This is a genomic window from Pseudohaliea sp., assembly GCF_054552115.1.
Genome location: NZ_JBTOLW010000032.1, coordinates 1 through 44944, shown reverse-complemented (window position 1 = coordinate 44944; position 44944 = coordinate 1). Strand labels below are relative to the sequence as shown.

Sequence of the window (44944 nt, the reverse complement as noted above, 5' to 3'; positions counted from 1 at the left end):
GGGGTGGGGGGGGGGGGGGGGGGGGGGGGGGGGGGGGGGGGGGTGGGGGGGGAGGGGGGGGGGGGGGGGTGGGGTGGGGTTGCTTTTTCCCCCCCCCCCCCCCCCCCGCCCCGGGAAGTTGCGAAGTGCCAAAAAGGCCCGCCAGCTATGGTGGGCCTTTTCATTCATCCGCCCACGTCAGAAGCGCGCGGTGAGCCTCGCGCCCCAGATCTGGCCCTCCTCGAGGTACTGGGCGTGGGAGCCCACCAGCACCGGGATGTCGAAGCTCTGCATGTACACCTCTTCGTCGAAGATATTGCGGCCGTAGGCCATGAGCTCCCACCAGTCGCCGCGCACGCCGAGGCGCAGGTTCACCTTGGTGTAGGAATCGATCACGTCGAGCGGATCGTTGTCCCCCGCCGAGTTGAACTCGTCCCGGTAGTTGGCTTCGCCGCTCATGAAGAACTCGACGCCGCCGATCGGGCGTACGTAGTCGAACAGGAACGAGGCGCTGTAGTCCGAGGCGTAGAGCGTCGGTTCGCCGGAGAGATCGTTCTCGCTCACGCCCAGGGGGCTGCCGCAGAAGGGGTCGGCATCGATCTGGATGGCGGTGCAGGGGCCGTCGGCAAACTCGTCGTAGCTGGCGTCGAGCCACGCGAAATTGAGGCCCAGGCGCAGGGCGTCCGTGGCCTGCCACATGCTGTCCACCTCGAGGCCCAGGACCTCGGAGCTGGCCGCGTTCTTCACGTTGAAGCCCAGGCCCTCGAAAACGGCCGTCTGCAGGTCGCTGTATTCCGTGTAGAACAGCGCCCAGTTGAAGCGCATGGCGCCATCCAGCAGCGTGTGCTTGCCGCCGATCTCGTAGGCGTCCACCTCCTCGTCGTCGAATTCGAAGTCGTCGTTCGGGTTGGTGGGGTCGTAACAGCTCGCCACGTCGACGCTGAAGTCCGGGTTGGGGGCGCAGGGGAAGGACCCCTGGTCAAGGTCCCCCGGTTCGCCGTCATCCGCTGCGGTGAAGCCGCCGCTCTTGAAGCCCTGCGAGAAGCTGGCGTAAAGCATGGAGTCCTCACCCACGTCCCACTGCAGGTTGAAGGAGGGAAGAAGGGCATCCGTTTCCCGGTCCTCGTCATAGTTGTAGCGATAGGCGTTGAAGCTCGTTGCCTGGATCAGGGCGAGGAAGTAGCTGTCGCTGGGAGTGCCCAGGCCGGTATTGCTGTCCGAGGTGAACTGCCGGCTGATCACATCCTTGGTTTCTTCCGTGTAGCGCACGCCCACGGTGAGGCGCAGGCGGTCGGTGAAGTTGAAGGTGCCCTGGCCGAACAGGGCCCAGGACTCCGATTCCAGCTGGTAGAAGCGGTTGCGGGCGATCTGGTTCGGGCCGTAGGCGCCACCGGTCTGCACGGCGAGCAGGTTCTGCGGCAATGCCTCCGGCGGAATCGCCCCGCCGGACAGCACGTTGGACAGGAACTGCGGGAACAGCCCGTCGAAGTTCGTGTCCAGGGTCACCCGGCGGTCGAAGTCCAGGTCCGAGGTATCGTAGTAGAAGCCGGCGACGTAGTCGAAGAACTCGCCGCCCGGTGAGGTAATGCGCAGCTCCTGGCTCCACTGCTCGAAGCGCTGGTCGTCATCGCGGTGGATGAACTGCAGCGGCAGCCAGTCGACGTCGGTGCCGTCGACGTAGCGGTACTCGGAGTAGCCGGTCACGGACGTCAGCGTGTGCCCGCCGAGGTTCCAGTTCACCGTGAGCACCGCATTGTCGATGTCGTTCTCGCTGCTGTCCGGGTTGATGCCGATGCCGAGCCCGTCCGCCTGCGACTGGCCGTAGCCGTTGTCCTTGTAGATGGTGAATTCCTGTTGCGTGATGTCCGCGTACTCGGGGAAGAACATGTCCATGATCGAGTAGGCGGTGTCCGCGAAGGCGGAGCGGTTGGGCACCAGCTCGTTGCGCTGGTCCGCGGTCAGGAAGACCTTGCCGGTGGTGGTGGCGCCGATGCGCTCGTAGTCCGAGTTGCTGTACTTGAAATTGATGTCGAGGTCATCGGTCGGTTGCCAGGCCAGCGTGAGGCGGTAGGTGAACTCGTCGATCCGGCCCTCGCTCTCGCCGAGGAAGGCGTTGCGCGCGTAGCCGTCGGTCTCGCGCGACTTGAAGGCGAGGCGGGCCGCGAGCGTGTCCGTCAGCGCGCCGCTGATATAGCCCTCGTAGAGTTCGCCCTCGTTGGACTCGTAGGAGGCGGCGAGCTGGCCGTTGAACGCCTCGCCCATCTCCGGCGAGGCGCTGGTGATATTGACCGCGCCGGCCACCGTGTTGCGGCCGAAGAGCGTGCCCTGGGGTCCGCGCAGCACCTCCACCCGCTCGACGTCGAGGAAGGCCGCGCGGTACTGGCGCCCGCGGCCCATGTAGACGCCGTCGATGTACATGCCCACGGACTGCTCGAAGCCCTGGTTGTTGCCGGAGCCGACGCCGCGCATGTAGATGTTGGTGTTCACCGGTGCATCGGCGATGTGCAGGTTGGGCACGTAGTCCGCCAGTGCCGCCATGTTGGGGATACCCGCATCCTGGATCTGCTCGCCCTGAATGGCAGAGACGGAGATCGGTACGTCCTGCAGGCTTTCGGCGCGCTTCTGCGCGGTCACGATCACTTCTTCGAGTTGCTGGGCGCCGGCGATGGGCGCGGCGAGCGGAAAGGACAGAGCCACTGCGAGCGGCACTCTGCGAAACGGCGCAGCCATAGATTACCCCTTTGGTCTCTTATCGTTAGTAGGTGGCCCGCCCGGCGGGTAACCGGCCGGACCTTCAGGGATAGTAATGCAGCGACTTTCCGGGAAACAAGCCTGTGTTGTGTCCTGGCAGATGTGCCGCTAGCCGGCGTAGCCCGGCGGGGGCACGAAGGCGCGGTGGTGCTGCTCCAGGAGCGCGGCCACCGCGAGTGTCGTGCGATCGCCCAGGAAGGGGCCGGCGACCTGGCAGCCCACGGGCAGGCCGTCGTCCGTGGTGCCGAGGGGCACGGCCGTGGCGGGCAGGTAGGCGTTCAGTGTCAGGCCGGCCCAGCGCAGGATCTCCGTGTAGGGCCGGCTCTCCCCATCGACCTCCAGGGAGCGTGCCTGCATCGGCTCGCTCTGGTCGTGCGGGAACGCCGGCACGTGCGCGCAGGGGCAGAGCAGCACGTCGAAGTCCCCGAAGAAGCGCGCCCAGGCGCGGCGGGTCTGCGTCCGGCGCTCGTTTTCCCGCAGCCAGTCCCGGTGTGAGAGGGCGATCCCGCGGAGTTGCAGGAGCGGCTCGCTCATGTCTTCGGGCGCGGCCGCGGCGACAGCGGCCTGCGCCTGCTCGCGCACCGCGGCGGGCATGTCCGCGCCGAGGATCGAGAGCATCAGCATCGTATAGTTCTCGTGGTTCGCCCGGGGGTCGAAGGCGGGCCGCGCCGCCCGGTCCACCCGCGCGCCGAGCCCCTCGAGGGTGTCCGCCGCGGCGAGGACATGCTCGCGGATCGCGGGGTGCACGGGGCAGAAGGGATCGTCGGCCCAGACCGCCACGCGCAGCTCGCGGGCGTTCTCGAAACGCGGCGCCGGCAGGGCGGGGCCAACGGCGCAGGGGCCGGCGGTCGCCGCGGCGGGCCCGAGGAGCAGGTCCAGCGCCTGCGCAAGGTCTGCCACGTTGGTGGCAAGGGGGCCGGCAACGGAGAGGTCCGGCTCGGCGAGGAGACCCTCAGCGGGGGGGATATGGCCCAGGAGGCTGACGAGCCCGTGGCTGGTCTTGTGGCCGAAGATGCCGTTGAAGTGACTGGGCGTGCGGATGGAGCCGCCGATGTCGGAGCCGACCTCCAGCGGCGTGAGGCCGGCCGCCAGTGCCGCGGCCGCACCGCCGGAGGAACCGCCGCAGGTCCGGTCCGTGGCCCAGGGGTTATTGGTGGTGCCGTAGACGGCGTTGTAGCTCTGCAGGTCCGCGCTCATGAAGGGCACGTTGGTCTTGCCGAGGAGGATTGCGCCGGCGTCGAGGTAGCGCTGTACGGCGACGGCGTTTTCCGCTGCTGCCTTGCCGGCCCGCTCGGGCACGCCGGCGACCGTCGGCAGCTCACAGGTGCTGTAGGCATCCTTGATGGTCAGGGGCACGCCGTGCAGGGGGCCCCAGTCCTCGCCCCGCGCGGCGGCGTCGTCGGCTTCCTCGCCCCGGGCCCGCGCCGCGTCCGGGTCCATGGCAACCACGGCGTTGAGCGCGCCGTTGTGGGCGTCGATCCGGGCGAGGAAGAACTCGACGGCGTCCCGGGCGCTGGCGCGACCGGCCTTGATGTCCTCGGCGATGGCGAAGGCGCTTCGATAGAGAAAGCTCACGGCTGGCTCCTGTTCCCGTTACTGACCTCGTAGCAGGCCGCATCATAGCAGCCCCGGCCGCCGCCGCAGCGCATCGCGACTGTCACGGAAAATTCACAAAAACGCGCTTGCGCGTCACGCTCTTGTCACCCGGCGTGGTTAGCCTTCAATCCATGCGAATGCTTGAAGACATCCAGGTCATCGATCGTCGGCTGCTGCTCCTGCTCAGGCAGTCGGAGAGCTGGCTGGCGCTGCACGCCCGCCGGGTCTCCCGCACGGCGGACGGCCACTTGTACGTGATCCTGCCGCTGCTGCTGTCCATCGTCAGCGAGGCCGGTGACCGGCTCGTGCTCGCCACGGCGCTGGCTTTCACCGCGGAGCGCGCGATCTACTGGGTGCTGAAGAACACGCTCCGGCGGAAGCGGCCCGCCCAGGCGCTGCCGGGTTTCGAGAGCACGATCATCGCCTCGGACGAGTTCTCCTTTCCCTCGGGGCACACCTCCGCGGCGTTCCTGTTCGCCACGCTGCTGTGGCTGCACTTCGGGCCCCTCGCCCTGCTGGCCTACGGCTGGGCGATGGCTGTCGGCATGTCGCGGGTCTATCTCGGTGTCCATTTCCCCACGGACACGCTGGTCGGTGCTGCCCTCGGCACCGGCCTCGGTCTCGCGGTGAGCGGGCTGCTCGCCTGAGCGGCGGGAGGCGAGGTAACCATGCGGATTCTCTACGGTGTGCAGGGCACGGGGAACGGCCACCTGAGCCGCGCCCGCGCCATGGCGGCGGCCCTTGCGGCGCGCGGTGTCAGCGTCGACTATCTGTTCAGCGGGCGGCCGCGCGCCGGTTTCTTCGCCATGGACTGTTTCGGTGCCTTCCAGTGGCGCCGGGGCCTCACCTTCGTCAACGAGCACGGTCGCGTGAGCTACCTGAAGACCGTCCTTCGCAACGACTATCTCGCGTTCCTGCGCGATGTGCGCAGCCTCGATGTCAGCGGCTATGACGTCATCCTCAGTGATTTCGAGCCCGTGACCGCCTGGGCGGGACGGCTTCGCGGCCGGACGGTCGTCAGCCTCGGCCACCAGCCCGCCTTCGATCACCCGGTCCCCGTGGCCCGGCGCGACCTGCGAACCATGCTGGTCATGCGCCTGTTCGCGCCGGGCAGCGTGCGCGTCGGCATGCACTGGGCCCCCTTCGGCGCCCCGATCCTGCCGCCGCTGGTCGATCTCGATGACGCGCCACCGCAGCGGCGGCGCGGCAAGATTCTCGTCTACCTGCCCTTCGAGGATCCGGAGGCGGTGGAGGCGCTGCTGCGTCCTTTCGTGGCCCACGAGTTCTTCGTCTACGCGCCCGGCTCGCCGTGCCGGGACGAGGGCAACCTGCGCCTGCGTCCGACCTCGCTCGAGGGCTTCCGCCGCGACCTGGCCGATTGCGACGGCGTGATCAGCAACGCCGGCTTCGAACTTGCCAGCGAGTGCCTCGCCCTCGGCAAGCGCCTGCTGGTCAAGCCCCAGGGGCGGCAGATGGAGCAGGCGTCGAATGCGCTGGCGCTGCGCCGGCTGGGCTACGGGGCGAGCATGGAGCGCCTGGATGCGCGGCGCATCGGCGACTGGCTGGACAGCGATGCCACGGCACCGCGGCTGCATTTCCCGGACGTGGCGGGAGCCCTGGCCGACTGGTTGCTGGCCGGCGATTACCGGGACCGCGCCCTCGCCGCGCTCAGCGACCGGCTCTGGGGCGCGGTGCACGCGGAGCGCATCGGCAGCCGCGCCGGCGCCGGGCGCCAGCCCCGGCCCCTTGCGCTCACCGCCTAGGCGGGGCTAGTCGACGCGGGGCAGCGTCGCGCAGCGCAGCGCGGCCAGCAGGGCGAGCAGCAGCAGTGCGGCGAGAACCGCCTCCGTTCCCAGCACCGTATCGAGCAACCCCAGGCCCACGCCTGCGAAGAGCACGATGCCGAGCACCGTGTTGCTGACCGCCGTGTAGGCCGCCCGGTTCTCGCTGGAAGCGAGATCCACGAGGTAGGTCTTGCGGCCGACCCGGGCACCCTGATGGGCGACGGCGCAGAGGAACAGGAGAGCCGCCCCGGTGAGGCTGCTGGCCAGCGCTCCCTGGCGAGCCAGCAGCAGCGCGAGGCCCAGGCCCAGGGCCGAAAGCAGGGCGGCGGCGGCCATCACCCGGTGTGAGGCGCTGTCCGACCAGAAGCCCCAGAAAGGGGCGGAGAGCAGGGCGGCGAGGCCCTCCGCGAGCAGCAGCACGCCCAGCGCAAGCTCGCCCGTGCCGCCGCTGCGGAGCAGTACCACGAGGTAGGGGATGGCGAAAGCCGTGGCCACGAGCAGGCTGCGGGCGATCACGAAATCCCGGAAGGGCACATCGTCCCGGAGCAGGCGCAGGCTGCGCAGTGCCTCGTCGAGGGCGTTGCCGCCCCCCGCCGTGGCCCCGGGTGCCTCCGGTACCCGGGCGTAGACCAGCGCGGCGAGGGCCCAGGCGAATGCGGCGGCGGCAAGCAGCCCGGCGAACAGGCCGATCTCTGCGGCGTCGCGGCCACCGGCCAGGACGAGGACCCCGGCGACCCCGAGGGTGGCCAGGCCCGCGGCCGAGCCGGCCAGGCCCGTGAGCCTGCCGCGGCGCGATTTCGACACCGTCTTGCCGAGCACGTCCTTGGCCGCGACCGAGCAGACGCCCCGGGCGAGGCTGAAGAGCGCCAGCAGCAGGCACACCGCGCTGCCCAGGGCATGCCCTTCGAGCAGGAAGAGCGCGGGCACCATGGCCGCGAGCGCCAGCGCCTGCGCGAGCCCCCCCGCCACCCAGAAGCGCTTGCGCAGGGGCCGCTCCCGCAGTGCCTGGGCGACCGCGAGCTGGGGCAGCAGGGAAAGGGATTCGCGCAGCGGGACCAGCAGCGACAGGTAGATGGCCGGTGCGCCGAGGCTGGTGAGAATCCAGGCGAGCACCAGGCGGCTGGACGAGAGCGCATCGCCGAGCTTGCTCAGGGTCTGCGCCGCCAGCTGCAGGGTGAAGGCGGCCGGCTGCTCGTGACAGGCGGCGTCGGGGATGTCCCGGCAGACCCGCGCATCCTCTTCCTCGGCGAGCAGGGTGTAAAGGGCTGTGTAGGCGACCTTTTCCCGGCGGGGCAGCTCTGGCTGCGGTGTCGTGTCCCCAGTGTTCACAGGACACTAGCGCATGCTGTGCAGGAACTGGAGGTGGTTCTCGTACTGGCCGAGCACGTCGTGGGTGACCTGGGCGCGGGTCCAGCCCATGACGCAGTAGTCCTGGCCGCCTTCCGCGAGGTGTACCTCGGCGCGGTAGAACTTCTCCTCGTTGTCGAGCTCTTCGAGGGCCTTGCCGACGAAGGCTTCACCGGGCAGGGCATGGGCCCGGCAGCGGACCTCGTAGACGAAGTCCGTTTCCTCACCGTGGTACACCTCGAGGCGCACGGCGCCGCGGCTGCCGATGTCGTTGAACACCCGGGCCTCTATGTCGTGGCCGACGAGTTCGCCGGCAAACTCCCGCAGCGCGGGCAGCACCGTTTCCCGCATGAAGCTGTGCACGGTGGTGTCACCGGGGTAGTTGAGCAGGTTGTCGAGGCGGGCGCGCCAGTCGCCGGGGTTGGCGATGAGCGGCGACACGCTTTGCGTGTCCCTCTTGGCCACGTCCAGGTGCAGCGCGCGCCCGAAGCCCCAGATGGCCCCGAGGAGCGCCACCGAGAAGGGCAGGGCGCTGGCGATCGCCGCGGTCTGCAGGGAGGACAGGCCGCCGGCCAGGAGCAGGACGATGGCGATGAGGCCGATGATGGCCGTCCAGAAGATGCGCTGCGGCCAGGGCGTGTCGTCGCGGCCCTTGGCGGCGAGCATGTTCAGCACCATGGCGCCCGAGTCCGCCGAGGTGACGAAGAACACGATCACCATGAGCAGGGAGATGGTCGACAGGACCGTCGGCATCGGCAGGTACTCGAGGAAGCGGAACAGGGCAATGGCGTTGTTCTCCTGCACCGCGTCCGCCAGCGCCTGCTGGCCGCCGTGGAGAATCAGTTCGATGGCGCTGTTGCCGAAGATCCCCATCCACAGCAGCGTGAAGCCGCAGGGCACGAGCATGGCGCCGAGGATGAACTCGCGGATGGTGCGCCCGCGGGAGATGCGCGCGATGAACAGGCCGACGAAGGGCGACCAGGACAGCCACCAGCCCCAGTAGAAGATCGTCCAGCCGCCGAGCCAGTCGGTGGGGTCGTAGGCGTAGAGGTTGAACGTGTAGCTGACGAGATCACTGACATAGCTGCCGAGATTCTCGATCGTGCCCTGCAGCACGATGACCGTGGGCCCCGCGAGGAGCACGCCGATGAGCAGCAGGATGGCGAGCACGATATTGATCTCGGAGAGGCGCTTGATGCCGGCGTCCAGCCCCATCACGACGGAGATGGTCGCGAGCAGCATGGTTCCCACGATCAGGATGACCTGCATGCCGGGCCCGATGGGGAGGCCGAGGAGGTAGTTGAGGCCGCTGTTGATCTGCAGGACGCCGAGGCCGAGGCTGGTGGCGACACCGCAGGTGGTGCAGACAATGGCAAAGATATCCACGATCGCGCCCGGGGTGCCGTAGATGCGCTCGCCGATCAGCGGGTAGAAGGCGGAGCGCAGGGTCAGCGGCAGGCTGTGCCGGTAGGCGAAGTAGGCGAGTACCAGGGCGACGATGGCATAGATGGACCAGGCGTGGACGCCCCAGTGGAAGAAGGTGAGCTTCATGGCCTGGGCCGCGGCGTCGATGCCGCCGCCGTTGCCGTGGGGCGGCTGCAGGTAGTGCATGACCGGCTCGGCCACCCCGTAGAACATGAGGCCGATGCCCATGCCGGCGGCGAACAGCATGGCGAACCAGGAGGTATAGCTGTAGGCGGGCTCCGAGTGGTCGGGCCCGAGCTTGATGTCGCCGTAGCGGGAGAGGCCGAACACGAGCACCGCGATGAGAATGATCGCAACCACCAGCACGTAGTACCAGCTGCCGTAGTGGACGATCGCGTCCTGCATGGCCTGGAACACCTCGTTGCTCGCCGCCGGGGCGAGGCCGGCGACGAGCACCAGCAGCACCAGCACCGCGGTGGCGGGCCAGAACACGCTGTGGTCGACGACGAGCCGTGGCTTGGGTAGCGGCGCTTGCTCCATGGATCTCTCCCTCCGGGTGATGGGCCCCGATTGTTGTGCACGCCCGACGATCCCGGCGCGACAACCGGTCCCGGGTCCCGGGCAAGCCGGGCCGTGCGCGGCGCGGAACGGGCGCCGGCGGCGATGGCATCGGGGGTGCGGCAGGGCGCGCCTGCTGCCGCCCTGCGGTGAATGCGGGGCGCAGTATAGCGCAGCCGACAGGAAACGCTTTGGCTAAAAATGATTCTGGCCTTCCCGAAAATCGCAGAATGCAACCAATTTTCGCCAAATCGTTATTTTTCGTTGATATTTACTTCGATTGTCCCCGAGGGTGGCACTGTGAAAATACTTTGGCCTATAATTGCCGCCGACTCAAAGTAACGCCCGTCAACAATAAGTCCGCGGCACTTCTTTTTTACCTGCCAAGCCGCGAGCGGGCTCCAGCACACGAATTCAAGCAACAGAGGGACTAGCCATGTCACGACTGCCCGTATTCAACCGCAAGACGCTCAGCCGCGCCGTTCTGTCGGCCGTTGCCGGTGGCACCATCGCCACGGGCGCCCAGGCGCAGATGGAAGAGGTCATTGTCACCGCGACCAAGCGCGAGGCGAGTACCCAGGACATTCCGCTGTCCGTCCAGGCGCTCGGCCAGAACAGCCTGGAGCAGATGGGCGTCGGCAATTTCGAGGACTACCTGATCCAGCTCCCGGGCGTCACCGCCGGCGGCAGCGGCCCGGGCCAGAACACCATCTACATCCGCGGCATCGCCTCCACCACGCCGAACCTCACCACGGCCGGTGTCGCCGGCCTGTCCCCCAACGTCGCCTTCTACCTCGACGAGCAGCCGCTGGCGCAGCCCGGACGGAACCTCGACGTCTACGCGGCCGATATCAACCGCGTGGAGGTGCTGGCCGGCCCGCAGGGCACGCTCTTCGGCGCCAGCTCCCAGGCCGGTACCGTGCGCCTGATCACCAACAAGCCGGACTTCACCGGCACCTACGGCCGCCTCAAGGCCGGCACCTCCTGGACCAAGGGCGGTGAGATGAGCAACAACCTCGAGGGGATGTTCAACCTGCCGGTGTCCGACAAGCTGGCGCTGCGCGGCGTGGTCTACACCGACAACATGGGCGGCTACGTGGACAACGTCCCGGGCACGCTCACGGCCCGCGAGAGCGCGCGCTTCCGTCCCGCCGGTACGGTCCGTTCCAACGGGGTCCCGGTGAACGATCGCCGCGCCGGCTTTCAGTCCACCTCGGACCTCTCCGCCGTGACCTTCCTCGAGGCCGATAACGGCAATATCGCCGAGGACGACTTCAACGACACCTCCTACAACGGTTTCCGCCTCACCGGCGTATACCTGATCAACGCCGACTGGGACCTCACCGTCTCGCACATGCAGCAGCAGCTGGATTCGGACGGCGTGTTCTACTCCGATGGCGACCAGGACGAGTACGAGGTGACCCGCTTCACCGAGGACAGCCTGGAGGACAGCTTCAACAACACCTCCTGGACGCTGAAGGGCCGCATCGGCGAGCTGGAGGCCCTGTATACCGGTGCCTTCACCAACCGGGAGACGGACCAGCTGGTCGACTACTCCGACTACCTGTTCGTCGGCCAGTACCTGCCCTACTACATCTGTGACAGCTCCGTTTCGTACCCGGGCGACGCCGCCCCGGCCGGCACCTGCCAGCCGCCGGACCTGCAGGTGAACTCCATCACCGATACCCAGGTCTGGACTCACGAGGTGCGCTTCAACACGCCGGAAGACCGGCGCCTGCGCGCGACCGTCGGCGGCTTCTACAGCGACCTGCAGCTCGAGGAGCGCAACGACTTCGTCTACCCGGGCTCTGCGGTGGTCGATGGCTACGGGGTTCAGACGGGCTTCTCGCCGAACTTCCCCTTCACCACCGGCTACTACTCCGACCCGGGCCCCTTCCCGTCCGGCACGATCTTCCGCAACGACGTGAAGCGGACCGACGAGCAGCTCGGGGTCTTCGGCGAGGCGACCTTTGATATCAGCGACACGCTCGCGCTGACCCTGGGCGCCCGCTACTACGACATCGAGGTGGATCTCGAGGGTGGCGCCAACTCCTCCTTCTGTAACCTGTTCCAGCCCGATTCAAACTCCTTCGGCACGGATATCTCCGATCTCTACAACGGCGACGGCCAGGTCACCTTCCGGGGTACCTGCGACCCCGCGGCGCAGTTGACCTACACGCTGGACAACATCGACGAGGCCCCGGCCCAGGTCGCCAACGCGCTGCAGAACGCGCCGGACACGGCGCAGACCGACGGCGTCATCGGCAAGGTCTCCCTGTCCTGGACGCCGACCATGAACCAGCTCTGGTTCGCCACGGTCTCCGAGGGCTTCCGCCCCGGCCTGCTCAACCGCCCGGGCGGCGCCCCGGGGCCCGGTGACTACACCGTGCCCTTCGCCCTCGACACGGACGACGTGACCAACTACGAGCTCGGCTGGAAGCTCGACCTCGCGGACCAGACGCTGCGCTTCAACGGCAGCCTGTTCTTCGTGGATGTCGAGAACCTGCAGACGACGATCTTCGACCCGAGCATCGTCAACCTGTTCTTCTCCGACAACGCGGCCAACGCCGAGATCCTCGGCATGGAAGGCACGGTGACCTGGGCGCCGGCCTCGATCCCGGGCCTGACCGTGAGCGGCGCTTTCTCCTTCCTCGACACGGAGATCACGGACGTGCTCACGCCCACGGACGACGTGCAGGAAGGCGACACGCTCGCCTTCGCGCCGGAGTTCCAGGGCAACCTGCGGGCCCGCTACGAGTGGGACCTGGAGAACGGCATGCGCGCACATGTCATGCCGCACCTGGCCTACTCCGAGGAAGCCTACAGCGACATCATCACCATCAACCGCCAGAAGCTCGACTCCTGGCTGATGGTGGGGGTCACGGCCGGGGTCAGCACCGGCAGCTGGATGGCCGAGCTGTTCGTGGACAACCTCACCGACGAGGCCGCGGAGCTGTCGATGAACTACGTCAACGACCGCAACCGTCCGACCCTCGCCCGTCCGCTCACTGCCGGTGTACGCTTCAGCTACGACTTCCAGTGAGGCCACCGCCGGTGGCCGCGGGGCTGCCAGCGTGACGGAGAGCACGGCGCCGCCCGACCGGGCGGCGGTCCAGGAAAAGATGCGCGCCGGCGATTTCGCCGGCGCGCTCGTCTTGCTGGACGCGGCGTCGCCGGAGGCCGGGACCGAGGCGCTGTACCTCGCCGCCGTCTGCCACCGTTTCCTGCGTGCCTTCGATGACGCGCGCGCCTGCCTGGAGCGGGTGTTCGCCGTCGAGCCGGAGCACGGGCACGCGCTGCAGGAACTCGGGCACCTCTGCCGTGATAGCGGCGATGCCGACGGGGCGCTGCGCGCCTACGCGGAGGCCTGCCGGGTCAACCCGTCTCTCGCGGCGAGCTTCCGCGGGCAGCTGGCTATCCTCGAGGCGCGGGGCGAGCGCGCCGCGGCCGCCGCGGTGGCGTCACAGCTCGAGCGCCTGCAGGCACTGCCGAAGCCGCTGGTCGCGGTGACCGACCTGCTGGCCCGTGGCCGTGTACTCAAGGCGGAGACCCTCTGCCGGCGCTTCCTGCAGTCCGTGCCGCAGCATGTCGAGGGCATGCGTCTGCTCGCGGAAATCGGTGTGCGCCTCGGTGCCCTGGAGGAGGCGGAGTTCCTCCTCGAGAGTGCTGCGGCCTTCGAGCCCGGCAATCTGCCGGCGCGCATCGACTACGTGCGGGTACTCGGCCGGCGGCAGAAGTTCGCCCGCGCCCGGGAAGAGGCCGCGCGGCTCCTCGAGGAACACCCGGACAACGTCCAGCTGCGCTCCCTGCACGCCGTGGAGTGCCTGCAGGCCGGCGCCTACGAGGAGGCGCTCGCGGGTTTCGCGGCGGTGCTCGAGCAGCTGCCCGGCGACCCCGTCACGCACACCTCCCGAGGCCACGCGCTGAAGACCTGCGGTGACTACGCGGCGGCCGTGGCCGCCTACCGCAGCGCGCTGTCCAGCCGCGAGCGCCATGGCGAGGCCTGGTACTCGCTGGCCAACCTGAAGACCTACCGCTTCGATGACGGCGAGCTCGCCACCATGGAACGGGTCCTGGCCACGCCGGGGCTGCCCGCGGCGGACCGGGTCTACCTGTCCTTCGCCCTCGGCAAGGCCGAAGAGGACCGCAAGGATTACGCGGCGTCTTTCCGCCACTATGCCGAGGGCAATCGCCTGAAGCGGGCGGCCAGTCGCTACGATGCCGACGCCATGTCCCGGGAGCTCGCGGCGCAGCGCGAGCACTGCGACCGGTCGCTCTTCGAGGGGCGGGAGGGCGCCGGCTGCAAGGCGCCGGATCCGATCTTTATCGTCGGCATGCCGCGCGCCGGCAGCACGCTGCTCGAGCAGATCCTGTCCTCGCACAGCCAGGTGGACGGCACCCAGGAGCTGCCCAACATCCTCGCGCTGAGCCAGCAGCTCCGGCGCCGGGCCGTGGGCGGCGAGACGCCGGGGTACCCGGCGGTGCTGCAGGCGCTGGACGGCGAAACCCTCGAGGCCCTCGGCGAGCGTTTCCTCAAGGAAACACGGATCCACCGCCAGGGCGCACCGCGCTTCATCGACAAGATGCCGAACAACTTCCGCCACATCGGTCTTATCCACCTCATCCTGCCCAACGCGCGCATCATCGACGCGCGCCGCGAGCCCATGGCCTGCTGCTTCAGCAACTTCAAGCAGCTGTTCGCAGAGGGGCAGGAATTCAGCTACGACCTCGCCGATACCGGCCGCTACTACCGCGAGTACGTCGAGCTGATGGCGCACTGGGACGCGGTGCTGCCGGGCAAGGTGCTGCGCGTGCAGCACGAGGATGTGCTCGACGACCTGGAGGGGCAGGTGCGGCGGATGCTCGACTTCCTCGACCTGCCCTTCGAAGCCGCCTGCCTGCGCTACTGGGAGACGGAGCGCGCCGTGCGCACACCGAGCTCGGAGCAGGTGCGCCAGCCGATCTTCCGCACGGCGCAGGAACAGTGGCACAATTACGCGCCCTGGCTGCAGCCCCTGCGCGACGCGCTCGGCGAGCGCCCGGCGCCGGCGGGGGCCTGAAGCGTCGTGGCGGGAAAGCATCAATCGAGGATCATGGCCGAACTGGAAGACGAAGTGCTGGTATCGCTGCGCCGCATCATGCGCGCGACCAGTATCCACTCGCGCAAGCTGGGCAAGGTCATGGGCCTGACCACGCCTCAGCTCGTGGTGATCCGTGCCATTGGCGACGAGGGGCTGCCGACGGCGAGCGATATCGCCCGCGCCGTCAGCCTGAGCCAGGCCACGGTGACTACGATCCTCAATCGCCTCGAGGACAAGCAGCTGCTCACCCGGGAGCGCAGCGCCGTCGACCGGCGTCGCGTGAAGGTGCTGCTCACCGATCTCGGCAAGCAGGTCCTGCGGGAGGCGCCCATGCCCCTGCAGGAGAGCTTCTCGGCGCGCTTTTCGCGGCTGCCGAGCTGGGAGCAGCACCAGATCGTCGCCGCCCTCGAGCGGGTGGCGACCATGATGGACGCGGAGGAGCTCGATGCAGCGCCGCTCCTCGCCAGCGGCGACGAGGTCGTCTAGCCGGGGCAGAACCGCGGACGGCGGAAATTTTTGCGTGGCGGGCATCCCCTCACCCCGGCTGGACGTATACTAGACAACCCGCAGGTCAGAAATTCCGTCATGGCAGAGTCTCCCACCGTCGAAACGCGTTCGCTGACGACGCTGTTCCGATATTTTGTCCAGATCCTGGGCCCCGAGCACCGCTTCTACACGCTCACCATCCTCTATGGGATCGGCATCAGCATCCTGTCGGTGGCAACGCCGGTTTCCGTGCAGATGCTGGTGAACAGCGTCGCGGCCACCGGGCTGCCCACGCCGCTGGTGGTGCTGGCGCTGTCGCTGTTCGGCCTGCTGCTGATCGCCGGGGTCCTGCGCGCGCTGCGCATCTACATCATGGATGTCTTCGGCCGCCGCTTCTATGCGCGGCTGGTGTCGGATATCGCCCTGCGCGCCCTCTACGCGCGCAATCCGCACTTCGAGGACAACGACAAGGGGCCGCTGTTCAACCGCTACTTCGACATCATCCAGGTCATGATCCGCATGCCCGATATTCTCATCGGCGGCTTCACGATCATCCTGCAGGCGGCCGCGGGCTTCGTCCTCACCTCGTTCTATCACCCGTTCCTGCTGGTCTTCAATCTCGTGATCATCGCGCTGCTCTGGCTGGTGTGGCTCATCTGGGGCCCGCGCGCCATCCGCGCCGCCGTGGAGCTGTCGCACCGCAAGCACACCACCGCCGCCTGGCTCGAGGGCCTGGCGAAATCCAACGGCTTCTACAAGAGTGCGCGGCACATCGACGATGCGCTGGAGCGCACGGACCACTTCACCGGTGAGTACATCGCGCAGCACCGCTACCTGTTCCGCCAGCACTTCTCGCAGACGCTGTGCTTCCTGTTCCTCTACGCGGCGGGCAGCGCGGCGCTCCTGGGCCTCGGCGGCTGGCTGGTGATCCAGGGGCAGCTCTCCCTCGGCCAGCTGGTGGCCGCCGAGCTGGTGCTCTCCGTGGTGCTCTACGGCATCTCCCAGCTCGGTATCTACCTCAACTATTTCTACTACCTCTGCGCCGCGATCGACGAGCTGTCGCTGTTCATGCAGATCGAGCAGGAACGGCCGGAGGAACCCATCCACCGGCTGCCGCTGAGCGCCCGCCTCGATTTCGTCGCGGTGCGCACCAGCATCCGCGGCGCCACCGTGGCGCTCGACTGCCGTCTGCCCGCGGGTTCACGGGTCGGCGCCTATGCCGATAGCCACATGGCCCAGCGCCTGTTCACCGAGCTCCTGAAGTGCCACGAGGAGCCGGAAAACGGTTACATCGCCCTCGGTGACCAGGACCTGCGCTCGCTGAAAGCCCACGAGGTGCGCCAGGAGATCATCGTCCTCGACCGGCCCTCGGCGGTGGAGACGGATATCCGCGACTACCTGCGCCTGAGCGCGGACGACGAGGACGCCATCGACATCATGACGGCGATGCGCATTGTCGGCCTCGAGAAGACGGTGACGGAGCTTTCCGAGGGCCTCGACACGCCGCTGGTCACCACCGGCTGGCCGCTGGCGATTACCGAGACCATGCAGCTCAAGCTGGCGGCCGCGCTCATCGCCCGCCCGCGCGTGCTGGTGCTGGCGCAGGTGTTCGACGCGGTGCCCGAGCGCCACCTCAAGGCGTCACTCGACCTGCTGCAGTCGAGCGCGGGTACCACGGTGATCTACTTCACCAACAAGCACACGGATTTTGCCTTCACCACCTATCTCCACCTCGGCCGCGAGGAGCAGCGGCTGTTCGACAGCTACGACCGCCTCTGCGAGGAAATGCGCTTCGAGCGCCTGACCCTGCGCGAACCCGTCGAGGGCCACGGCATGGAGCCGAGCAACACCGGGGAGGGTGCCTAGATGCCCTACTTCGATGTCCACGGGGACAAGTTCACCACCCTCAACAGCATCCGCACGCCGCGGGTGGCCAGGGCGATCGGCTTCAGCCTGGTTTTTTTTATCGCCCTGATCGTGCTGTTCCTGGCCTTCGTGCCCTGGGTGCAGACGGCGAGCGGTCCGGGCAAGGTCACCGCGCTCAACCCGAATGACCGGCTGCAGGAGATCAACGCGCTGGTCTCCGGGCGCATCCAGGAATGGTACGTGCGCGATGGCAGCCGGGTGAGCGTGGGTGACCCGATCGTCCGCATCGTCGACAACGACCCCCAGCTGCTCGAGCGGCTGCGCAGCGAGCGCCAGCAGGTGGTGGCCAACCTGAGCGCCGCCGAGACGGCGCTGGAAATCGCCGAGATCGACCGCCGGCGCATGGAGGAGCTCTTCGACCAGGGGCTGGCCGCGCGCCGGGAATTCGAGCAGGCGCGGATCCGCGTGGAGGAGCTCCGCTCCCGCGTCGCCCAGGCCGCCGCGGAGGTCAGCCGCGTCGACGTCAAGCTGTCGCGGCAATCGGTGCAGATCGTGCGCGCGCCCCGCGACGGCACCATCCTGCGGGTCAACGCCGGCGATGCCGCCACCTTCGTCTCCACGGGGCAGGTCATTGCCACCTTCGTCCCGGACAACATCGAGCGCGCCCTCGAGCTCTATATCGACGGGCGCGATATCGCCATCGTGCGCGTGGGCGCCCCGGTGCGGATCCAGTTCGAGGGCTGGCCGGTGATCCAGGTGAGCGGCTGGCCATCAAAGGCCGTGGGCACCTTCGCGGGCCGCGTCGTGGCCATCGACGCGTCGGCACAGCCCAATGGCCGCTTCCGCATCCTGGTCGAGGAAGACAAGGACTGGGATACCCCCTGGCCGGACTCGCGCTTCGTGCGCTTCGGCTCCAAGGCGCGCGGCTGGGTCCTGCTCGAAACCGTGCCCGTCGGCTACGAGATCTGGCGCCAGCTGAACAACTTCCCGCCGGACTTCCCGGTCGGCGGCCAATCCCGGGGACAGTCCCAGGGGCAGGGCGGCGGGAGCAACTGATGCGCCGCTGGCTGCCCATCCTGCTGCTGGCCCTGGCGGCCGGCACCCTCGCCGGCGAGGACGGCGGGGTCACCAGCCCGCTGACCCCGGAGGAGGTGCTGCAGGCCTCCGGCGAGCATTTCCCTGGCATCCTCAAGGCCATCGCCGAGCGCCGTGCGGCGGAGGGCCAGGTCACCGAGGCCCTCGGCGCCTTCGACCTCGTTTTCAAGGGCGACAGCACAACCTGGGCCGACGGCTACTACGACGGACGCTATGCCGAGGGGGGCGTGAGCCGGGCCCTGCGGCCGCTCGGTGCCGAACTCTACAGCAAGTACAGCCTCTCCCGCGGGGACTTCCCCATCTACCAGGACGAGCTGTTCACCAATGAGGGCGGCGACCTCAAGCTCGGGGTCCTTTTCAGCCTGCTGCGCGACCGCGACATCGACGAGCGCCGCTTCCGCGAATTGGACAGCCGGCTCGCCCTGGAGCAGGCCGACCTGGAGGTACTGCTCACCCGCGTGGGCGTGCAGCAGCAGGCGCTGCTGGCCTACTGGGAGTGGGTGGCCGCCGGCCAGCAGCTCGACATCTACGAGAACCTGCTAACGATCGCCCTCGACCGGGAGAAGGGCCTGGAGCGGGAGGTCGAGAGCGGTCGCCGGGCGAAGATCTTCCTCACCGAGAACGCGCAGAACATCACCCGGCGGCGTACGCTGGTCACCACCGCCGAGCGGGATTTTCGCCGCGCCGCCAACCGCCTGGCCTTTTTCCTCCGCGACGACAGTGGCCTCCCGGTCATCCCGGATCCGGCCCGGCTGCCGCACCCGGAGGTTGTGACGCCGCGGGAGAAAGCGCCCGTGCCGCCCCTGGACATCCCGTCGACGCTGGAGAGGCGGCCGGAACTGCGCATTCTCCAGACCGCCATGCAGCGGGCCGTGCGCAAGGTCGAGCTGTCCGAAAACGCACTGCTGCCGCAGCTCGACCTCAATGTCGAGCTGTCCCAGCCTTTCGGCAACATCGGTGAAGGCGGGGTTTCCCGGGACGAGACGGACGCGATCGTCGGCCTCACCTTCTCCGTGCCTCTCGAGCGCCGCGCGGCCCGGGGCAAGCTGTCCCAGGCGGAAGCGAAGCTCGCGGCGCTGCGCGCCGAGCGGCGGCGCCTGGAGGACAAGGTGGAGATCGAGCTGCGCAACATCCTCCTCGAACTCAACATCGCCCTGCGCCTCATGGAACTCGCGGCACTCGAGGTGGAGCAGTCCGAGATCATGCGCCGGGCGGAGGTCACCCGCTTCGAGCGCGGCGCCAGTGATTTCTTTCTCGTGAACATCCGCGAGGAGACGGCGGCAAACGCGCGGGTACGCTACTTCGATGCCTACCGCCGCACCCGCATCGCGCGCGCCAACTACGATGCGGCAACGGTCAACCTCGGGCGCCTCGGTATCAGCGACTGACACCGATGCGTCCCGGGTACTGTCAACAGCCTGTCATGCCACGAAGGTAAGGTCCCGGCCATGGCGAAGCCCATTTACCAGCTCGAGGCCGACGCGGTCTTCACGGCACTGGAGACCGCTTCCGGCGGCCTCGCCGCCGGGGAGGCCGCCGAGCGGCTCGGCCGCTACGGCCCCAACGAACTCGCCTTCCGCAAGACCCCGGCCTGGGTACGCTTCCTGCGCCAGTTCGAGGACCCGATGGTTCTCATCCTCCTCGCCACCGGCCTGTTCACCGGCGCGCTGACGGCCTTCGGCAGCGAGATGCTGCCGGATACGATCGTCATCTTCGGCGTGGTCTTTCTCAATGCCATCCTCGGCTTCGTGCAGGAGGGCAAGGCCGAGGGGGCCCTCGACGCCCTCCGCAGCATGCTGGTGCAGGAGTGCATGGTGGTCCGCGACGGCGTGGAGCAGTCCATCGCCGCGCGCGACCTCGTCCCCGGGGACCTGGTCCTGCTCGAGGCCGGGGACAGGATTCCCGCGGATGTGCGCTTTACCCGCGTCAGCAACCTGCACGCGGACGAGTCCGCGCTCACCGGTGAATCCGTGCCGGTGAAGAAGGTGGCGGAAGCGCTCAGCGGCGACGACCTCGTGCCCGGCGACCAGCGCAACATGGGTTTTTCCGGCACCTACGTCACCCTCGGCTCGGCCCACGCGGTGGTCTGCGCCACCGGCGGCGAGACCGCCTTCGGCCGCATCGCCGACCTGGTGAGCAGCGCCGAGGTCCGGCCCTCGCCGCTGCAGCGCAAGATCGCGAACTTCGTCCGCGGCCTGACCATCGCCATTCCCATCGTCGGTATGGCCAACTTCATCTACGGCCTCTACCTCGGCTTCCCGCTCAGCTACAGCTTCCTTGGCGCCGTGTCCCTGGTGGTCGCGACGATCCCGGCCATGCTGCCGGCGCTGATCACCTCGATCCTCGCCCTCGCCGCCATCGTCATGGCCAACAAGAAGGCGCTCATCCGGCGCCTGCCCGCGGCGGAAACCCTGGGCGCCACCTCGGTGATCTGCTCCGACAAGACCGGCACGCTGACGGAGAACCGCATGACGGTGACGCGGGTGCTGGCCGGGGGGATAGTCTTCCGGGTGACCGGGGACGCGCTGGGCCAGCGCGGCGGTTTCGAGCTCGAGGTCCCCGTGGACGAGGCCGCCGAGCACGCCCTCGGCAGGCTCCTTGCTACCGGCTATCACTGCAACAATGCGCACGTGCACGGGGGTAACGTCAGCGGCGACCCGACGGAGATCGCGCTGCGCGTGTCCGGGATCAAGGGCGGTATCAAGGACGGGGTCGTGAAGCGGCTCGTGGAGCTGCCCTTCGACTCCTCCAGCAAGTACCAGGCGGTGCTGGTAGAGGAAGACGGGCGGCGCGAGATCCTGGTGAAGGGCGCACCGGAGGTGGTCCTGGCCATGTGTGCCAGCGAGCTCGATGCCGCCGGCGGTAGCCGGGCGCTCAACCGCGAGGCGGCGCTGGAGAAGGCGCAGGAGTTTGCCGGCGAGGCGCTGCGCACCCTGGCCTTTGCCTGCCTGCCGGTGGCGGAAGACCAGGATGAGCTCGGCGCCGACGACCTGAAGGACATGGTGTTCCTGGGCCTCCAGGGCATGATCGACCCGCCGCGGGAGGCCGCGGTGCAGGCGGTGGCGGCCTGCCGCCGGGCGGGTATCCGCACCGTGATGATCACCGGCGACCACCCGGAGACGGCGCGCGCGGTGGCCGGCCAGCTCGGCATCGATGCCCACGAGGCGCTGACCGGTGCGGACCTCACCCACCTCGACGAGGTGGCGCTGCGGGAGACGGTGGAGCGGGTGTCCGTCTTCGCCCGCGTCGCCCCGGAGCACAAGCAGGCCATCGCCGAGGCGCTGCAGGCCAACGGCCATATCGTCGCCATGACCGGCGACGGCGTGAACGACGCCCCGGCGCTGAAGACCGCCGATATCGGTGTGGCCATGGGGCAGGGTGGCACGGAGGTCGCCAGGGAGGCCTCGGACATGGTCCTCGAGGACGACAACTTCGCCACCATCGTCGCGGCGGTGGAGGAGGGGCGCCATGCCTGGAACAACCTGCGCAAGGCGATTCTCTACACGCTGCCGACCAACGCGGCCCAGGGCCTTTTGATCATGGGGGCGATCCTGCTCGCGGCGCAGGTACCCCTGTTCGCCACCCGCTTCGTGCTCGAGCCGGTGCAGATCCTCTGGATCAACCTGCTGGATTCAGTGCTGCTGACCATGCCCCTGATGATGGAGCAGAAGGAGCGCGGGCTGCTCGAGGCGCCGCCGCGCTCGGCAAAGGCGGAGATTATCGACGGACTGTTCCTGCGCCGGGTGATCCTCGTGGGTTCTGCGATTGCCCTGCCCGGCTTCCTGCTTTACTACCATTTCGGCAGCGCGGCCATGGTCGACGGCGAGCTGGTGGATCCGCTCCTGCTGACCCAGGCCCAGACCGCCGCCTTCTGGGGGATTCTCCTCGCCCACTTCGGCTACGTGTTCTCGGCCCGCTCCGTGGAGCGCTCCCTGTTCACCTTCTCGCCCTTCAGCAATCCCTGGCTCCTGGGCGGGGTCGCCCTGAGCATCGCCATCCGCTTCGTGCCGACGCTGGTGCCCGCGGCCGAGTCGCTGTTCCGTACGGCCGAGTTTCCCCCGGCGTGGTGGCCGCTGATCCTCCTGTGCTTCCTGCCCAGCCTGCTGGTCGTCGAGGCCGACAAGCTGTTCTTCAGCGGAAAGAAGCGCCGGCCGGCTGCCTAGTCGAGGCCCAGCTCCCGCAGGACCTCGTCGGTCCAGCAGACCGCTTCGGCGAGGAGCAGCCCCAGGTCACCGCTGTCGATGCCCAGGCAGTCGACTTCCGCGCTATCGCCGCTTTCCAGCCGGCGGGCGCAGCCGAGCACCGCGCCGGTGCCGCCGGCGTGGGCGAGCAGGGCGGCACGCATGTCGGCGCTCAGGTTCATCTGCTGGAGGACCTCCGCAAGCGGGGTATCCAGGAGCGTATCGAGCATGGAGAACAGGCCCACGGTGAAGCAGGCGTCCGGGTCCTGGCGGCCGCCGCGGGCGGCGATGAGCTCGCAGAGCTTCGCCCGCTGCAGCGCGAGCGTCATGCGCTCGTCGGGTTCGCTCTCCGCACTCGCCAGCACGAACAGCGATACCCAGCGGCGGATACGGTCCCGCCCCAGGTAGACGATGGCTTCCCGGATCGAGTCGACGCGACGGCTCAGCCCGCACGCCGCGGAATTGACGTAGGTCAGGGCCTTGACGGCGAGTGCCACGTCCCGGCTTACCAGTTCATGGATGTCATCCACCGTGCTGTCCGGGTCATTGAGGCCGGCCAGCGCCTGTACCAGCGTGACGCGCCCCGGCGGCAGTTGCCGGCCGCGGTACACGCGGGGCCGGGCAAAGAAGAAACCCTGGAAGTAATCGACGCCGAGGCCGCGCAGCGTCTCGAAGGCCTCCCTGGTCTCGACCTTCTCGGCCAGCAGCCGGCAGCCGTGCGCCCGCAGCCGCTCGATCTCGCCCGCCCAGGCGTCTGCCGGCAGGGCCAGCACGTCCAGCTTGACGATGTCGACGAGCGGCAGGATGGCATCGAAGGCGTCGCCGCTCGTGAAGTCGTCCAGGGCAATGGTGAAACCGCGCTCACGCAGCCGGCGGATGCCGTCGATACAGCGCTCGTTGAGGTCGACGGTCTCGAGAACCTCCAGCACGGCCTGCTCCGGGTCGAGGGGGATCAGTTCCGGCTCCTCGAGGAAGCGCTGGGGCAGGTTGATGTAGGCCGGGTGTCCCCGGGTGAGGCGGTCGAAGCCGACCTCGGCGGCGTTCCTGATGACCTGGGCGGTGGTCGCGGCATCGTCGAGGGCGCCCCGGTTGCTGTTGACGCGGGAATCGCGGAACAGCAGCTCGTAGGCGTGCATCTGGAGCTTCCGGTCGAAGATCGGCTGGCGGGCGAGGAAAAAGGGGGTCACGGGCTTGCCCTGGGGACTGACTGTCAAGGAGTAGGCATGGTAGCGACCCCGCGCGGGCCGGCAAATGCGCGATTGCAGGACTGTGCGCCCGGTCACGTCCCGGGCCGTCGAAACCGGCGCTAGGCAAGATTCCCGGCGATATGCTACAAGGTGTGGAGTCCGGCGGCCGCCTTTCGCCCCCGGGAAAACATAGCCAGCTCGAGGAGTTCCCGATGAACCCGTCCCAGCGCCTGCTCGTCGTCCTGCCGCTCTGCCTGCTGCTCGGCGCCTGCTCCAACCTCACCCAGCGCGAATACGAGCGCTGCATCGCTGGTGTCACCGCCATCGGCGGCGCGGTGGGCGGCGCCGTTTCCGGGGGTTCCGGGGTACTCCCCGGCGCCGTTGGTGGCGCCGGTTTCTCAGCCCTCTGGTGCACGGAGGCCGAGCCGCCGCCCCCGCCGCCGGCGGACAGCGATGGTGACGGCGTGGTCGACGGCAGCGACCGCTGCCCGGGCACGCCCGCCGGCGCCCGCGTCGACGCGCGCGGTTGTGCGCTCGACAGCGACGGTGACGGCGTCCCTGACTACCGTGACCGGTGCGCCCGCACGCCGGCCGGTGTGACCGTCGACGACAGCGGCTGCCCGGTGAAGGACGAGGTCGTGCTGACGGTGGACGAGGTGAACTTCGCCTTCGACAGCGCCGAACTGGACGCCGCCTCCCGGCGGGCCCTCGATGGCATCGTCGATACGGTCAAGGCCCACGGCGGCCTGACGCTCGGCGTCATCGGGCACACGGACAGCACCGGCCCCGAGGCCTACAATCAGAAGCTCTCCGAGCGCCGCGCCGCGGCCGTGCGCGACTACCTGGTGTCCCGCGGCGTCAACGCCGACGCGCTCGTGGCCTCGGGCCGCGGCGAGTCGGAGCCGGTGGCCGGCAACGATACCCGCGAGGGCCGCGAGCGGAACCGCCGCGTCGAGCTGGTGGTGCAGTGATCGCGCGGCTGCCGCTGCGACGCTGGTGGCTCGCGGCGACAGGGACGCTCGTCCTCGGCCCTCTTGCCGCTGCGGCGGAGGCGCCGCCCTGGGAGACGGTCGAACCCGGCGGCAGTACCGGCTGTGCCGACGGCAGTGCCTATCGCTTCCACGTGCGCGAGGCCGATCCGTCCCGGCTGCTGGTCTTTTTCAACGGCGGCGGGGCCTGCTGGAACGCCGCCACCTGTGATCCGGACGGCGAGCCGACCTACCGGGTTCACGCCGGTGAGGGCTCCGGCAACGACCCGCGCGACTACGGCGGCGCCTTCGACCTCGACAACCCCGCGAATCCCTTCCGCGGCTGGTCGCAGCTGTTCGTCAGCTACTGCTCCGGAGACGTGCACCTCGGTAACGCCACGACGCTCTACGCCGGCGCCGAGGGCGACGTGGCGGTGCGCCACAGCGGCCGCGCCAACGCGGATGCCGCCCTGGCGGACGCCTACGCGCGCTTCCCTGCGCCGGAAGAGGTCGTGGTAGCCGGCGGCAGCGCCGGTGCCCTGGCGTCCCCGGTCTACGCGGCGGTGCTGGCCGGGCGCTATCCCGAGGCGCAAATCACCCAGCTCGGCGGCGGCGGCGCCGGCTACCGCCTGCCGCCGCCGACGGTACTCTGGGAGTCCTGGGGCGTGATTCCGGCGCTGCCCGCGGTGCTCGATACTGCCGGCGTCAGCAGCGACACGCTCCGGATCACGGATCTCTACCGCCTGGCCGCGGCCGCCGCGCCCGGGATCCGGTTCCACAGCTACGACAACGCCTATGATGCGGTGCAGGAGCAGTTCCTGGCGCTCCTCGGCCACCCGGCCGAGCTGCTGCCGGGGCTGGATGCCAACCTCGACGCGCTGCACGCGGACCTGCCCCGCTTCCGCAGCTATGTGGCCGGCGGGGAGTTCCACACGCTGCTGCGCTACGACGAGCTGTACACCCGCGAGACGGCCGGTGTACGCGCCGTGAACTGGCTGTCCAGCGTCATCGACCCGGCGCGCGACGCCCCGAATGTGCACTGCAGCTGCGACGGGGAGTGCCGGGGGCCCTGAGGTGGCGGCGGGGCCGGTGGCCTATACTTCCGGCATGCGCCGCGTGCTCTGCCTTGCCTTTATCCTGTCGTGCGGTCTGTCCCGTGTGCTGGCAGAGCCGGCCACGATCTATCGCACGGTCGATGCGCAGGGGACCGTGACCTTCAGTGACCAGCCTCCCGACGACGGCACGGCGGAGGTGCTCTCGATCGACGTCCCGCCCGCGGCCGATCCCGCATTGCTGGAGCGGCGCCTTGACGCCATGCGCGAGACGACGGAACGCATGGCCGCGGACCGGCGTGCCCGGGAAAACGCGCGTGCCGAGCTCGCGGCGGCGAGACAGCCGGCACCGCGGCCCGAAGCAGGGCCCGCGCCGGTTCCGCGAACGCTGGTCGTGCCCGCGACACCGCTGTACGGCTGGCCCGCCTACCGGCATCCGTGGCGGCCCCGGCCCTCCCTGCGGCCGCGTCCGGTGCGGCCGCCGCTGCGGCCCGGGCAGTCGGTGGTCCCGCTGCAGAACAACCAGCAGCTCATGCGCCCGATCGTTTCTTCCCGCCATTGACTGGACCGCTGACCGGACCGTTGACCGGATCCGGAGCGCAGCGCAGCCACGCTGCTATACTCGGGCTTTCTGCCGGGGAGCTGCCATGGCCCGCCTGACCTTCTACGGGGCCGCCCGCGAGGTGACCGGCTCCTGCCATCTTCTTGAAGCCCCGGCGGTGGGCCGCGTGCTGCTCGACTGCGGCATGCACCAGGGCGGTGACGCCGTCGACCGCAACGACGGTGACTTCGGCTTCGATCCCGCTGCCATCGATGCGGTGGTCCTGTCCCACGCGCACCTGGACCACTCCGGGTTGCTGCCCCGGCTCTACCGGCAGGGCTTTCGCGGGCCCATCCACTGTACCGGGGCGACCGCCGAGCTGCTGGTGGTCATGCTCAAGGATGCGGCCGGGCTCTACTTCCGCGATCTCGAGCGCGCCAACCTGCGCAATGCCCGGCGCGGCCGCCCCGAGGAGCCACCGGCCTACGAGTGGGAGGACGTGGCGGCGGTGCTCGACGCCTGCGTCGGCCACCGCTACCGGGAAGCGGTGCCGCTGGGGCCCGCCGGCACGCTTCGTTTTCACGACGCGGGGCATATCCTCGGCTCGGCGATCTGCGAAGTATCCTTCGAGGAAGCGGACGGGCCGCGGCGCCTGGTCTTTTCCGGCGACCTCGGCAAGCACGATTCGGTGCTCATGCGTGAGCCGGCGCGGCTGCAGTCGGCGGACCTCGTGCTCATGGAGAGCACCTACGGCGACCGCGAGCACAAGACCGAGGAGGACACCCTGGCGGAACTGAGGGAAGTGCTCCGGGACACCTGGCGCCGCGGTGGCAGCGTGATGATCCCGAGCTTTGCCGTCGGGCGCACGCAGGAGATCCTGTTTCACCTCGGCTGCCTCCACCAGGCCGGCGAGCTGGACGGATGGCAGGTGTTCCTCGACAGCCCCATGGCCATTGCGGTCACCCGGGTCTACGACCACTGGCTCAGGCTGCTGGATGCAGAGGACGTGAAGACGCTGAGTGAAAACCAGCGGGCGTCCCTGGAGAATTTCCTGCCCACGTTGAAGCTGACAGAGAGCACCGATGCCTCGATGGCCATCAACCGCATCAGGAAAGGGGCCCTGATCATCGCCGGCAGCGGCATGTGCACCGGCGGGCGCATCCGTCATCACTTCAAGCACCGCATCTGGGATGCGAGCAACACGGTGATCTTCGTCGGCTTCCAGGCCGCGGGGACGCTCGGCCGGCTGATCGTCGACGGTGCGAGCACCATCCGCATGTTCGGCGAGGAATTCGTGGTCAAGGCCAACGTGGCCACTCTCGGCGGGCTCTCCGCGCATGCCGGTCAGAGCGGCCTGGTGGCGTGGCTGGGCGCCTTCGATCCGGCGCCGCGCACGGTGCTCGTCCACGGCGAGGCCGGCGCCCAGAAGGCGCTGGCCGCGCGGATCCGCGGGGAGCTCGGCATCGAGACGGAGATTCCCGGGCGCTACGACAGCATCGAGTTCTGAGCCAGGGGTTGTGGCGGCGCCCCGATGCAGGCGCTAGAGTAAGTGCGACCGTTCTGTTCGAGGAGACCGCTATGCCACGGTTCCGCTTTCGCCTGCTGTCCGCCGTCCTGCCCGCTATCCTGCCCGCCCTGGCGCTGGCAGACCCCCTCGAGGACTTCGAGCCGGTGGAGAACGCCCTCGTGGTCGCGGCGCCGGCCCCGGCCAGCAACGCCGATGACCCGGTGGTCCAGCGCGGCCGCTACCTCGTCAGTCTCCTTGGCTGTGCCAGCTGCCACACGGACGGCGCGCTCATCGGCGCACCGGAAGAGGCCCGGGCGCTGGCGGGGTCGCGGGTCGGTATCGCCATCTCGGACCCGATGCGCGTGCGCTACCCGGCTGTCGTCTACCCGCCGAACCTCACCCCGCACCCGAAAGCGGGTATCGGCGCCTGGAGCGAGGAAGAGATCGCCCAGCTCCTGCGCGAGGGTATGAACCGCCACGGTGGCCGTGCGCTGCCGGTGATGCCCTGGCAGAGCTACGCCCGCCTCGCTGAGGATGACGCCATGGCGATTGCCCATTACCTCAAGAACCTCGCTCCGAACCCGCACCAGGCCCCCGGGGCGGTACCGGAAGGGGAGCCGGCGAGCGCGCCCTACGTGCACGTGGGCCTGTACCAGCGGCGCTAGGCGCCGGCGTCCACGACCCGGCCCTCCGCCGCGCGCAGCAGGCGGTCCCAGAGCGCCGCGCCCAGGCCCGCGCGGCCGAAGTCCCGGACCAGGATGGTATCGACGCCGCGCCGGTCCAGGGCGCGCAGCGCCTCGAAGAGCCGCCGGCTGATCGCGGCGTGGTCCCCCTCCGCACCGAGGACCTCGATCGCCGCGGTGTCGGCGAAGGCCGCGGTGTCTTCCGCGGCCAGCAGCAGGCCTACCGCCAGCCCCTCCGCCGCGAGGCGCCGGGTTTCTTCCTGCATGCGCGCCCGGCTGGCCTCCCGGCCACCGGTGAACAGGAGCACGCGGGCCCGCGGCGAATAGTGCTTTAGCAGCTGCCCGGGAGCGTCCGTCGCTCCATCCTCGGCGAGGTAACGCGGGGCCAGGGTGGTCTCCGGCAGCACCCCCTGCAGGTCCTCGAGCAGTACGCCGCCGGGGCGAAGGACCACCGGCGCGGGGCCGGTGAGATCCAGCACCGTGGACTCCACGCCGATCGGGGTGGGCCCGCCGTCGAGCACCAGGTCAATGCGCCCGTCCAGGTCCTCGAGCACGTGCGCCGCCGTGGTCGCCGAGGGCCGGGTAAAGGTATTGGCACTGGGCGCGCCGACGGGCAGGTTCACCGCCTGCAGCAGGGCGCGGGCCAGCGGGTGCGCCGGCATGCGCACGGCGACGGTGTCGCGGCCCGCGGCGATGACTTCCGGCACCGCGGGTGCCCGCTTCAGCACCAGGGTCAGGGCGCCGGGCCAGAAGGCGCCTGCCAGCGTCCGCGCGGATGCCGGGATCTCCCGGGCCAGTTCGTCGAGCTGCTCTACGCGGGCGATGTGGGCGATGATCGGGTCGTTGGCCGGGCGCCGTTTGGCCGCGTAGATGCGCGCGAGGGCGTCGGCATCCATGGCATTCGCGCCGAGGCCGTAGACCGTCTCCGTTGGAAAGGCCACCAGCCCGCCGGCGCGCAGGACGGCGGCCGCCTCGGCGAGAGCGGCCGGGTCCGGGTGTTCGGGGTCGACGGTGAGGACGCGGGTTTCCATGATCTTCATGCGCGGCAGTGGTGGCAGCGTCAGCGGGCTCTGCCCGTGGCGCCCGGTACCGGCGCTGCCGCCGGACCCACGGCGACGCGGTTCCTGCCCTCGCGCTTGGCCACGTAGAGCGCATCGTCCGCCTGCTTCAGGGCGCGCTCCAGGTCGCCGTCCGGGGGAAGCTCCGTGACCCCGGCGCTGACCGTCACGGTGGGCAGGCCCGCCGCGAGCGGCCCGGCCTGCACGCTGTCGCGCAGTCCTTCGGCCAGGGCCCGGGCGCCTGCCAGGGCCGTAGCCGGCAGGACCAGGGCGAACTCCTCTCCGCCCCAGCGGATCAGGATGTCGCTGCGGCGGAGGCGCCCCGACAGGTGGTTGACCAGGGCCCGGAGGACCTCGTCGCCGACGAGGTGGCCGTGCTCGTCGTTCACGGCCTTGAAGTGGTCCACGTCCAGGAGCACCAGGCACAGCCGCTCATCCCCCCGCGCGGCGCGGGCGCGCTCACGGTCGATCAGCGTATCGAAGTAGTGCCGGTTGAAGGCGCCGGTCAGCCGGTCCCGCTGGGCCGCCACCCGCAGCTGCGTCTCCAGCGCCAGCTGCCGGGAGATATCGCGGAAGGTGATCACCATGCCGTCGGCCTCGCCGGCAAGGCCCTTCAGCGGCACGGCGAAGAACTCCACCGCAACGGGCTCGCCGTCGCCAGGGTAGCCAGGGTAGCCAGGGTAGAAAGTGTCCCGCCAGCCCTTGAGCGGCACTCCCTGCGCCAGCGCGCGGCGCAGCGAGCACCCTGCCGCGCCCTCGCCGCAGCGCTCGGGGCGGTTGCCGTGGAGCAGGTCGTGGACGTCGCCCCCGATCAGCGGTTGCACATCGTCCCGGCCGAGGAGCGCAAGCGCGGACCGGTTGGCGAAGGCCAGACCCCCGGTGCGGCTCATGCCGATCACGCCTTCTTCGATGTTCGACAGCAACTGGTGATTGAAACGCTCGATCTGCTCGCGGTCGGTAATGTCTTTCTGCACCGACAGGTAATGGGTGGTGTGGCCCGCGCTATCCCGCAGCGGGCTGATGTTCCAGCGCACGAGATAGGGCTCGCCGTCCTTGCGGTAGTTGACGGCCTGCCCCTCGAAGAAATCGCCCCGCCCGATGGTCTCGCGAAGGCGGTCGAGGACCGGCCGCTCCGTGCCGGGGCCCTGGAGAATCCGCGGCGTCTGCCCCAGCAGTTCGTCCGCGCCGTAGCCCGTCTGCGCGCAGAACGCCGGGTTGACGTAGACGATTCGCGGCCCGGGTGGCGCCAGGGCGGCCTCCGTGATCATCACCGAGTTGTAGGCCTGCTCCACCGCCTGGCGGAAGGCGCTGTCTCCGGGGGGCGGCGGTAGGTTGCTGTCAGCCATTGGCTTGTGGTTCCGTCCTGTGCCGCCCGGTCGCACACCCCGGGCTTGCCGCGAGCGTCAGTTGCTCCGCGCAATGCTACCACGGTACAGCGGCTCCGGTTTGCCCCGGCGCGAGAGGGTGAGGGGGCACGCTCTCACCCGCGAGAGCCTCCGCCCTGCCTGCGCTGCATGACAGCGTCGATCGCCCTGCCTATAATTAACGAATACTCACAGCGTTAATAATAGGTAGTCATGGTGAAGGAAATTGACCGCGTTACGCTGGCGGCGGCCGGTATCACCGATACCGAGCGCCTGGTCTCTGCGGCGGCGGCCTTCCTGCGCGCTCACCCGATCTACGAGACGCCGCTGGTCACCAACGCCCTGTCACAACCTGAAGAGGCCTTCCTGCGTGGCGCTGGCGCCCGGGGTGTTGGGGGCCGGTCAGACGAAACTGCTGCCAGAAATGTGGCGGTCGTCGCCGGCGAGTTCGCCCAGATGGTCGCCACGGGCTTGAGCCAGAGAGCTGTCGCGGACTTGCTGGGCGTCAGCACCAGCCGTATCCGCCAGAAGCTTGAGGCAAGGGAACTGTACGCCGTTCGTGCATCCGGCGGTCGTGTTTGCCCGCGCTTCCAGTTCGGCCCCAAGGGCGCGCTGCCGGGCCTGGAGGCCGTCCTGCGCGCCATTCGTCCTGATGCGCACCCCGTGGCCGTGCAGCGGTTCTTCATGGATGTGCACCCGGACCTCGAGTCCGAGACCCTGGATCACGCCCTGAGTCCCCACGAGTGGCTCATGACCGGTCACCCGCCGGAGGCCGTGGCTGCCCTTGCCAGCGAGCTCTGATGGCAAAGTTTACTGAGCCGCCGGGTGTGGAGGCCCTGCGGGCCATCGCGCCTGTGCTGCAGCGCCTGCCTGCAGGGTCTACGATGACACGGTTATTCTTCGCGGGTGGTGAGTTCCCAGGCTCCTGGGACGCGTTTCGCTGCTATGGCCCGACCACCAGCCGGTTCGACCACCAGCTGCCGGACGATGAGGGGAGGGCGCACCGCCAGGAACGGGGAATCATGTACCTGGCCAGCGGCCGGGAAGCCATCCCCACCTGCCTCGCCGAGGTCTTCCAAAGCACGCGCGTGATCGACCGCCACGCCCGTGACCCCGTACTCGGCGGCTTCGAACTCGCGGCGCCGGTGACGCTGCTCGACCTGAACGGGCCCTTCGCCACGGCCATCGGCGCATCCATGGCCCTTCATGCGGGACCGCGACCGCGGGCGCGACGGTGGGCGCAACAGCTCTACGAGGCCTATCCCGCCATCGACGGACTGCTCTACTGCTCGTCGATGTACGGCAACGCACCGGCGATCGCCCTGTTTGAGCGCGCCGCCCGGGCCATCCCGGCGCGCCCGGTCTTTCACCGCGAACTGCGCGATGCGGTTATGACCAACATCCTCAATGAGACCGCCCGCGTCATCGGCTACGCTGTTGTTTGAGGCGCGCGCGGTACGAGGGGTTCTCCTGTTCGCTGCCTGCATGGCTGCATGGCTGCATGGCTGCATGGCTTCAGGCCGTCTTACAATGGTCCCCGGCCCCGGGGCAGAGCACGTGGAAGTCAGTCGCAGAGCAGGGTCTCTAACCGCGCCACGATCCGCTCACCCGCTTTCCCGTCCCACCGGGGCGGAATGCCGCCTTGTTTCCATTCACCTGCAAACAACCGGTCCAACGCCGGCTTCAAGGCCGCCGGGTCGGTACCGATCAGCTCGTTGGTCCCGATGTCCACGGTTTCCGGGCGCTCGGTGCTGTCACGAAGCGTCAGGCACGGCACGCCCATTACCGTGGTCTCCTCGGTAATACCGCCCGAATCTGTCATCACGCCTTTCGCGTGCTTCACCAGCCAGTTGAACTCCAGGTAAGGCTGCGGGTCCACCAGCTTGATGTTACCCGGCAGGCCCGGCAGTTGAGCCAGAGTGTTGCGGGTCCGCGGGTGGACGGGGAACACCACTGGCAAGCCGCGCGTACCTTCGCCGACGGCCTGCAACAGGTTTGCGAAGCCAACGCTGGCATCGACGTTGGACGGGCGATGGAGCGTGACAACGAAGTACTCACCCGGCTCCAGCCCCAACTCGCCCACGCATTCCGGTGGAACGAGCCGCGCCCTGTTGGCGAGCAGCGTGTCGATCATCGTGTTGCCTACGAAGAAGACGCGATCTTCACCGATTCCGGATTTATGGAGGTTCCGGTTGGCAAGCTCGGAGGTGGTAAAGAACCAGTTGGTGATCGCATCCGTGACCATGCGGTTAATCTCTTCGGGCATCGACCAGTCTCCGGAGCGGATGCCGGCCTCGACGTGCGCAACCGGAATGCACAGCTTCTGCGCGGCGATGGCGCAGGCCATGGTGGAGGTCACATCCCCGACGACCAGGCACAGCTTTGAGGGGTTCTTGAGCAGCAGCGCCTCGTAACGCGTCATGATTGCCGCCGTCTGCTCGGCCTGGGTGCCCGAGCCTACCCCGAGATTCACATCCGGATCCGGAATCCCCAGCTGCCGGAAAAAAGCGCCAGACAAACGAGGATCGTAATGCTGGCCGGTATGCACCAGGCGATAGCGCAGTTTCCCACCCCGTGCGCGGCGCGCATCGAAAGCACGCACGATCGGCGCAATTTTCATGAAATTAGGTCGGGCGCCGACGATGAGGTCGACTAAAGGCATTGGTTCCCCCCAGGTGGCCGTATTGAGGCTGGCTTTGCCGGCCTTCCGATCAACAAGATCTCAAAAGCTGGCGGTGATCTCCCAATCGGTTGCTCACGCGGGACCTACCTGGGGAATCGGGTTCATCGTAGCTTACCGGGGAACGCTGCGTGGATCTTCAGGAAGAAATACGCCTCTTCCCTGGAGCCATGGGCCTCTTGGTGCGAGGTGGTCACCATTTGGTCACCAAGCCAAAACTTCAACGCTTGATGAAAGCAGGGGGTCTGCTAAGCTGATGAAAATAAAGGGGAAAAATGGTAGCTACGGCTGGACTTGAACCAGCGACCAGCATTATGAATGCGTGAAGATCGCTCTACGACAGATGCCTATAAAGAGTCCAAAACGACCAGAACCTACACGCGCTCACAAATAAAAATAGGATAAATCAAATAGTTAAATGTGTTTTTAGGTTATGAGATTTTGGACAATCCTGCCGTCACAGGCTGACCGCTCCGAGCGAGGTGGACGCAAAATGTCCATCCCGTGGTCACGATAATTTGGGCCAAGATACGCGTATCCAATCCCCTGGTGCCACAGTTAGCTATGCCCCTAGGATAGCCTCTGGCATATCCCATGCGTCCACCAAGAAGCGCACGAGGGGATGCACTGCTTCCGACGCGTGCGGTTTGTCGTACGCATCCTTATCCTCCATGAGCCTGAGCGACCGAAGATCGCTGTTGCATCTGTGCCCGTCTCGGCGGTTACGTTTCGGTCAGCCCGACTAACGCGCTCCGGAGCCTATCTTCGCGAAGGGCGTCCCTATGCCGCCTCTCAGGCCAGTATCGACCTCGCCGCCTACCTGAGGTGCGGGCATCGCTGTTACACATTGACGTCGAGAAGCCGAGATGTACGCTTTCAGCTCGGTTACAGAGGGGGGAAGCGCGGATGCCAGAGAAGCCTACAGAAGACGTGGATCGCCTAGAGTTGCAAATCGCGCCTGATGACAAAGCGATGCTGGTGCGGGCGGCGGAGCTGTGCCGCGTTAGCCTCAGCGAGTTCATCGTCCGAGTCGCCTTGACTGAGGCCAGCAGCGTCATTGAGAGCGGGGAGCGGTTGAACCTATCCGCGCGGGGTAGCCTGCACATGATGGGCCTTTTGGAGAACCCGCCCGAGCCCAATGAAAGACTGATGCGGGCCGCTTTTGACCTTCCGAAAGCGAGATGACGTTGCTGAAATAGCGTGCAGAGTTGATCTGTGGGGCAACAAGATCGTTTAGCCCGGTGCGCCGGCGACGAAGGTATTAACGGAATTCAGAGAAAACTGGCAAGGGAGACTGTGAAGCGGCCGTCCGCGAACGACCGCTTCTAGCGTCAGACCTCGGTCTCCTCGGCTAGCTCAAGTGCGTCGTCTACCTCGACGCCCAGATACCGCACCGTGTTCTCCAGCTTCGTGTGCCCGAGTAGCAACTGCACGGCGCGCAGGCTTTTTGTCCTCTTGTAGATCAGCGACGCCTTCGTGCGTCGCAAGGAGAGGGTACCGTAATCGCTTGCGTCTAGGCCGACCAGATCTATCCAGCTATGAACGATCCTGGCGTACTGCCTGGTCGACATGTGAGGAGAGCCGCGGACCCTGCTAGCGAACAGTAAGTCCAGGGGCCGCAGGTTCGCTTTATCGATCCAACTGGCGACGGCCTCGCGTGTGTCCGCGGTGATCTCAAATTGGACCCTCTGATGCGTCTTCTGCTGCATGACGGTTGCTCTGCGCATGACAGTGCTGCCGTGCGTCACATCCGTGACTCTCAGCTTTACCAAATCGCAGGCTCGGAGCTTGCTGTCGATCGCCAGATTGAACATCGCCAGTCCGCGTACATCCCCAGCCATCTGCAGCCTGACCCGGATCGTCCAGATTTCGTTGAGCTCAACGGGTCTTTTCTGGCCACTTAGCTTGCCCTTGTTCCAGGGCGGGGCGGCCGCGGTGTCGTCAACGAGATAGAACATCCTTCGATTCCTCATGTGGGTGGAAGGAATCCTATTGTGGTACCTGAGAGAGCGGACGTTCGCGACTGGCTGCTGTTGGGGCTGGAGTCGACCCTAAGCAGTCATTGTCACTGCTCGTTTTCCTCTCTAAAGTAATCTGGATTGAGAGAAAACCGCATTGAGCGACAATGTTTGATATTACCGAGGATGATCTATCCAGTGAACAGTCGCGCAATTTGATTGCCCTACATCTCGCCGGCATGAGCGAAGACGTTCCGGACGATGCCAAATTCCTGGACTTGTCGGATCTGCTGCAGCCGGAGGTCACTGTTTGGAGCGCGTGGCACAATTCCAAGATCGCCAGCATCGGTGCATTGAAAATGCTTGCTGACGGGACCGCTGAGATCAAGTCAATGCGAACGCACCCTGATTTCGTGGGGCATGGTGCCGCCAGCATCATCCTGAAAACTATCATCGCCGCCGCTTCGTCGCGTGGCATCCATCGCATCAGTCTTGAAACGGGTAGTGGAGCTTCGTTTGGAGCGGCATATGCGCTCTATGAGAAGCATGGCTTCAAGAAGGGGGAAGCATACTCCACTCACAAGCAGACGGAGTTTAACCACTTCCTTCATCTTGACCTAGGCTGAGAATACATTCTGCATTGTCGCGAAGTCTGCAATTGGCCAATAGCGGACGCCATGGTTCAGACGGCGCCAGCGGCCGCTTTCGACCCACAACAGACGACAACCGGAAGGTAAGAAACTCATAGAATTCGGGCCGTCGCGTTGCATAATACTATTAACGCACCCGTTCAGACCCAACTATGAACGCGTTACTGGGTCAGACCTCCAAAATGGATTTAACACGAGCTTGGTTTTGACCCCGAAACGATCACAAAATCAGTGGCACTCTGAGAGAGGCACCCCTAAACATCGCCACGTTTTCGACTGTGACAATCAGAGTATCGAGGTCGTTGCAGTCTGGAAAGCGATGATTCTCTTACTTATTTGGTACCTCAGCTTTCTCGGGCTGTGTTATTGGAGCTCGAAAATAGACATGCCGGTTCTGTTTCTCCTCGCGTTCTTCCTGGTGCCTCTGATTTTCCCAATACAACTGGCGAGGCGGATACCGGGTCTCTGGCGAGAAGCCAGTGTGAATTTTGAGGAGGAAGCCGCAGAACTCTTGTTTGACGGTGAGGCGTTCCCATTGAGTCATTTGAAGTGGTACCGGTTAGACGTCAACGGCCATCTTGCACATCAGCTAGTGCTTGGCTTCAGGGATGAAAAGCGCCTGCATATCTCAACTTGGGCGGATGACAGTGACTCAAACAAAAAACTTCACGAGTTGTATGCGCGGATTAAGAAAGCATCCGAGGGTGACCGCCTTGAGGCAACCAGCTACTACGCCGGATCGAGCTGGCAAGTTTTAAAGTGGATACTTCTTGGCACCTTGCCCATTGCATGGTCGCTACCACTCATAGTCTCTAATACAGGCCCACAATTGATATCCGCACTGGGAGTATGGAGCGGTGTGGTGCTGTCTTTCGTTGTGGTGGTTCAGTCAGCACACCGAGGGCGCAAAACCTCGAAATAAAATGCTGAGCCACCGCTTTCGCCGAGGCGACTGTATGGCACAGCCGCCAAGGCTGCTGTTTGCAGGTGCGTCAGGCCAATTGCCAGGCACCCAAAAGTTGAACTACCTGTTCTCGACGGAGTGATCGTCGGCTCATGACCGCTGCTGGCCAATAGCGGACGCCATGGTTCAGACCGCGCCAGCGGCCGCTTTCGACCCACTACGGGCGGGTTGGCGAGCTTGTCGCAGCAGCTGCGACCGGTCTTCCGAACCGATGTGGAGACCTGTCCGAAGTGCGGCGGCTCGTTTAGGAATACTGCCAGCATTGTAGACGAGGAGGTGACCGGTGACTGGCATTCCCGTGACCTCCACATGGCCCTCACTGCCGTGCCCTTACCGGCTACCCAATCCCGCTATCTTCCGGAGCATCGTCATGAGGCGATCGTTCTCCTGACGCGAGAGGCCTGCAAGCATTCGCGCGTTGCATGCCTTGGCTTCTGCCACCGCAGGATGCTCTAGCGCCTTGCCCTCTTTCGTGAGAAAGACCGTGGTAGCACGGCGGTTGGTGGGATGGGGGCGACGCTCAACGAGACCGCGCTTTTCCAGTTCATCGAGCACACGCGTCGTTGTGTAATGAGCTGTTTGGCACTTTTCGGTGAGAACGGACTGAGTCACACCATCTTCCTCCCACAGCGCAAAGAGAGTCGGCCAGAGGCCGATGCGCAGGCCCAGTGCCTGAAGCCGTTGATCGAATTCATCGCTCAGCTGCCTGGACAGGACGGCGATGAGCCACCCGAAAGAATCTTCACGCTTCAGCTCTGCCATACGTCCCCCGGCTCCAGATTTGGAAGTCAAGCTGGCCAAGCGCGGACACTAGCAAGAGAACCAGCACAAGGCTAACCGCCAGTAGAAAGAACGCTCGAACGACCCCCTGGAAGCACAAGCCAGCCGGTGCCTTTGCCTGTCGCCCGTGGAGCATCGCCATGATGACGCGATCCCCTTTCAGCTCATGGGTGATGGCAGCGAGGACATGCGCACCGGTCGCAGCAAGAAGAATCCCGATCAGCCGCGCGTGCCAGTCCGATGCCCGGTCGGCGAAAGCAACGGTCGTGCTCATGTTGATCAGCTCTGATGCGAAGAATCCGGTGCCGATCTGCAGTACCAGCAATGCGAGCATCAAGAGAACCATGATCGCGGCCAGCGGGTTATGACCATAGCCCCGGTATTCACCGGTACGCAGGTAATGACGAAGCGTCGAGACGCGGGGCAGAAAGTGCGAGAAGCGCGCGGTATCACTGCCGGCAAAGCCCCACAGCACTCGCCAAAGCGCCAGCACAGCGATGGCGACGCCCGCGGCATGGTGCACGAGGCCCTGCCCATCCCCCGCGAACCCTGAAACGCATAGCAGCACGAACAGCAGTGCCTGTAGCCAGTGATAGCTGCGCAGAAAACGATCCCAAACCCGGTTCATGGCCTGTCCTCCTCCTGGGCCTTGACATTTGCAAATGCAACCTTATCATATGCACATGTATCAATTGCAAGCTTCAGGCTCGCAACCGCAGAAAGGAGGACCCCATGCTTTCACGGTACATCTCGATTCTCGGCCTGTTCGTCATACTGCCGATGGCAGCGCAAGCAAACGGCCCGGAGTTCGTTGAGCAGCGTCAACGCGCCTTTGAAGAGATTGAGGACGGCACGGATGGACTGCCGCGACTTGCGCGGCAAAAGCGCTGGGATGAGCTTGCCGAGGTCGCCGCATATCTCGAGACGACCACCCGCGAGTTGCTGGTGCAATTCCCAGGACACACCGAGGGCATGGGAAAGAGCAAGCCCCGCGTATGGCGGGACTGGACCGGTTTCAGTGCCCGCTTGGAGGACCTCGCAGACGCGTACGGGGAAATCGATGAAGTCGCGCGTGAAGAACGCCAACTAGCGCAGGGTGCGCTCGAGCGAGCCGAAAAGAGCTGTCGCTCCTGCCACAGACGCTACAAGAAGCGCTGGTAGGCGCAGACATTCCATGCCCAATGATGGAGGCAAGACCGATGAAAACACTGATACACCGGACCGCCGCAGGTCTTGCGGCACTGATGATCATCGCCTTCCTGGCGTCAACCCTGATCTCTGAGCTGTTCCTGTCGCTTCACGCAGTCGCTGCCGTCAAGCAGACGATTCTCTTCGCGCTCATCGGCTTCATACCGCTGCTGATGGTCACGGCCGGGACAGGCTTTGCCCTTGGGAAAGGGCGCTCGGGAGCTCTGGTGAAAGCGAAACGCAGGCGCATGCCCCTGATCGCGCTCAACGGCATGCTCGTTCTGGTGCCACTCGCCTTCTACCTGAACTATAAGGCACAGGCGTCGGCCTTCGATAGCTGGTTCTACTTTGCGCAGATTCTTGAGCTCATCGCCGGAGCAGGGAACCTGACACTTATCTTTTTGAACATGCGCGACGGTATGCGGATGAAGCGCCCTCGGCTGAAGATGACAACATGAGGCGTCTGCGCAGAGATGACGGCTTCTGCGCTGCAGGTCGCGTACTCTCAGCCGCCGCCATCAGCGCCTTGCTGGCGGCATGCCGCTCCGTGCCACCAGCGGACCCCGTCGCGGCGCGGCCCATTGCTTGGGCCGAAGTGCAGGCGGCGGGCGCCGATCGCGGCCCTGTTCTGCCTGGCGTCGTGGATAGCGTCAGGCAGGCGCCCTTGAGCTTTGATGTCCCCGGCCGGATCGCATCGATAGAGCGTGAAACAGGCGCACCCTTTGAGGAAGGGGCACTGCTCGCTCGGCTGGAAGATCGGACTTTCGCGCTTGACCTGAGGGCCCGAGAAAGCGAACTGGCCGAGGCAAGGGCGGTCCAGCAGTCCGCCCGACAGAGCTTCGAACGCCAGAGCGCGTTGCGCGGCAGGGATCTGGGGTCTGTTGCCGATCTCGATGCCGCAGAAGCGGAGCTTAAAGTCGCCAGGGCCAGGGTCGCTGTCGCCGAGGCCCACCTTGCCATCGCGCGGGAACGCCTCCTTGACACGGAGCTGCGTGCGCCCTATCGAGGCGTGGTCGCGAGGCGCCTCGCGGAGCCGGAGCAGCGGGTAGTGGCTGGAGAAGTCATCCTGGAAGTCCTGGGACAAGTTGACGCATTGGAAGTAAACGTCGATGTGCCGGAGACAATGATCGAACAACTTCGCGGTGGCAGCAGGCACGTCGTTACCTTTCCGGCCTGCGGTGACGACGAGGCGGTGGCGTCCATCAAGGAAATCGGCCCCGATGCGTCGACGACGGGTACCTTCCCCGTAGCGCTACTGATCGATACACCTCCCTGTCCGCTGCGGCCCGGCATGACCGCCGAAGTGTCGCTCGGAACGCAAGAACGCCCGGAAGCTCAACATGCGGAGGCGGCCTCCGTGTCCATACCGATCACGGCTTTCGTCTCCGGTGAAGGCGATGCCTTACATGCCTATGTCTTCAGGCCCCACTCGAATGCTAGTACCGGAGGTATCCTCGAGCGTCGAACGCTTGAACTCGAAAGGATCAGCGCTGATCGCGCATACGTTACCGCGGGGCTGGTAGCCGGCGAAATCGTGGTGGCCCGGGGCGCCGCTTTTGTCAAGGACGGCCAACGCGTGCGGCTCCTGGGGCGCGGTGCGTCGATCTATCAATAGAGGATTGGCCGCCTTGACGCTTTCCGAGCTTGCCTTTCGCCATCGGCCGCTGGTTGCTTTCGTGCTGTTGGCTCTGATGGCCTTCGGGGTGCGCAGCTACTTCTCGCTGCCAGCCCGCGAGGATCCAGCGATCACCATCCGCGACGCCGTGATAACGACCGAGTATCCGGGCATGTCACCCGAGCGCGTCGAGCGCCTCATAACGCGGCCCATTGAAGAGGCGGTGCGCCGATTGCCCGAGGTGGAGGAAATCCGCTCTGTTTCCATGCCCGGCAGATCGATCATCCATGCGGAAATCTACCCCAACATCTTTGCGCTGGACCAGCTATGGGATGAGCTGCGTGACCGGGTCGCTGAGGCCGCGACGGTTTTGCCGCCCGGGACCCTGGCATCCAAGGTGAACACCGACTTCGGCGATGTGGCCGTGGCGACCGTGGCGCTTTTGAGCGGTGATCATACTTGGCAGGATCGTATAGACATCGCCGACTTTGTGAGCGACCAGCTCTACGCCGTCGAGGGCACCCGGCGCGTAGAAGTCCTCGGCCTGCAGCCAGAGCAGATCTTTATTGAGGCGCGCAACAGCCGCCTCACCGAGCTGGGGATGACCCCCACAGAACTGGCCGCCCTGCTAAAGGAACAGAACACCTTTCAACCCGGCGGTATCGTCGATGTGGGTGACCGGGCTTTCCTGGTCGAGCCCACGGGCTCCTTCCCCGATGAGCAGGCGGTACGCGATGCGCTGGTGACCTTGCCGGGCGGCCGGGGGGTTGCTGCCCTCGGCGACCTTGCAATCATCACTCGTGGTCCCGCAGACCCACCGCAACGCCCCGCGTACTACAACGGCGAACCGGCAATTGTTTTCGCTGTCTCGATGCACCCCGAACTCAGTGTACTCGACTATGGCCAGCTGATAGCCGCAGAGCTTCGAGCGTTGGAGACGACGCTCCCGGCGGGTTTTTCTCTGGAGTTCATCACCCTGCAGTCGGAACAAGTTGCTCAAGCCATCTATGGGGTTTCTGCGAACGTCCTGCAGACTCTGGTAATTGTACTCGTTGTGGTGATTTTCTTTCTCGGGCTGCGCACCGGACTGATTGTCGGCTCCATCGTGCCCTGCGCTATGTTGATCACGCTCTCACTACTGGGGCCCGCCGATGTCTCGCTGCAGCGCATGAGTCTAGCGACTCTGGTTATTGCGCTCGGCCTGCTAGTGGATAACGGCATCGTCGTAGCCGAGGATTTCAGGAGACGTATGCAGGAAGGCGCCTCCAGAGACCAGGCGCTTGGGGCCTGCGGGCGGGAACTCGCCGTGCCGCTTCTTATGGCCACTCTCACCACGATACTCATGTTTCTCCCGCTGATGCTCGCGCAGCACACGGCCGGTGAATACACCCGGTCAATCTCGATAGTGATCCTTCTGTCGCTGCTGGTGTCCTGGCTACTGGCGATGACCGTAACACCGTCGTTGTGCCATCGCTTCGTGCAAGTGACGGCAGACGACGACTCGCTTCCAATCGCCAGGCCGAGGCTACCCGAGCGAACCTTTCGGCGGCTGACCGACAGCTACGTCCGCCTGCTACGGTGCTTACTGCGGCACCGAGCGAAGCTCTTACTACTCATGCTCTTGCTCATGGTGCTAGCCCTTGTCGGGATGAGCCAGGTGCCGAAACAGTTTTTCCCCAACAGCAACCGGGCACAGCTGCTGGTCTACATCGATGCTCCCGCCGGTGTCACCGCCCGCACCATGGACCAATCGATGCAACGCGTTCTCAGAGCCCTCGAGGGGCCCGGGGCCATCCCGCATGTCGAAAGCCACATCGCCTACATCGGTAACGGGGGACCGCGTTTCGTACTGTCACTGACCCCCATTGACCCCGCTCCGAACAAGGCATTCATGCTCGTCAACGTCTCCCGGCTCAACAGGGTTGGTGAAGTGCGTAGCGAGTTGCAGGCGCTCTTTCGCGAGGTCGCCCCCGAGCTTTCCGCTCGGGTCACCCGGATGTTCCTCGGGCCCAGTGACTCGACGAAGATCGAGGTTCAGTTGAAAGGCCCCGACAAGGCCACGCTGTTTGCCTTTGGCAAACGCATTAAGGGTGCTTTCAACAGCATACCGGGCGCCATTGATGTGTACTCCGACTGGGAAAACCGCGTGCCGATGGTCGTTGTCGACGTCGATCAGCAGCGTGCGCGGCGCGCGGGGGTTTCATCGCTCGCCGTGAGCCGCGCCCTTGCACGGGCATTCGATGGAGAAACGCTGAGTGTGCTCCGCGAGGGGGACGATCAAGTCCCGATTGTTCTTCGGAACCAAAGCGATGAAAGACGTAGCCTGACTGCCATTCTCGCTACGGCGGTAGCACATAGCGCCGAGACAGATCCGGTGCCCGTCAGTCAGGTCGCGAATACGCGCCTCGTCAACGCCTACGGCCGCATCGCCAGAGAAAATCTCCTGCCGACACTGACGGTAGAGGCGCGCAACGATTTCATGACCGCGGAGGACATGGTCCCGCTTCTTCTGCCCTCCCTGGCAAAAATGGTTGAGGCTCTGCCGCCCGGCCACACCATCGAGTTCGATGGCGTCGTCGTTGACTCCGCCGAGGCCCAGCGTGCGCTCACTGCCTACCTGCCACTGTGCTTGCTGGCGATGGTCGCGCTGCTCGTCGGTCAGTTCAATTCCTACAGACGGCCCGCACTGGTGTTCGCAACAATACCATTGCTTTTGATAGGAGCTTCGGCCGGGCTACACCTTGCAAGCGCCAAGTTCGGGTTCATGGTTATCCTGGGTCTGTATGCGCTCGCCGGCATCATCGTGAACAACGCTATCGTTCTCATCGACCGTATTGACACGGAGCGTGCGAATGGCCTCGCGGTACCTGATGCAATCGTAGCAGCGGCAGCGAGGCGGCTGCGGCCCATCATCATGACAACAGTGACCACCATACTTGGCCTGGCGCCACTCATTCTGACAAAAGACCCTCTCTTCTACGGTATGGCAAGCGCAATCGCCGGCGGCCTTCTGGTCGGCACAATCCTCACACTCGGTGTCGTGCCCGTGCTCTACAGTCTGCTATGCGCCCAGTTGGCACCGCCTCGGCCTGCCTGAGTTAAGGAGGGGCGCCGAACTTCTGTTACTCAGGTTTAGAACAATCAATTCTTCATGAATTAGGAACTCCAATAATGGACCGTATCTTAGCTTCCTAGTTCATGAAGCGTATTTCCTCCACCTTTGGATCGACGCTTAATAGTATTTATGGAGAAAATTGATAGATGAGCAGCTTGTTCTCTAGCTACACACCCATAAACCTCGATATCGAATCGGGAATTGGTTGTACTGTCTACGACAAATCAGGTACTAAATTTCTAGATTTAGAGTCAGGATTGTGGAGCACTTCCCTTGGCCATAACAACCCGAAAGTAAATGATGCAATCACGCAACAGCTTGGGAAAATCACACACGTAAATACAAGGATGCCGAGCCATGTTGCGGAGCAAGCGGCACAAAACCTCGCTGCCGCCTCGGGAATGCTCGATGCAAAATGTACATTCCTATGCTCGGGCAGTGAAGCGATGGAGCTTGCGGTAGCAATTGCTCGATACCTCCTAGGCGAAAAAAAGCTTTTGACGTTTTCGAATTCTTACCTTTCAGCGTTCGGTCATGCTGGGGAAAAGAATCGTTCAGATTTTCTGCTTTTCGATTGGGAGAAATCAGGTTTTGATAACCCCGATTCCGCACTTGAAACGATTGATTTTGACAAGGTGGGAGGCTTCATTTTCGAGCCAGGCGGAAGTGGTACAGGTTTTGTCAGATTCCCCCCTTCGGAATTGGTCAAAAAGATTTCGCAAAGAATTCGAGAAAACCATGGGATGATCATTTGCAATGAGGTCACCACTGGCATTGGCAGAACCGGCAAATTTTTCGGTTTCCAGCATTATGATATCGAACCGGACTTGATTTCCATGGGAAAAGGTCTCGGGAATGGATATCCGGTAAGTGCCGTTGTTTTGAAAAGAGAAGTTGCGCGAAAACTAGAAGAGGAGGACTACACTTACATACAGTCCCACCAAAATGACCCGCTTGGCTGCTGTGTTGTGAATGCCGTGCTCTCAACTTTGTCCGAAGACCGGCTCGTGCAGCGAAGTCAAGAAATTGGTGCCTATTTCCTGGGCGGACTCAGAAACTTGGTCAATCGCTATGGATTTGTAAACTCAGCGCGTGGCAGAGGCCTACTGCTAGCGTTAGAGTTCGCTCCCAACGAACAGATGACTGCAAGCTTAATGCAGAAAACCCTTCAAAAGCGGGGATATCTAGTTGGCTGCTATCCAGCGGCTAATATCCTGAGATTTGATCCTGCGCTCACTATCACTACTAAAGAGGTCGACAGCTTTCTCAACTGCCTAGATACTGTTTTTAAAGAAGCTATCCTTTAAAAACTCTGGCCTCAGTGAGATTTTACTGGCTACCTATAAAAAAGGTTCATCGTAGATTACCGGGGAACGCCGCGCGGATCTTCAGGAAGAAATACGCCTCGTCCCGGTAGCCATAGGCCATCCGCTTGATGACCTTTATTCGGTTGTTGATCCCCTCCAAAACGCTGGTATGTAGTGG

Annotated in this window: 36 protein-coding genes; 24 read left to right on the top strand and 12 right to left on the bottom strand. The window is 65.9% G+C overall.

What is annotated here, in order from left to right; translation table 11 throughout:
- Positions 1–177 precede the first annotated feature (177 nt).
- Positions 178–2676, bottom strand: coding sequence for a TonB-dependent receptor (locus tag ACX93N_RS13885; RefSeq protein ID WP_459429034.1), 2499 nt, complete (start codon positions 2674–2676; stop codon positions 178–180).
- Positions 2677–2838: 162 nt separating this feature from the next.
- Positions 2839–4305 carry an amidase gene (locus ACX93N_RS13880; protein WP_459429033.1) on the bottom strand — a complete coding sequence of 489 codons (1467 nt, stop codon included), beginning with the start codon at positions 4303–4305 and terminating at the stop codon, positions 2839–2841.
- Between the two features lie 152 nt (positions 4306–4457).
- Between ACX93N_RS13880 and ACX93N_RS13875 the strand changes: the two genes are divergently transcribed.
- Complete coding sequence (locus ACX93N_RS13875; RefSeq protein WP_459429032.1) at positions 4458–4973, top strand: phosphatase PAP2 family protein; 516 nt, start codon at positions 4458–4460, stop codon at positions 4971–4973.
- 21 nt (positions 4974–4994) lie between these two features.
- Positions 4995–6089: an MJ1255/VC2487 family glycosyltransferase gene (locus tag ACX93N_RS13870; protein WP_459429031.1), complete on the top strand. Its 1095-nt coding sequence runs from the start codon at positions 4995–4997 to the stop codon at positions 6087–6089.
- 6 nt (positions 6090–6095) lie between these two features.
- Here the strand turns inward: ACX93N_RS13870 and ACX93N_RS13865 are convergent, their stop codons facing one another.
- Together ACX93N_RS13865 and ACX93N_RS13860 are read right to left on the bottom strand one after the other, a co-directional pair.
- Complete coding sequence (locus ACX93N_RS13865) at positions 6096–7439, bottom strand: MFS transporter (RefSeq protein ID WP_459429030.1); 1344 nt, start codon at positions 7437–7439, stop codon at positions 6096–6098.
- A gap of 6 nt (positions 7440–7445) precedes the next feature.
- On the bottom strand, positions 7446–9422 hold the full coding sequence (locus ACX93N_RS13860) for a BCCT family transporter (RefSeq protein ID WP_459429029.1): 1977 nt from the start codon (positions 9420–9422) through the stop codon (positions 7446–7448).
- A 454-nt stretch (positions 9423–9876) separates the two neighbouring features.
- Here ACX93N_RS13860 and ACX93N_RS13855 point away from each other — a divergent pair, with 454 nt between their 5' ends.
- The 7 genes from ACX93N_RS13855 to ACX93N_RS13825 all read left to right on the top strand — a co-directional run bounded on the left by ACX93N_RS13855 (position 9877) and on the right by ACX93N_RS13825 (position 22131).
- Positions 9877–12483 (top strand): TonB-dependent receptor, encoded by a 2607-nt coding sequence (locus ACX93N_RS13855; RefSeq protein WP_459429028.1) that lies wholly within the window; start codon positions 9877–9879, stop codon positions 12481–12483.
- 31 nt (positions 12484–12514) lie between these two features.
- A complete protein-coding gene (locus ACX93N_RS13850) occupies positions 12515–14500 on the top strand; it encodes a tetratricopeptide repeat-containing sulfotransferase family protein (RefSeq protein ID WP_459429027.1) in 1986 nt (661 codons plus the stop codon).
- A gap of 33 nt (positions 14501–14533) precedes the next feature.
- Complete coding sequence (locus tag ACX93N_RS13845; RefSeq protein ID WP_459429026.1) at positions 14534–15007, top strand: MarR family winged helix-turn-helix transcriptional regulator; 474 nt, start codon at positions 14534–14536, stop codon at positions 15005–15007.
- A 99-nt stretch (positions 15008–15106) separates the two neighbouring features.
- A complete protein-coding gene (locus tag ACX93N_RS13840; RefSeq protein ID WP_459429025.1) occupies positions 15107–16873 on the top strand; it encodes an ABC transporter transmembrane domain-containing protein in 1767 nt (588 codons plus the stop codon).
- Entirely contained in the window at positions 16874–17929 is a 1056-nt protein-coding gene (locus tag ACX93N_RS13835; protein ID WP_459429024.1) for an efflux RND transporter periplasmic adaptor subunit, read from the top strand. It begins immediately after the preceding gene.
- Positions 17929–19356, top strand: a complete 1428-nt coding sequence (locus ACX93N_RS13830) for a TolC family protein (RefSeq protein WP_459429023.1) — start codon at positions 17929–17931, stop codon at positions 19354–19356. The genes ACX93N_RS13835 and ACX93N_RS13830 overlap by 1 nt, the downstream gene beginning before the upstream one ends.
- 60 nt (positions 19357–19416) lie before the next feature.
- A complete protein-coding gene (locus ACX93N_RS13825; RefSeq protein ID WP_459429022.1) occupies positions 19417–22131 on the top strand; it encodes a cation-translocating P-type ATPase in 2715 nt (904 codons plus the stop codon).
- Here ACX93N_RS13825 and ACX93N_RS13820 read toward each other — a convergent pair.
- A complete protein-coding gene (locus ACX93N_RS13820; RefSeq protein WP_459429021.1) occupies positions 22128–23336 on the bottom strand; it encodes an EAL and HDOD domain-containing protein in 1209 nt (402 codons plus the stop codon). The genes ACX93N_RS13825 and ACX93N_RS13820 overlap by 4 nt on opposite strands.
- Before the next feature lie 212 nt (positions 23337–23548).
- Here ACX93N_RS13820 and ACX93N_RS13815 point away from each other — a divergent pair, with 212 nt between their 5' ends.
- The 5 genes from ACX93N_RS13815 to ACX93N_RS13795 all read left to right on the top strand — a co-directional run bounded on the left by ACX93N_RS13815 (position 23549) and on the right by ACX93N_RS13795 (position 28069).
- A complete protein-coding gene (locus tag ACX93N_RS13815; RefSeq protein WP_459429020.1) occupies positions 23549–24307 on the top strand; it encodes an OmpA family protein in 759 nt (252 codons plus the stop codon).
- Complete coding sequence (locus tag ACX93N_RS13810) at positions 24304–25377, top strand: pectin acetylesterase-family hydrolase (RefSeq protein WP_459429019.1); 1074 nt, start codon at positions 24304–24306, stop codon at positions 25375–25377. The genes ACX93N_RS13815 and ACX93N_RS13810 overlap by 4 nt, the downstream gene beginning before the upstream one ends.
- Before the next feature lie 16 nt (positions 25378–25393).
- Complete coding sequence (locus tag ACX93N_RS13805) at positions 25394–25918, top strand: DUF4124 domain-containing protein (RefSeq protein WP_459429018.1); 525 nt, start codon at positions 25394–25396, stop codon at positions 25916–25918.
- Between the two features lie 85 nt (positions 25919–26003).
- Complete coding sequence (locus ACX93N_RS13800) at positions 26004–27404, top strand: MBL fold metallo-hydrolase RNA specificity domain-containing protein (protein ID WP_459429017.1); 1401 nt, start codon at positions 26004–26006, stop codon at positions 27402–27404.
- A 71-nt stretch (positions 27405–27475) separates the two neighbouring features.
- A complete protein-coding gene (locus ACX93N_RS13795; protein WP_459429016.1) occupies positions 27476–28069 on the top strand; it encodes a c-type cytochrome in 594 nt (197 codons plus the stop codon).
- Here the strand turns inward: ACX93N_RS13795 and ACX93N_RS13790 are convergent.
- Positions 28066–29118 (bottom strand): L-threonylcarbamoyladenylate synthase, encoded by a 1053-nt coding sequence (locus tag ACX93N_RS13790; RefSeq protein ID WP_459429015.1) that lies wholly within the window; start codon positions 29116–29118, stop codon positions 28066–28068. The genes ACX93N_RS13795 and ACX93N_RS13790 overlap by 4 nt on opposite strands.
- A gap of 29 nt (positions 29119–29147) precedes the next feature.
- On the bottom strand, positions 29148–30491 hold the full coding sequence (locus tag ACX93N_RS13785; protein WP_459429014.1) for a sensor domain-containing diguanylate cyclase: 1344 nt from the start codon (positions 30489–30491) through the stop codon (positions 29148–29150).
- Positions 30492–30722: 231 nt separating this feature from the next.
- On the opposite strand from ACX93N_RS13785, the gene ACX93N_RS13780 reads away from it, so the two are divergent.
- Together ACX93N_RS13780 and ACX93N_RS13775 are read left to right on the top strand one after the other, a co-directional pair.
- A complete protein-coding gene (locus ACX93N_RS13780; protein ID WP_459429013.1) occupies positions 30723–31310 on the top strand; it encodes a hypothetical protein in 588 nt (195 codons plus the stop codon).
- Positions 31310–31954: an RES family NAD+ phosphorylase gene (locus ACX93N_RS13775; RefSeq protein ID WP_459429012.1), complete on the top strand. Its 645-nt coding sequence runs from the start codon at positions 31310–31312 to the stop codon at positions 31952–31954. The genes ACX93N_RS13780 and ACX93N_RS13775 overlap by 1 nt, the downstream gene beginning before the upstream one ends.
- Before the next feature lie 119 nt (positions 31955–32073).
- Here the strand turns inward: ACX93N_RS13775 and wecB are convergent, their stop codons facing one another.
- Entirely contained in the window at positions 32074–33171 is a 1098-nt protein-coding gene (gene wecB / locus ACX93N_RS13770; protein WP_459429011.1) for a non-hydrolyzing UDP-N-acetylglucosamine 2-epimerase, read from the bottom strand.
- A gap of 924 nt (positions 33172–34095) precedes the next feature.
- On the opposite strand from wecB, the gene ACX93N_RS13765 reads away from it, so the two are divergent.
- A complete protein-coding gene (locus ACX93N_RS13765; protein WP_459429010.1) occupies positions 34096–34374 on the top strand; it encodes a type II toxin-antitoxin system TacA family antitoxin in 279 nt (92 codons plus the stop codon).
- Between the two features lie 146 nt (positions 34375–34520).
- Here the strand turns inward: ACX93N_RS13765 and ACX93N_RS13760 are convergent, their stop codons facing one another.
- On the bottom strand, positions 34521–35147 hold the full coding sequence (locus tag ACX93N_RS13760; protein ID WP_459429009.1) for a tyrosine-type recombinase/integrase: 627 nt from the start codon (positions 35145–35147) through the stop codon (positions 34521–34523).
- A gap of 167 nt (positions 35148–35314) precedes the next feature.
- On the opposite strand from ACX93N_RS13760, the gene ACX93N_RS13755 reads away from it, so the two are divergent.
- A complete protein-coding gene (locus ACX93N_RS13755; protein WP_459429008.1) occupies positions 35315–35773 on the top strand; it encodes a GNAT family N-acetyltransferase in 459 nt (152 codons plus the stop codon).
- 343 nt (positions 35774–36116) lie between these two features.
- Positions 36117–36719, top strand: coding sequence for a hypothetical protein (locus tag ACX93N_RS13750; RefSeq protein ID WP_459429007.1), 603 nt, complete (start codon positions 36117–36119; stop codon positions 36717–36719).
- Positions 36720–37091: 372 nt separating this feature from the next.
- On the opposite strand, the gene ACX93N_RS13745 is transcribed toward ACX93N_RS13750, so the two are convergent.
- Entirely contained in the window at positions 37092–37523 is a 432-nt protein-coding gene (locus ACX93N_RS13745) for a MarR family winged helix-turn-helix transcriptional regulator (RefSeq protein ID WP_459429006.1), read from the bottom strand.
- Complete coding sequence (locus ACX93N_RS13740) at positions 37504–38169, bottom strand: cytochrome b/b6 domain-containing protein (RefSeq protein WP_459429005.1); 666 nt, start codon at positions 38167–38169, stop codon at positions 37504–37506. The genes ACX93N_RS13745 and ACX93N_RS13740 overlap by 20 nt, the downstream gene beginning before the upstream one ends.
- Before the next feature lie 104 nt (positions 38170–38273).
- On the opposite strand from ACX93N_RS13740, the gene ACX93N_RS13735 reads away from it, so the two are divergent.
- From ACX93N_RS13735 to ACX93N_RS13715, 5 genes are all read left to right on the top strand, one after another.
- Positions 38274–38702: a cytochrome c gene (locus ACX93N_RS13735; protein ID WP_459429004.1), complete on the top strand. Its 429-nt coding sequence runs from the start codon at positions 38274–38276 to the stop codon at positions 38700–38702.
- A 38-nt stretch (positions 38703–38740) separates the two neighbouring features.
- Positions 38741–39187: a hypothetical protein gene (locus tag ACX93N_RS13730; protein ID WP_459429003.1), complete on the top strand. Its 447-nt coding sequence runs from the start codon at positions 38741–38743 to the stop codon at positions 39185–39187.
- Positions 39184–40344: an efflux RND transporter periplasmic adaptor subunit gene (locus ACX93N_RS13725; RefSeq protein ID WP_459429002.1), complete on the top strand. Its 1161-nt coding sequence runs from the start codon at positions 39184–39186 to the stop codon at positions 40342–40344. The genes ACX93N_RS13730 and ACX93N_RS13725 overlap by 4 nt, the downstream gene beginning before the upstream one ends.
- Positions 40345–40357: 13 nt before the next feature.
- A complete protein-coding gene (locus ACX93N_RS13720) occupies positions 40358–43441 on the top strand; it encodes an efflux RND transporter permease subunit (RefSeq protein ID WP_459429001.1) in 3084 nt (1027 codons plus the stop codon).
- A gap of 164 nt (positions 43442–43605) precedes the next feature.
- The gene (locus ACX93N_RS13715) at positions 43606–44766 is read left to right on the top strand and encodes an aspartate aminotransferase family protein (RefSeq protein WP_459429000.1); all 1161 of its coding nucleotides are present in this window, start codon (positions 43606–43608) and stop codon (positions 44764–44766) included.
- Between the two features lie 46 nt (positions 44767–44812).
- On the opposite strand, the gene ACX93N_RS13710 is transcribed toward ACX93N_RS13715, so the two are convergent.
- Positions 44813–44944, bottom strand: a 132-nt coding sequence (locus tag ACX93N_RS13710; RefSeq protein WP_459429035.1) for a transposase, incomplete at its 5' end; no start/stop codon positions are given.

Coding starts and splice junctions, on each gene's coding strand:
- ACX93N_RS13875 (WP_459429032.1), top strand. CDS start 4,458: ATGCGAATGCTTGAAGACATCCAGGTCATCGATCGTCGGCTGCTGCTC.
- ACX93N_RS13870 (WP_459429031.1), top strand. CDS start 4,995: ATGCGGATTCTCTACGGTGTGCAGGGCACGGGGAACGGCCACCTGAGC.
- ACX93N_RS13860 (WP_459429029.1), bottom strand. CDS start 9,422: ATGGAGCAAGCGCCGCTACCCAAGCCACGGCTCGTCGTCGACCACAGC.
- ACX93N_RS13855 (WP_459429028.1), top strand. CDS start 9,877: ATGTCACGACTGCCCGTATTCAACCGCAAGACGCTCAGCCGCGCCGTT.
- ACX93N_RS13845 (WP_459429026.1), top strand. CDS start 14,534: ATGGCCGAACTGGAAGACGAAGTGCTGGTATCGCTGCGCCGCATCATG.
- ACX93N_RS13840 (WP_459429025.1), top strand. CDS start 15,107: ATGGCAGAGTCTCCCACCGTCGAAACGCGTTCGCTGACGACGCTGTTC.
- ACX93N_RS13835 (WP_459429024.1), top strand. CDS start 16,874: ATGCCCTACTTCGATGTCCACGGGGACAAGTTCACCACCCTCAACAGC.
- ACX93N_RS13830 (WP_459429023.1), top strand. CDS start 17,929: ATGCGCCGCTGGCTGCCCATCCTGCTGCTGGCCCTGGCGGCCGGCACC.
- ACX93N_RS13825 (WP_459429022.1), top strand. CDS start 19,417: ATGGCGAAGCCCATTTACCAGCTCGAGGCCGACGCGGTCTTCACGGCA.
- ACX93N_RS13815 (WP_459429020.1), top strand. CDS start 23,549: ATGAACCCGTCCCAGCGCCTGCTCGTCGTCCTGCCGCTCTGCCTGCTG.
- ACX93N_RS13800 (WP_459429017.1), top strand. CDS start 26,004: ATGGCCCGCCTGACCTTCTACGGGGCCGCCCGCGAGGTGACCGGCTCC.
- ACX93N_RS13795 (WP_459429016.1), top strand. CDS start 27,476: ATGCCACGGTTCCGCTTTCGCCTGCTGTCCGCCGTCCTGCCCGCTATC.
- ACX93N_RS13790 (WP_459429015.1), bottom strand. CDS start 29,118: ATGGAAACCCGCGTCCTCACCGTCGACCCCGAACACCCGGACCCGGCC.
- ACX93N_RS13785 (WP_459429014.1), bottom strand. CDS start 30,491: ATGGCTGACAGCAACCTACCGCCGCCCCCCGGAGACAGCGCCTTCCGC.
- ACX93N_RS13780 (WP_459429013.1), top strand. CDS start 30,723: ATGGTGAAGGAAATTGACCGCGTTACGCTGGCGGCGGCCGGTATCACC.
- ACX93N_RS13775 (WP_459429012.1), top strand. CDS start 31,310: ATGGCAAAGTTTACTGAGCCGCCGGGTGTGGAGGCCCTGCGGGCCATC.
- wecB (WP_459429011.1), bottom strand. CDS start 33,171: ATGCCTTTAGTCGACCTCATCGTCGGCGCCCGACCTAATTTCATGAAA.
- ACX93N_RS13765 (WP_459429010.1), top strand. CDS start 34,096: ATGCCAGAGAAGCCTACAGAAGACGTGGATCGCCTAGAGTTGCAAATC.
- ACX93N_RS13760 (WP_459429009.1), bottom strand. CDS start 35,147: ATGTTCTATCTCGTTGACGACACCGCGGCCGCCCCGCCCTGGAACAAG.
- ACX93N_RS13755 (WP_459429008.1), top strand. CDS start 35,315: ATGTTTGATATTACCGAGGATGATCTATCCAGTGAACAGTCGCGCAAT.
- ACX93N_RS13750 (WP_459429007.1), top strand. CDS start 36,117: ATGATTCTCTTACTTATTTGGTACCTCAGCTTTCTCGGGCTGTGTTAT.
- ACX93N_RS13745 (WP_459429006.1), bottom strand. CDS start 37,523: ATGGCAGAGCTGAAGCGTGAAGATTCTTTCGGGTGGCTCATCGCCGTC.
- ACX93N_RS13740 (WP_459429005.1), bottom strand. CDS start 38,169: ATGAACCGGGTTTGGGATCGTTTTCTGCGCAGCTATCACTGGCTACAG.
- ACX93N_RS13735 (WP_459429004.1), top strand. CDS start 38,274: ATGCTTTCACGGTACATCTCGATTCTCGGCCTGTTCGTCATACTGCCG.
- ACX93N_RS13730 (WP_459429003.1), top strand. CDS start 38,741: ATGAAAACACTGATACACCGGACCGCCGCAGGTCTTGCGGCACTGATG.
- ACX93N_RS13725 (WP_459429002.1), top strand. CDS start 39,184: ATGAGGCGTCTGCGCAGAGATGACGGCTTCTGCGCTGCAGGTCGCGTA.
- ACX93N_RS13715 (WP_459429000.1), top strand. CDS start 43,606: ATGAGCAGCTTGTTCTCTAGCTACACACCCATAAACCTCGATATCGAA.